Below are 57,671 nucleotides of genomic sequence, written 5' to 3'. Positions count from 1 at the left end.
AGCATCATTAAACAAATTTCCGAACAGACCCACCTGTTAGCCTTGAATGCGGCGATTGAAGCCGCCCGAGCTGGGGAAGAGGGAAGAGGGTTCGCGGTGGTAGCCGGGCAAATCCGGAAATTAGCCGAGGATACGAATCACTCCCTTCAGGAAATCAGCAGCTTGGTCGAAGATATGACAGTTCGTACTGGCAGTGTCGTGTCTGCGGTTGCTCAGACGGAAGAGAAGGTGCAGCAAGGCGTCACCCAATCCGAGAATGTGAAGGTCAATATTGAGCAAATCATCGATAATATCGAGAACACCTTCGCCATGTTGAACGATATTTCCGACGGGGTTACCACCCAAGCCGCTGCGCTGGAGGAAATGACCGCAACGCTGGAGGATGTGAACACCACGATCGAGTCGGGCCTGCAAGTCTCTGGCGATATTCAAGATCAGCTGGGTACGCAGGAGCAGATCTTTGGGGATATCGAGCAGACCTCCTGTAAATTGGTCGAACTGTCCGAGAATATGAACGGGTTGACGAACGTGTTCAAGCTTTAAGTTTAATAGTTAACTTTATGATGAAAAAGAGCGTCTTACATAACGCTCTTTTCTTTTTTCGATGTATTCTAGGTCTGAGGAAGTAGTTTGTGCCTCATGGGGCATCAAATACTGCTAAAGCGTTACATAACATAATGAAAGAGATTGGGATCGACCTAAATTCCTCTGCTAACCTGTTTACTTGCCTAGGGAAAAGGGTGTTTCAATTGCGGTAGTAGATGGACAGACACTGTTAACACATAATGGTGGTCATGCAATTAGTTAAACTACTTAATGCTAGGTTAAACTTGGGGGAAATTAAACAAATGAAAAGGCGGCTTAAAATGCGGGTTTATGAATGGAATTATAATTATAGCAAATCAATGGTGATCACTTCTGATAACGACGAGAACCATCCGATTACAGATAGTTTTGATGGAGAAGCAAAACTCGATTTATGGACTCCAATAAAAGTGAGAACTGTAAGTAAGAAAAGTTACAGGGATTTTCCAGTTTTTTTAAGCTCAAAACCTGTAATTTCCGCTCGTGTCAAAGAAGTCATCGAACCTTTTGTAAAAGATGAAGTTGAGTTTTTACCATTGTTACATGATGAGTTGGATTTATACATGATCAATGTGACGAAGGTATTGGACTGCGTCGATTGGAAGCGATCTGATATTAGAACATATGAAGACGGATCTTTAGCAGGATTCAATAAGTTAGTATTTGATTTTACAAAAATACCTGCAGAGACGTATATTTTTAAATTTGTTGAGCGAGCTTCTACGCTAGTATATGTCACCGAAGCCTTTAAAGACTTAATAGAAAGTCATAAGTTCAAAGGCCTGGACTTTTCTGTCGTATTCGATTCGGAATTCACCGAGGAGAAGGAACAGGAACAGAAGCGGAATTACGAGATGGCTCTTGAAGAAATCGAGCGAAAAAAAGGTGTGGAATTCACATACGAAGAAGCTAGAGAGCGCGTTGATAAAGGACAGGCTGTTGCTAGTGGAAAATGGAGAATGCAGCTAGATGAGAAAGGGAGATTTTGGCTTGGTGAGTTGACTTTGGATTCGACTTACCAATGGATCATGCCTGTCTATACTCCTCCTATATTGCTTAGTTATTTATGGCATGAAGTAGAGAAGTCCGAAATAAAATTTTAAGTGGACAATCGATCAATCGATTCCTGATTCAAATGGCGTATAATAAGCATGATCATACAAATTAGTCAGTCAGCATGGGAGAGGAGCGTTGAGGAGCATGTATGGAAATGATGGAGCACTGGATAGGCGGACACTGAAGGCAGCCTTTGAACGGACAGTTTATCAAGTGGCGGGCCACGGAAAACGCAATGTAGAAGTGTTGAAGCAGGCCTTTGCCGAGATCAGCGGCGGGGTAGACAGTGACATGTACGGTTCAGGGCAAGCGCTGGAAGCTTTCGAAGCGAAAATGGCTGCAGTGCTTGGTAAGGAGTCTGCTGTATTTTTTCCGAGCGGTACAATGGCGCAGCAAATTGCCCTGCGGATATGGTGTGACCGCAAAGGGTCCAAACGTGTGGCCTATCATCCTTTATGCCATTTGGAAATTCATGAGGAGGACGGGTTGAAGGAGCTGCACGGGCTGGAGCCGATTCTCTTGGCGGATCCAGATCGGCTGATTGAGATGGAGGACGTTCGTCAGCTGCCAGAGGATGTCTCATGCCTGCTGTTGGAGCTGCCGCAGCGCGAAATCGGCGGTCAACTGCCGCCGTTCGAAGAGCTTGAAGCTATATCCGCCTACTGCCGGGAGCGAGGCATCAAGCTGCATCTGGACGGAGCCCGACTGTTTGAAGTGTTGCCTTACTACGAAAAAACCGCCGCAGAGGTTTGCGCCCTGTTCGACAGCGTCTATATCTCGTTCTACAAAGGCATCGGCGGAATCGCCGGAGCCATATTGGCCGGGGATCCGGAGTTGACGAAGGAATCTAAGGTGTGGAAAAGACGCCACGGCGGGGATCTCATCAGCTTGTATCCTTATTTTCTGAGTGCGGATTACTACTATGAGCAGCGCATAGGAAAGATGGGGATGTATTATCGGCAAGCGCAGGAGCTCTCCAGTCTGTTTAATCAATGTCATCGGATGAAGACCGTCCCGGCGATCCCGGTGTCGAACATGTTCCATGTTCATTCGGACGTTCCCAAGGATCGATTGGAGCCCGTGCTGATTGAGGTATATCGGGAAACCGGGGTTGGCTTAACCTCTTTCGTCAAAGAGAAGGCAGATGGGGGGAGTACCTTTGAAATCAGTATCGGAGATCGCTATAGCGAGGTGCCGGAAGATCGGCTGCAGCTGGCGTTCGAGCTGCTGGATAAGAAGTTGAGAGGACTCTCGCTTTAAACCTGTATCGGTTTGAGATCAGAACACCGTAGGAAGCGACTGGATGTCGCTCCTTACGGTGTTTTTTGCATGTATGCTTCGATAATTCAAGCCTGCCCTCAAAAATGAATGCAAGAGGATGATGTATGCGCTTCCTCGAACAAGGTCGATCCCATTTTCCGACCCATTCGCCTTTTCCGCATCTTTACACTTCTTGAGGCGGGGAGTATGATTCATCCGTAGCAATTTGATATGGCGAAAATACCTGATCGCTGAGTTCTTTCTTTATTTCAGAAAGAAACGGGGGAACCAATGAAACGCGTCCAAAAGGGCGGGTTTCCGGGGTGAATCGCTTGATTTGGCCAACTTGGCCAAACTGCGTAGGGCTGCTTTCGTGCCCGAATCCGTCAGCTAACTCCGTAAGCGTCCGAAAGAGGGAATTGTCGCAGTGATCTGCTTGAACTTTTTAAAGCGGCTGCGGGAAGGTCCAACTTTCCTGCGGCCTTTTTGTGTTGTTCGCTGCAGGAATGGGAAGCCTAAAGGACTACGAGCGGATCAGGATTGAAGGCTATTTTGAGAATGAAAAGAGGATTTCATCATGGTAAGCAAACTGAAGCGGGTACTGATCGGCAGACCGATGAAAAGTACCGAAATTGAAGGAGAAAAGCTAAGCAAACTTAAGGCATTGGCCGTATTGTCGTCGGACGCGTTGTCCTCCGTGGCATACGGTACGGAGCAGATTTTGATCGTCCTGATGGCGGCGGGATTTTCCGCGCTCTGGTATTCGATCCCGATCTCGTTTGCGGTACTTGGGCTTCTGTTGATTCTGATTCTGTCGTACCGCCAGACGATTTTCTCCTATCCGACCGGGGGCGGGGCCTATATCGTGGCGATGGATAACCTGGGGCGGTCAACCGGACTGCTGGCCGGCGGCTCGCTGCTTGTTGATTATATACTGACGGTAGCTGTAAGTTCGTCAGCCGGTACAGATGCCATAACATCCGCATTCCCTATGCTGCATGATCAGCGGGTGCTGATCGCCCTCCTGATGATTACTATACTGACCATCATGAACCTGCGTGGGGTCACGGAATCGGCTTCAATGCTGGCGGTTCCGGTATATCTATTTGTGGCCTCCATCTTCGTCCTGATTGTGTCGGGACTCTACAAGTATTGGACTGGCGGGATTCATGCCAGCGCACCGGAGTTCGGGACGGCCGTATCCAACGTCAGCTTGTTCCTGCTGCTCAAGGCGTTCAGTTCGGGGTGCTCGGCCTTAACCGGGGTTGAGGCGGTGTCCAACGCCATTCCGAACTTCAAGCCGCCGGCGGAGCGGAATGCCGCAACCACGCTGGTGATGATGGGTGTCATTCTCTGCACCATGTTTATCGGTATTAGTGCGCTGGCCTATTGGTACGGCATTGCTCCAGATCCGAAGGCCACCGTGATTTCTCAAATCGCTGAATCGACCTTTGGGAGAGGGAGCTTGTACTACTTGATCCAAGGTATTACGGCGTTAATCTTGTTTTTGGCCGCCAATACGGCTTATTCGGCCTTCCCGCTGCTGGCGTTTATGCTCGCCAAGGACAAATACATGCCGCATGCGTTTATGGTGCGCGGTGACCGGCTTGGCTTCTCCAACGGAATCATCTTCCTTGGTGCAGCTTCAGCGCTGCTGGTGCTAGGATTCCACGGTAACACGGAGAGCTTGATTCCGCTCTATGCGGTTGGGGTATTTATTCCGTTCACCTTGTCCCAGCTGGGGATGATGGTTCGCTGGATCAAGCACAAGCCCCAAGGTTGGGTGGTCCGGTTCACGATTAACACGATTGGCATGCTAACGACGCTGGGCATTACGCTTATCTTTATCATCACGAAGTTTTCGCATGTCTGGTTCATATTTGTCTTCTTGCCGCTGGTAATGTTTATTTTCTATCAAATTCATCGTCATTATCTCAATATCGCCGAACAGCTTCGGATCAACATCGATAAAGATAAACCTTGCATAAAGGGCAGCACGATCGTTGTTCCGGTGGCAGGGGTTACGCGCGTCGTGATGAACTCGTTAAGCTATGCGAAATCACTGACGGATAACGTTGTCGCGGTGTATGTTGGGTTTGATGATGCGGACATCGAACGCATGGAGAAGAAGTGGGAGGAATGGAATCCGGGGGTTCGGCTCATCACGCTACGCTCCAGCTTCCGCAGTATTATCCGACCGCTGATGAAATTTATTGATACCGTGGAATGGAAAACGTCGGAGACCGATCACATTACCGTCCTGATTCCGCAATTTATTCCTCGGCACTGGTGGCAGAACATCCTGCATAATCAGTCGAGCCTACTGCTTAGAGCTTATCTATTTAACAAGAAAGACATCGTCATCACGACCGTACCTTACCATCTGCAAAAATAACCCAAAACCCCCGAGTCGTCACGACGGCTTCGGGGGTTTTGGGTTAGATTATTGAATTTGATCCAGCAACTGATATGCTTCCTGTTTGGTGGTCACCTGCAGCAGTTGTTCGCGGAATGCGTCATCCATCAGTTTGCGGGACAACATTTGCAGTATCTTCAAATGCTCGTTTCCTTTGTTCTCGGCAGGGACGGCGATCATGAAGATCAGCTTGGCAGGTGTTCCGTCCGCGCTGTTCCAATCGACGCCTTCGGGTTTAATCCCAAATACAACTCGCGGCTTCAGCACCGCCGCTGATTTGCCATGCGGTACGGCGACGTTCATGCCGATCCCGGTAGAGCTTTCTTGCTCGCGTTTGAGAATCGCCTGTTTGAACTCATCTACAGAGGTCAGCACCCCTTCCGCCTTCAGCTTGGCAATCATTTCGTCAATCACTTCGTCTCGCGTAGAAGCGGACAGGGAAGGTTCGATCAGGTCCAGACTGATGATATCTGTGAGTTTACGAACTCCGCGGTGCGATTCAGCAGCCGGCACGCTGATCGGACGAACGTGATCAGCACGCGTTGTTTCTATGGCTGGAGCTGCTTCGTCGACAGCGCTGGCCCCGGCGAGCTGAGGCTCGACTTGTTCTTTCTTCAGCAATTTAATCATCAAAGCTGTAACGATGGAACCTGCGATCACGGCGACAAAGAACATCAGAACATTGTCAACGGCACCAAGTACGGCAACGATGGGACCGCCGTGAGCAACGCGGTCGCCGACCCCGCCCAGCATAGCGACAACGGAGCCGACCATCGACCCGACCATGATGCTTGGAATGACACGCAGCGGATCTTGCGATGCGAAGGGAATCGCACCTTCCGTGATCCCGAACAAGCCCATCGTAAAGGCGGCTTTGCCGGATTCCCGTTCCGCATTATGGAACTTGCGCTTGAACAAGAACGTTGCCAGGCCCAGACCGATTGGCGGAACGCAGATTGCCACGGCGATCGGTCCCATGATTTGATAGTTCCCCTCGGCGATCATCGCAGAGCCAAACATGAACGCAACCTTGTTGACCGGACCGCCCATGTCGAAGGAGATCATCGCGCCGAGAATCAAGGCTAGCAGAATTGAGCTGGCGCCTTGCATGCCGGCAAGCCAGTTGGTCAGCGATTCAAACACTTGGGCGATCGGGCCGCCAAGCAGGTAAATGAAGGCGAGACCTACGATCAGCGAAGAGAGAACCGGGATGATGATGATTGGCATGATTGGATTGATCGCTTTCGGCACCTTCCACTTCTTGATCCAAAGTGCAACGTAACCCGCCAGGAAACCGGCGATGATCCCGCCGATGAAGCCGGCACCGGCTTCACTTCCGTAGAAGCTGCCATTGGCGGCGATGTAACCGCCGATGATCCCGGGAGCGAGACCCGGCCGGTCGGCGATACTAAACGCGATGAACCCGGCTAGCACCGGTACCATAAACGTAAAGGACGCAGATCCCAGCTTCTCGATGGTTTTCCAGAACGAGTCTTCTGGAATTTGCAGGCCGCCCGGAGTAGGTACGCCGCCGATCGAGAGAGCGATGGCGATCAAGAGACCGCCCACGACGATAAACGGAATCATATACGAGACACCGCTCATCAGGTGGCGATAAAAGGCGTTTTGCTGCTTGGCGCCGGTCTGTTTGGCCGGCGTACCTTCATTGTTATCCTGTCCTTGGTATACCGGCACTTCTCCGCGAATCATCTGTTGGATCAGCGCCTCGGGGTTCCGTATGCCTTCCTGCACACCAACAACGAGCAGCTTCTTGCCGACGAACCGGCGTTTGTCTACCGTTTTGTCGGCCGCGATGATGATGCCGTCCGCTTGGCGGATATCTTCCTCCGTGAATTCGTTTTCCACTCCGATCGAGCCTTGGGTCTCGACCTTCATGGCAATACCTAGCTTATCGGCAGCCTTTTGCAGATTTTCCGCCGCCATGTACGTATGGGCAATCCCGTTGGGACATGAGGTAATCGCCAGTAGTTTCATGGATTTATCCTCCTGTAGTTCAAGATCGAAATCGTTTACATGACCCATCTTATCGCAAAAAGAACGGCGGAAAAGAACTTTATATTACCGGAAGTTCCGGAAAAACGGATTTATTTCCTACAGGTAACTGAGCAGCTCCTCGGGAGTTCGTGCTTGCACAAGCCGCTCAATGGTTGACGGCTGTTCGCTAAGCAGGGAGAGGCGCTGGAACAACTTTTTCGTCATCTCTTGCTCTTGCGGAGCCAGCGCCAGCATAAATACGACGGACACCTTCTCTTCTTGCCATTCCAACGGCTCTTCCAGGGTAGCAATCGCGATTCGCGAAGAGCGAATCAGCTTTGGCTCGCCGTGGGGGATTGCTATGCCGCCGCCGATGGTCGTAGACGAGAGCCGTTCCCGCAGCAACGCCTGATGCGCGTAATCCGGTTCGACGAATCCCTGCTTGGCGAGCTCGTTCCCTAACAGCTCGATCAGCTCAAACCGATGGCCGATGGTGAGGCGCGGGAAGATGAGTGAGGCTTGCGTGTACATGCCCAGAATCGAACCAGCGTGTTCGGTATGACCGGACCCTTGATCCAGCTTGCCGATGAAATCGGTGATCTTCTGCGTTTCGCCGGCCTCTAGCAACGGAGATACCGTGATATAGGGGACGTTCACATTCTCCAAAGGAATCGTTGAGATGATAAAGTCAACCGAATGTTGAGCTAAATATCCCGTAAGATCAGCTTTCCGAACGGAATCCAATACATGCAGCTCAGGGAATTTGCGCTCCAGCTTGCTGCGCAAGATTTGGGACATGCCCACCCCCATATGGCAGACGGTCACGATTCGCTTCGTTGTCTCCGCAGTCTGGCTCAGTCTCTCTACTGAAGCCTGAAAATGCAGCGTCAAATATGCTACCTCCTCTTCAGGAATGGTGAAGGGGTACCCTTCGCTTAACTCTCTCGTCGCATAAATCACCATATCGAACATGTAAGGATACATTCGCTTGATATCCTGCAGCATCGGATTCGATACGGTAAGCCCATAACTTAACCGGTTCAACGTGGAATATAAATGAATGCGTAAGCCTTCCATCAAAGCCTCATCTTGGCCAAAATCGACCCAGGTTAAGGCGGACATCTTCCTTACGAGCGACTCCGCTAAACCGCGAGCTTCCGCCGTTTCCGCAGATGGGCCGGCTTCAGGCTCCGCCGTTTCGATCCGTGCCCGGGAGCGAATCTTCCCGCCTAGAATATGTGCGGTCAAATAAGCAACTTCATCCTCAGGGAAATGAACCGCGAAAAAGCGCTCCAGCTTTCGAATGAAGGCTCCGGTCCAGCGGAACTCCGGCTTCTCGCGGACAAAGATTTTCTCCTGTTCAGAGAAGGAAATCGGCTGGTTCAGCTTCGTCCGCCGAATCATGAGGAGCGTATGAATGAGCAAGTTGTCGAACGCTTCATCCGTAAAAGCAAGCTGAGCATCCAGCTCGAGCTGCTTAAGCTCGCAGGTCACGATATCAAGTTCATGGGGAGCAAACCGATCCTTGATGAAGGCTTGGCCTGCTTCGCCGGTGAGTTGGGACAGCTTGGACAACGCCGCGCGTTTATCCCTTTCTCTCCCTTCGAGCAGGACGCCGACCTTTTGCTTGGAAACGACGGCCAGGTCCCATTTCTCGAGCCAATCCCGCAGGGCGTCCAAATCTTTTTTGATTACGGTCTTACTGGTGTAGTGCTTGTCGGCCAGCTCTTGAATTGTGACCGGCTTCGTCTCCATCAAAAGTTGGTAGGCCACGGCGATAAGCCGCTCCTCTTCCGTTTCCTGTTCCTTTGGCTTGCTGGACCTTGATCGGAGCAGTTCTGCGGTGAGTTGAGCCTTGTCCGACTCAGAAATATCCAAGGTCACCCCGTATCCAGGCTTGCGGACCACACGGCTAGTAGACGATTGAGCTAAATACTGATCGATTTCGTCCAGATCGTTACGTATCGTTTTCTCTGAGCACCCAAAGTGCACGGCGATATCCCGGATCACCAAGTGAGGCCGGGCATCGGTAAGCAGCATATGTAAAATGTCCTTCTGACGGTCGTTCATCGCTACGCGTCACCCCCTTTATCTAAATGATGGGATTAGCATTTCTGGAACAGGCATTTCTGGAACAGGTAGATTCGATACGGCCGGGCACCAATCCCCTCATCCGCACGTACACTAACCTAGATTCACCTGAATATTGACAAGGAGGGGAACAGGTTTGATCCTACTGCCGCCACAAGATAAGAGGCAACTTGCCCAAATGACACTGCCTCCGCTTCAAAGGGAAATTGTGCAGGCGCAAGAACGAAGCCCGATACCCTATCGTTACGGTTCTTTAGATGAATTGCTGTTCGAATTGGCGCTCCGCAACTCGATCGTGGATTCGGCCTTGGCGCTGAATGGAAGCGGGGCTCAGTTTGCGGTCTACCGTAAATCCCGATGCAATGAGATGTACTGGAACCGTACGGAGGAAGGAGGGTTTCGGCTAAAAAATGGAGTAGCGCCGTCGGATGCCATCACCGACATTTACCGGAACGGTCCGCTTTATGGCTTCGAATGCTCGATGGCGATGATGATCGTGATGTACAAGGCCGTACTGGATCAAATCGGCAGCCGGGCGTTTAATACGTATTTTACCAACTTGTATCTTTACGATTGGCAGTATGACAGTGATCTGGGATTTCGTCAAGGAAGTTTAAGACTGGGGCCTTATCCCGGGGATATTCTCTATTTCAAAAATCCGGACCATAACCCCGAAACTCCGGAATGGCAAGGGGAGAACGTCATCGTACTGGGCGAAGACCGCTATTATGGCCATGGCATCGGTATCCGTTCTTCCGCCGAGATCATCGATGCACTCAACCGAAGAAGAAAGCCCGGCAGCCGGCGATCGGCGTACTTGATGGATTTGATCATTTATCCCAATTATGATCATATTCGTTCCCTGCGCGGCGTGTATGCTCGGATCGGCAGCACCGTCTATCGTCGCCGCGGCTCTCAGAACGAAGCCTATCACCCGGATTCCCACCAAGCCTAAGAACAACAAAGCCTCCCGCATCTGGCAGGAGGCTTTGTTGCTTTACGTTTAGAAAAAGAACGGGAAGAAGAATCTTCTGAAGAAGAAGAACGGGTAAGGCCGGCGAATAAAGCGGCGGAAGCGGCGCGGATAGCCATATCCGTAACCAAAACCTCCGTAGTAAGGATAACCGCCATAAGGGGACCCGAATGCGCGATCATCCATATCCCCAACTGGAACGAGCAGATAGACGTGGTCATCATCCATTCCATCGATGATCCCTTCATACATTCTGCCATCTGTGCCTTCCATTTGCATGAGGTGATGATGATATTTTTTACACATCTCCATCATTTGTTTCTTGTGATCGTATCCCATCGGCTCTTGGCTCATCGGGCTTACTTGGCTTGGCGTACCGCCGTAAGGTGAATACATACTAGGCATTTCCATCCATTCCTCCTTTGTTCTTGCTGCAGTATATTCGCGGAGATGGGCATTTGTGCCGATGGTTCGTGTCCTTCATTTTGCGAGTGATCTGCTTTGTACCGGAATACGCGCGAATATGCTAAGATGGGGATGCATTGAGCGATGGCCTCATCACAATCATTCATTTGAAAAAAAGAAGAGGAGCGGCCGCACATGGACAAACAACCGTTAGGCACCAAGGTGATTACGCAAATCGGAATTGTCGTTAGGGATATTGAATCCGTTTCGCAAGCCTACGCGGATTTCCTGGGCGTGGAGAAGCCCGCTTGGTTTTGGACGGATGCTTCAGCTGCTCGAAGGACGCGGGATGCCGCTGTTGCAAAAAGGGGAATACACCGGCGGACGATATGCCTATATGGACGCCACGCGGGACCTGAAGCTGTGGATCGAGCTGTTGGAGAATGACAAATAGGCGATAATCACGAAGATAGTTATATGTTGAGCAATGGTCGTAATTAGAAATGAAAACGGATTCATACTATCTCAAGGAGGCAAGGTTGGACGATGAAACTGATCGTAACAGGAGCGGGAAAGGGACTTGGCTTGGAGATCGTTGGGGAAGCGTTGCGGCGCGGCCATGAGGTAGCGGCTGGCATGCGCTCGCTGGAAACGAACGTAGATGCGTTGAAGGAGCGGCAGGAGGGAGCATCAGGGAAGTTGACGCTGCTTGAACTCGATGTGGACGAGGAAGATTCGATTGCCAAAGCCAAGGAAGCCATGGCTGCCAGATGGGGAACGGTGGACGCGCTGATTAATAACGCGGGGATCTTGCTGGCCCGGGACCAGTCGATCGAGCGATTGGAATTCGCTGCGGTGGAGAATACGTTCCGCACCAATCTGTACGGCCCGATGAAGATGGTGAAGCATTTCCTGCCGCTGCTGAAAGAGAGTGACCGCCCGTTTATTCTAAACGTATCCTCGGAGGCTGGATGCTTTGCCGGCGCTTACGGCGGCGACTATCCGTATGCGTTGTCCAAGGCGGCGTTGAACTATTTTACCGCTCAACTGCGCAAGGAGCTGGTGCCGCAAGGGTTCGGCGTGTACGCGATGCATCCAGGCTGGATACGCACCCCGATGGGCGGCAGTCAGGCGCCCGGCGATCCACTGGATTCGGCGAAGGCGATCCTCGACTTGGCGGAAGGCAAACTGAAGGCGGATACCGACGCCGTGATGATCGGTATCGATGGGAAAGCGATGCCGCAGTAATATGGACGAACCAAGGGGCTGCCCACGTCATCGCGAATGACGAGTGGGTCAGCCCCTTCATTTTTCTAATTTGTTTCAATCCGAATCGCTTGCTTCTGCGCCTCGATACACAAAGCCGCAGCTTTAAAGGCATGCTCTTGGGTCATGGCGTTTTCCGTTCCGTTGAGGATATCCAAAATAAAAGCGCCGAAATAAGGGTAACCCACTTTCCCGGAGCAGTCATAATGGAATTCGCCTTCATGATTCACTAAATAGAGATGATTGCCGGAGGCTTCCCGGGCGATGTCGATGTATTTGCGAATTTCGATGTAGCCGTCCGTCCCCAAGATGAGGGTCCGGCCGTCGCCCCATGTCCCCAAACCGTCGGGAGTCAGCCAATCCACCCGGAAGTAGAAGGTCGCCCCGTTATCAGCGAGCAGCGTCGCATCGCCAAAATCCTCAAACCGAGGATATTCCTTGAACTTGTAATTGCCTACTTTGCTGTGGAGTACCTTCGCATCCTTTGCGCCTGCGTAATACAGAAATTGCTCGATCTGGTGCGACCCAATATCACATAAAATCCCACCGTAACAATCGGGGTCAAAGAACCATTCCGGCCTTGCCTGCGGATTGGCCCGATGCGGCCCAGTGCCGATGACCTGGACAACCCGACCAATGGCGCCTTCCTCGATCAGTTGGCCGGCAAATACTGCGCTCTCTACATGGAGGCGTTCCCCATAATAAATCCCCCATTTGAGCCCGGTCTCTTCCGTTTTTCGTCGCGCTTGTTCGACCTGCTCCAACGTCGTAAACGCTGGTTTATCCGCAAAGTAATGCTTGCCATGCTCCATCGCCCGGAGCCCGAGGGCGCATCGTTCTGAAGGAATGCAGGCCGCAGCGATCAGCCGGATCCCCGGATCTGCCCAAATCTCCTCCTCGGACGCCGCCGCCTTCGCTTGCGGAAACGTATCAATGAACCGCTTCACCTTCTCCGGGTCCGGGTCATACACCGCCGTGAGCTCCGCCCCGGCCTCGATCAACCCGTTGCACATTCCGTAGATATGCCCATGATCCAATCCGATCGCCGCAAAGCGGAAATCGCCTGCGCCAACGACCGGATTGGGCTTTCCTTTCGGCGCATAGTTCATGCCATCTTGCTTCTTCGTCATGGCGACTGCCCCTTTCGTGAATTAGCTGTTGCCCCCTGAGGTGATCGTATTCTCGCTAAAATTCTCGATGCTGGTCTTTTTCTCGTAAAAATAAGTTGCGTTCTGCAAGATCCCTTGCCGTGTATAAAAGGGACTATCCGGACCCAGCGGCAGCTTCACTGCTTGGCCGGTACTCGCGGATTGATATATCGCCGTAATCAGCTCCAGCGTCCTGCGGCCTTGTATGCCGTCGACCAGGACGGGCGTCCCATGTTCAATCGCATTCAGCACGTCTTGAATTTGGCCGCGGTGACCTTCATGCGTCAGCTCCGGTTGCTCGTCGTAAGCCTGCTGTATTTTCGCCTCCAGTTCTACATCCGGCTCAGGGAATCCATTGGGCTTCGATAGCGAAGCAGCTACTTTCCACGGTGCAGATACCCGCGCATGCTTCCCCTGGAAAATCAACTGCTGCTCCTGCCCGTGATGCACGACGGAGCTGGTGAGCTGAGCCAGGGCCCCATTATCGTAGCGGGCGATGGCGATCGAGATGTCCTCCACCTCGGCGTTATCATGGGAGGTGTTGCTCATCACGGCAGTGATCTCCGCCGGCATACCGTTCATCCATTGAAAAATATCGATATGATGCACTGCATGATTCAGCGTGCAGCCGCCGCCTTCCTTCTCCCAGGTACCTCTCCACCACAGATCATAGTAACAGTGGCCTCTCCACCAATAAGAGTCGACTTGCGCGTGTACGATCGGCCCCATCAGCTTCGTGTCCAACACCTTTTTCAGCTTCATCATAGGGGTTGTGAATCGGTTCTGTGCGACGACGGATAATATCTTTCCGCTCTGTTCTGCGGCTTCGTTCATCCGATCACATTCCTCCAGTGAAGAAGCCATCGGCTTCTCCACAATCACATGCTTGCCCGCATTCAAAAAGGCGATCGCTGTCTCCGCGTGAGTATACGGCGGGGTGCATACGGAGACCAGGTCGATGTCGCTGCGCTGGAGCAATTCGGAATAGTTGGCATAGATGTCTACATCCAACTGAAATTCATTTGCCCTTTGCTGCGCCTTCTCTGGATAAATATCGCAGATCGCCACGATCCGGCACTGCTGCGGAAACTGTAAATACGCTTGAATATGGGCCGGGGATATCGCACCAGCCCCAATCACGGCTACATGAATCATTTGGGTTCCCTCCCTAGCATGGATGGGAATCGGGCCTTTCCGAGAACTCTCCGAAAGGCCCGATTCCGTATCTATTACTTCTTGTAGAACTCGTCGTAAGCCGCTTGTTTTCCTTCCATGACGGCTTTACCGCCCATGGCCATGTATTCCTCGACCTTCTGGTCATAGACCTTGTCGAATTGATCAGGTTTGGCCGTGACGATCTTCGCGAGCATTTCTTTTTCGAAATCCTCTAGAATTTTGGCATATTTAATCTCAGCATCCACCGCGATGTCTACACGAGGCAGGGTATATCCGTCATTCGTTCCGACTTGGATACTCTTGACGGTGAAATCTTTGAAGTCAGGATCGAAGGCGTTGGCGGCAATGTTCTTGTTAGGATCTTCGGTAGAAATGTATTTGCCGTTCAGGATGATGCAGTAATCGTAATAGTTGTACAGCAGGTTTTGAGCTTCCGGCGTATTCAACAGCAAAGGCAACCCGTCTTCGCTCATTTCGTACGAGACGCCTTCCTCCCCGTTTTGCAGCACGAGAATGTTGCTTGGGTCGGCCATCCAGTTCAAATATTTCACAGCCGCCTCTGCGTTTTTACTTGTCTTCGGAACCATGATGTACGCGCCAATCGGTTCATACACTGGCTTCGGATGCTTCCCGTCCGGAGTCGAGAACGGATCGATCGCCTCCAGTACCGCGTCCGGATTGTTCGCTTTCAAGTTGGCATAGTACCCGTTATAAACCGGCTCATTGGTGTTCGGCGTACCGGCCCCGGCAATGCTGTTTACGACCTGTTGGGCAAAAGCTTGGCTGAAGTCGTCGCTAAGTGCGAAGTCCGGATCAATCAGCCCTTCATTATACATTTGGTTCAGCAGTCGGTAACCGTCTTTGCTCCCCGGTTGCAGCCATCTCGGTACCGCGTACAAATCTCGATCCGTGATTTCATCCCATTTCCAGAAGGAGTTGACGAGAGGCATCATGTGGAACACGTCGATGTAGCTGTAAGGGATGACCTTGCCGCCCGTCTTGCCGGGATCCTTCTCTTTAAAGGCGCGCATGGCATTCACAAATTCCTCCGTCGTTTGCGGGAGCGGAAGGTTGAGTTCATCGAGCCAGTCCTTGCGAATGAACGTCGTGCTTTGAGCTTGAATTACGCGCAGTGCCGGAATGACATATTGCTTCCCTTCAAATACGCCGTAGGGAAGGGAAGGCTCCAGCACCTTCTTTAAGTTGGGGCCATATTGATCGATGAGTGGTCCCAGGTCAGTTAGGCCTCCGCTTTTCACGTAGTTTTGCACGGTAGGCTTGCTGTACGTGAATACAATGTCCGGAGCGGAGCCTGAGGCCATGAGAACGTTCAGCTTATCAACCTCTTCGGCACGCGGCACCGTCACGAATTCAACGTCGATGTTGTTCGGGTCGCCAAAGCTCTTCTGGATGTACTGGGTCATGAAGTTATCCGTAATGGGCGGTTCCCCAGCCGGCGTATTGTTGCGGTCAAACAGCTCCACCTTTAAGGTAATGCGTTCTCCCTTCGGTGCGGATTCCTGGGAACTGTTCGTCGTTGCGGAATTCCCGCCGCTGTCCTTTCCGTTTCCGCTGGATGAGCTGTTGCTTCCTCCGCCGCAGCCTGCCAAAGCGAAGCTTGCGGCCATGACCAGCGCCACTAAGGCGAACATCGAGGAGCGAAATGGTTTGCGCATGGTGTTGCCTCCCTTTTGAATTGGTTTAAATATAGTGACCTTCGGCTTGGAGGCCGAAGAGCAGCTATCCACATCGGGCTGCTTCCTGCCAAGCAGGGGGCAGGGACCTATCCTTTAATGGCCCCCTGCAACATGCCGGAAATGAAGTATTTCTGCAGCCAAGGGTAGACCAGCAAGATTGGCACGGTAGCAAACATAATGCTGGCTGACTGAATGCCTTGAGGAATCGGCGTCGCGGCATTAAAGCCTTCCTGCGCCGTGGCATCGTTAACTTGGCTGTTGATGACCATTTGATAAAGCTTGAGCTGGAGCGGGTACAAATTTTTATCATTGATGTAAAACAGAGCGTCCTGAAACATGTTCCAACGGTCCACCGCGGAATAAAGTCCGATGGTCGCAAGGATCGGCAGCTGAAGCGGCAGCACGACCTGGAGCAGAAAGCGGAAATGGCCGCAGCCATCCATCCAGGCTGAATCCTCCAGCTCATGAGGAACGCCGGAGAAGGAAGTTCTCATAATGATCAGCAGGAACGCATTAATCATCAGGGGCAAAATGAGCGACAGCGGCGAATTGAGCAGGCCCAGCTCTTTGATCAGCAAGTAATTGGGGATAATCCCCGGGTTAAAAAACATTGTGACGATGATGAGCCCAAACATCACGTTCCGGCCACTGAAGTTTCTGCGGCTTAACGCATACGCGGCCATAATGGTCATCACCAAAGCGACCGCCGTATAGACGACGACCAGAATCACCGTCAGCAACAGGGACCGCATCATGGAGATGTCCCCGAATACGGCGGAATAGGAATGGAAGTTCCAGTCGACCGGCCACAGGAACACCTCCCCGGACATAATGGCCCGGTTGCCGCTGAAGGATAAGGCAAAGATATGGATCATCGGCACGACGCAAAACAAGGCAAATAAACCGATGACCACGATGACGAACGTATCGATCACTTTATCAACCGGATTCCGGATCACGCTTCGCTCCCTCCTTGACTAGAAGATGCCTTGCTGGTTTACTTTTCGGGATATGAGTTCGGCCGTGAGCAGCAGAATCAGCCCGATGACCGACTGGAACAATCCCACGGCGGTCGCCAGCGCAAATTGAGCCGATTGAATGCCCACCGTGTACACATAGGTGCTGATCACCTGAGCGACATCCATGACGTAGCCGTTCTGCAGGGCATACGGCTGCTCGAAGCCGATATCCGCCATATGGCCGATCTGGATAATAAACAGCACTACGATCGTAGGCTTAATCCCGGGGAGCGTAATATGCCAGATTCGTCTCAGCCGGCTGGCTCCATCGACCTCGGCAGCTTCATAAAGCTCCTTATTGATGCTTGTAAGCGCTGCCAAATAAAGGATCGTTCCCCAGCCTGCATAGTGCCAAACCCCGGCTCCCGTGTAGGTTAAAATCCACAGTACCGTGTCCTCGAGGAATGGGATCGGTCGGCCGCCGAGGCTCTTGATGAACTCGTTGACGCTGCCCGTATTGGTTGCGAGTAATTGAAGCACCATCCCGCCGACAATGACCCAGGAGATGAAGTGGGGCAAATACAGCAAGGTTTGGCTGACGCGTTTGTACCAATGAACCCGCAGCTCGTTCAGCATAATCGCCAGGATGATGGGAACCGGGAACGTTAGCAGAGAGAAGACGTTAAGCATCAACGTGTTACGCAGCGCCTTGTAGAATTGCGGCATCGCAAAGATCTCGCGAAAGACGTCCCATCCGACCCACTCACTGGCCCAGATCCCTTGAAAAATGTTGTAGTCCTTGAAAGCAACCACGACGCCCGCCATTGGAATGTACTTAAATACGATAAAGAATGTCATCGGCAATAGCATGAGCAGATACAGTGGCCATTGCCGTTGGAAGGCAGCCATGCTGTTCCGCCGTTTGACGGGGAGCGGGGCACGGGCCTGCCTGACTTCCGTTTGCATCGGCATCCTCCTTTCGGGTGGTAAATTCATGGCTTGGTTGCTGCTTACTATACAACAGGGGTAAGCGGGGGGAAATTCTCCTTTTTTGGGGGCTTCTTCTCTTTTTCTTGCGGGGGGTTTCACCTTTTTTATATGACTAACTTTAATTAATATCGGGGGCTGGAAGGAGGTGGATCGGCAAAAAAATCATCCCAGAAAGGGAAGAACCCTCTCTGGGATGACTTAATTGCTCTCAATTCATAAGGGGGCGGCTTACGGTGCTCCGCCGTTGTGCTTCTGATAAGCCAGATGCTTCTCTTCACGAACCTGCTGTCCGCCGATAGATAAATACTCCGCAACCTCCTCGTCGTATACGGCATCAAATGCTTCCGGAGAAGCGGTAATGACCTTCACGAAAATCTCATCGTTCTTCTCATTTAAAGCAGCGGCATACCGAATTTCGGAAGGCAAAATCGCATGAATGCGCGGGGTTTCGATCCCGTCATTCATCCCGTATTCCACGCTCTTGCGCGTAAACTCTTCAAAGCGTTTGTTGTTCGCATTGGCTTTCAGATTTAAGCGTTCGTCCTGGCTGCTGACATATTTCCCATTTAAAATGATGCAGTAGTCAAAATAGTTAAATAACAAACGGTTGGCATCCTCGTTCTCCAGCGTCACCGGCACGCCGTCTTCCATCCGGTAGGTCACGCCTTCCACGCCGTTCTGCAGTGTAATAATGTTCTCCGGCTGCGCCATCCAATTTAAATATTTCATCGCTGCTTCGGCGTTTTTGCTCGTTTTTGGAACCATGATGTACATACCCGTATCTTCCAGTATCGGCTTCGTCTTCTTGCCGCTGGCGCTGGTGAAGGGATCGATTGGCGTTAGGATGGCATTGGGGTCGTTCTTTAACAGTTCAGCCAGATATCCCATATAAACAGGCTCATTTGTATTGGGGGATGCGGCTCCAACGCGACCGTTCACCAGGTCTTTCTGAAATTGTTGGGCGAACCGGTCCAAATGGAATTCGGGATGAATCAACCCCTCGTGATACAGACGGTTCAGGAATCGGAACGCCTCCTTGTTCCCGGGCATCGTCCAACCCGGCTCAGCGTATAAGTCCTCCTCGGTGATCTGGCCCCAATCCCAAAATGAGTACTGCAGCGGGGCGGTATGGTAATAATCGATTTGACCGAAAGGATAGATGACCTCTCCGGTCTTCTGCAACCGATTCTTTTTAAACACTTGGAGCGCCCGGTAAAACTGCTCTGTCGTTTCCGGCAGGGAGAGTCCAGCTTCGCGGAGCCAATCCTCACGGATAAAGGTCGTGGTTCGGGCCGTCAGCACCCGCTTTGCAGGAATCGCAAACTGTGTTCCTTGTATACGTCCATAACTCAAAATCTCTTCCCCGAGGAGCTCCTTCAACCTGGATCCGTACTGGTCCAGCAGAGGCGATAAATCGGTCAATTTCCCTTGGGTGTAGAAATTGTAGACGGTCGGCAGATCATAGGTGAACACGATATCCGGCGCTTGATTAGCGGCCATTAACACCTGCAGCCGCCGGACCTCCTCCGCCCGAGGGATGGTGACAAATTCGATCTTAATCCGTTCTGGATTTCCGAAATGCTCCTGAATGTACTGCGTCATCAGATTATCAGTAATCGTGGGGGCGCCGATCGGTTTATTGCTCCGTTCAAACAGTTCAATACGAAGCGTTGTCCAGCTATCATGATTGGCTGTGAATTCGTCTGATTCCAAGTTTGGGAGAGGGCTGGCAGCCCAACCCAGCCGATTCGGATCCCCAAATCCGCTGCAGCCCGACAGGACGCCCAGGATAACGATGAGCGCCAGCTTTGATAACCACAACCTCAACAGGGGCATGGCGAACCCTCCTTCCTCGTTGGGAACACAGTTTTTATGTCTTTTACGTTGCACGGTGCATATTGCGGTACTCTCCTGGCGGAATGTCCTGAAATTTCTTGAATGCGCGGTAAAAGGAATTCACGTTCTGGTAACCGCTGTTGATCGCCACCGACTGGATCGAGTCCTCCGTTTCCAACAGGAGCTGCTTCGCTTGCTGCATCCGGACCTTCAAGACATAGTCCACAAATTTCTCCCCAATTTCCTCCTTGAAAATCACACTTAAGGTGCTGGGCTGCAGGTTCAAATAGTCGCTGACTTGAACCAGGGAGAGGCCGGGGTCGGCGAAATGCGCATCGATGTAATGCTTGGCCTGCATCGCCAAGCTATGATGTCTGCGGGCTTGCCGGTCTTCCTCCACGCAGGCTTCGAACTGATTCATGAGGCTCATGAACTGTTCTTGAAATTCTGCCAGCGTCTCCGCCGTTTCAGCTAGATTAGCGAACCGCCCTTGATAGTCGCTTTTCCAGCGCGATTGGATAGGGGGGGACATGGCCAATACGACCTGGTCCATCCGTTTAAGGAACGCCTGAGCGAACTCCGCCATATCCCGCTTGCGGAATTGCATTTTACTGAGTTCGCCCAAGACTTGGGTTAGTTTCGCCCGCCATTCGCTATCATTCATACGGAAGGACTGGGCGGCATAATCCAATGCTTGTAGATACGCATATCGGTCCAGATTTAGAATGCCTGCGCTTCGCCGATTATCGATGATGGAATGAATACCTAGTACCGTCTTCAGCTCCACATTCTCCACCGCGTTCCGATAGGAATCGGCGAGGGTCTCAATCGAGGTTGAATCGGCCCCGATGCCGATCGTGAGCGTCAGCTCCAGATGCTGATGAATCCATTTTTTAAATTCCTCTGCATAGGTGATGGTCACTTGGGTGCTGTGTGAATCGGCGGTGTGATGTACGACAAAGGCGATGCGATGCGGCTCCATCCAGGCATGCCAGACGAAGACATGATGGCTTTGGCCTAGATCGCGGAATGCGCTTTCAACAATGAACTTCAGCAAGTTCTGGTCTTTGACCTTGTACCTATCTGTAAACTCGGCATATCGGTCCAGTTCGGCTACCATCACGCCTAACCGGTCATAGGGAGCAGACAAATTAAACTCGGTCAGTCGCTGCTGGAATTCTTCATCCGTTAACACGAGATGACCCGCTAACAGATCATGAAACAATCGTTGTTGCCGCAACAAGCTGTCTTCCTTGTGCAGGTTCTCGTAATCCAGCGATCGCTTCAAGAGATGGTCCAGCGCCATTTCGATGAAGGTGAACTCATTGTTTGCCCCTTTAATGCCCAGCTCCTCACTTTTTCGGTTCGAGAATTGGCTGACCTTTTCCGTGATCGATTGGATCGGTTTGTAATGAATGTGAGTGATGATAGTAAATCCGATCAGCGCCAGCAAGATCAAGATGATCCAAATGACCATCCACGCGTTGGAGAAGAGGGACAACCAGTTGTAGCCCTGATCATGAACCCCCTCTGACACATAGGTCCAGCCGGTATAATCCGATTGAACTTGAATCGGGTTCATGGCCGTCACTTGATCCGGGGATGACGAAGCAGCATCAATTAGTCGCACTCGATTGTAATCGCTTTCACCAAAGGAATTAAGGTATTCCATAAAAGAGCGCTGATATACGTTGACCACCAGTGCTCCGCGCATATCGTCTCCGGTATATACAAATTTCACCAGGGAGACTACCTGCTGGGCTTCCTCCTCATGCGGCGAGTAAGCGAATGAGCGTGGATTTAACCATCCTGCCGCTTCCTTTCTGCCGTAGTTGGCTGCCAGAAAGTCTGCATCCCCAAATGAACGGAGCGAATAGGACCCCAAATCCGAAATAATTCGTTGCTCGGCTTCATTGTAAATGTAAATGGTGTTGGCAAAAGGCAAAGTTAAGCTTAGGTCAATCAGCTTTTTCTGCAGTAAGAAGTCATCTAATGCATCTTGCGAGGTGTTGGCGAAGTAGTCCTGAATCTCGCTGTCCATGAGCAGCTTACTGACGACATTGCGCTCGATCAGCATGAGATTCGCATCCGCGTGAAAGACGATCCGATCGAGGATCGCTTTGTTGGTTTCCAAGTATTTTCGCTCGGAAGCATTGTTGAGGGCTAAGAAAATCACGAAGATCATGGAAGAAATGATCACGAAGAAGATCGGAGCATAGGAAAGAATCGTACGGTAATACCAGTTCATTCGCATAACCAACTCTCCCAAACCGTTTCGTTTATTATAAGAGATCCCATTCCTGTTGTTAATTCACAATTTATTTCAAATTCTCATTTTTTTATTTGTTGCAGGAGCGTAAAGCTTACCATCTTGACTTAAGATCTTTTGCTCTGGGAGGGAAGGATGGAGTATTATAATTCTCATATTTAGGGAAAGGCGGAGAACACATGGAGGAACTAACAGAACAGGAAGGATATATTGATGTTCCCGGGGGGAAAGTCTGGTTCGTTCGAGTAGGAACCGGCTCCAAGACACCGCTGGTTGTATTGCATGGGGGTCCTGGAGGGACACATCATTCCTTGAAAGCCGGTCTTCAAGATCTGGCGGATGAGCGGCCGGTTATTTTCTATGATCAGCTGGGCTCGGGGAACTCGGAGCGGCCAGGTGATCCTTCACTCTGGCAGCTCGATCGGTTTGTTGAAGAGCTGGAATGTGTGAGACAAGCATTAAATCTGGATGAAATTCACCTTCTGGGGCATTCGTGGGGAACGATGCTGGCTGCCACTTATTTAATAAAACGGAAGCCGAAGGGCGTGCGAAGCATTACCTTTTCCAGTCCATGCTTAAGTGCGGAACGCTGGAAACGGGATGCAGATGTTCTGATCTCCAAGCTGCCTCAAGAAGTCCGTGAGGCGATTGTTCGCAATGAAGAACGAGGGACCACCGACTCTGAGGAGTACCGAAATGCGGTAGAGGAATATTACAAGAGGCACTTAATCCGGATTGATCCTCTTCCGGAAGTAGTCATTCAGAATCGGGCAAAATCCAATTCCGAAGTATATCTGACGATGTGGGGACCTTCCGAGTTCTGTCCGACAGGGAATTTGAAAACCTTTGATTGTACTTCGGAGTTGGATCAGATTGCGATTCCTGCATTGTTTGTCTGCGGGCGCTATGATGAGGCTACCCCCGAATCGACTCAGTATTATCAATCGCTTGTACCCCATTCGCAATTTCATGTGTTTGAAAATAGTGCCCATTACGGTTATTTGGAAGATTCGGATGAGTATAAGGCTTTGTTGAGAAGCTTCATGAATGAGGTTGAACTCAGCCTCATGTGAACGATAGTTCATGCAGCCCGGCTCTAGAGAGGGCTTGGGCTGCTCTTGTTACGGACAACCGCAGAGTATTGCAAACCCGCGCCACGATGCGGTTTTTACGGGGACAGAGAAGGAAAAATGTACGCTAGGCGACCCAGGAGTACCCTATCCAATCGAGGTGAACCTCGATATGCTGGGATAGAAGGGGCGCTCCATGCCGCTGGACAGTGAAATACGCAGTAGATATAATGATGAAACGAAAAAAGCGGACGGCTCGGCCGTTATATGAGAGCGCTACCAAAAAAGATGGGGGGTCATCCCATGCTTCGGCATTCCCGGGTTTTCCGCAGCTTTCTGATTTCGTATGTTGCCATTCTGCTCATTCCCTGCATCGGCGGGTACATCTCGTACCGGACTTCCATTTCGGTAACAGAGTCGATCTCGATTGAGAACAGTGTCATCCAGCTGGAGAAGAGCCAAGAGCTGCTCGAGCACCGGATGGCGGAAGTGGAGGGGATGACTCGGCAGCTGGCGATCAGCCAGGAGATTAACGCCTTAATGAACGACCGAGGTACGGAGGGGGATGTGTACGGCATCTGGAAGGCGATGCGCAACGTGCTGACGTTTGGGCAAACCAACGATTTTTTGCAAAATTATTTCATCTATCTGGCGAATTATAATTTGATTATCACCTCCGGGTCGTCCTACCGGCCAGAGCATTTTTATGAATATTTTCATTACGACAATCTATCGTTTGAGGAATGGGAGCAGCAGGTGTTGGGCAAAACTCACCGCAGCGAAATCAAGCCGCTGACCCCGTTCATCCAACGCGATATGAAAACTTCTGTGATCACCTACATGCAGTCGCTGCCGCTGGACAGCTTTAACGATACGTCCCCGGCGATTGTGGTCGTTCTGATCGACCAGAAGACGATGACCGGGCTGTTATCCGGCTTAACGGAGCAGAGCGGCGGGTGGGTTCATATCTACGACGCCAAGGGCAATACGATCTTCCTTCAGGGTGAAAAGGTGCCGGATATCGCCAAGCTGCACGCGGATCCGAAGTTTGATGAGAACAAGACGAGTCAATTTTATGGTGATGATCTCGTGATCACCACACGATCGGATAAGAACGGCTGGGTGTACCAAGCCGGCATCCCTCGCAGCACGCTAATGGAGAAACCTAACCAGATCAAACGGATCTCCTGGATGATTACCGGCGGCGCAATGTTGATCGGATTGCTGGTGGGCTTGTTCCTGGCTTACCGCAACAGTCTTCCAATTAATCGCTTGATCGGCGTGATGAAGGAGCAGTTTGGCAAGGATGACGATACAGGACGTAACGAGTTCGACTTCCTAAGCGGGAACATCGCCGGCATGATTACGAAGAACAAGCTGCTGGAGACGGAGCTGCACCGCCAGCTTCCGCTGGTGCGTGACGCTTTCCTGAAGCGGCTGATTGCCGGGGAATTCGAATCGCGGGAAGAGATCGTCTCTGCGGCGGCTCAGGCTGACATCCCGCTTCGGCAAGGCGAAGGCTATGTGGGGATACTGCAGATCAACGGATACGCTGGCATGGATACCGTTGAGGTTCTAAATGAGCTGAATGCCGCAAGGCTATTGATGAAGCAAACGATCACCGAGCTTGCAGGGCCGATGCCGATGACCGATTTGGGGTCGGACAAAATCGTACTGTTGTTCTTCTGCGAGGCAGATCGCCTGCCAGGACCGGCGGAGGAAGAGCGGATTACTACGCTGATGGAGGAGCTGGTCCAGCATGTGTTCGCTGAGTATAAAATCTCGATACAAGCCGGATCTGGCGAAGCCTTCGCCAGCGTCACGGAGGTTGGCCAATCCTTCGACCAGGCGAAGCAGGCGCTGGAATATGCGGTATATCTAAACAGGAAAGGCATTCTGTGGAGCCATGAAACGCAAAGTACAAACACAACGTACTACTATCCGCTTGATACGGAGCACCGCCTGATCAGCACGATCCGCGCTGGGGAGTTGGAAGAAGCCCAGAAGATTATCGATGCGATCATCGCGCAGAATTTAGAGCAACGCGAGCTGTCGGTGGAAATGAAAAACCAACTCGTCGGGGAAATCAAGGGGACATTCCTTAAGCTGCTGGATCAGAAGATCTTCCTGGAATCCCCGCTGTTCGAGAGCGTGAAGCAGCGAATCATGGACATCAGCCCTACGGTCCCGCTGGAGACGATTCAGCAGGAGATCCATGGGATCATGCAGGAGTTGTGCAGCTTTATCGCCAATAAAAAGAAGGATTCGCACGCCCAACTGATCAAACAGATCTATGAGTATACAGCAGAAGCCTATTGCGATCCCGATCTGACGTTATATCGGGTTGCAGAGCACGTGGAGCGACCGGAGAAATACATCTCCCAGCTGTTTAAAGAAGTGACCGGAGTGAATTATTCCGATCATCTGATTAAAGTGCGGATGGATCAGGCCGCATTGTTGCTGAAGGAGAGCAACTATACCGTTGATGAAATTGCCGCCCGGGTGGGGTATAACAGTTCCCACTCATTCCGGCGGGCTTTTAAACGATTAACGGGAGTTTCCCCTAGCGCTTACAGGCAGTCCTTTCAGGACTGATCCCAAGCGGCCTCACGATTCATCCCGGCTTTCACAGCGACTGTACCTTCCAATGGGAAGGGGGCGGTCGCTGTTTTTTATTTGCGGAATCATGGCTCCCGTACCGAAGAATGTTCCCTCAAAAACGGGAGAACTGTACGCCAAAAGACGGAAGTGTACCTGTTCAATGCCGCCAAACATGCCCTATGATCGACTCAACGAGAAAACGCTATCATATCCATCAAGGCGCTTACCAAACGTATAGGAGGAATTGTTCTGGAAAAACAACTTGCTTTCAAACCGGATTACGTCCCGGACGCCAAGCGCAAGGCCAGCTACTGGGGGACCGCACGCAGAAATATCAAGAAGCACTGGCAGCTGCATCTGCTGGTCATTCCTCCCATTTTGTTTTTTCTAATTTTCAAATATTACCCGATGCTGAATGCGGTGCTGGCGTTTAAGGACTACAACGTGATCAAAGGGATCTGGGGAAGTCCGTGGGTAGGGTTCAAGCATTTCCAGCTGTTCTTTGAAAATCCGCAGTTTTGGACGTTGGTGAAGAACACAATTTTTCTCAGCGGGTATCTCATTCTTGCCGGATTTCCGATTCCGATCATTTTGGCGTTAATGATCAATGAAATTCGCGCCGGCCGCTTCAAGAAATTCGTGCAGCTCGTTTCCTTTGCACCGTATTTCATTTCGACGGTGGTTATGGTGTCGATTATTATGCTGTTTCTTGCCCCTCGGCTCGGCTTTGCCAATGTCGCTCTCAATTACTTCGGGTTTGAGTCCATCAATTTCCTGGGGGAACCGGGGATGTTCCGCTCAATTTACGTCTGGTCGGACATTTGGCAGACCGCCGGTTATAACGCCGTGATCTATCTGGCTGCTTTGGCGGGAGTTGATCCAACCTTATATGAAGCGGCGAAGGTGGACGGCGCTTCGCGGTTTCAAAAAATTCGCCACGTCGATTTGCCAGGTATCGTACCAACCATCGTTATCATCCTGATTCTGAACGTCGGCAACGTCATGGCGCTCGGCTTCGAGAAGGTGTACCTGCTGCAAAATCCGCTAAACCTGGTGAATTCCGAAATTATCGCAACCTACGTTTATCGGATCGGCCTGCTGAATGCGAACTACAGCTTCGCCACTGCGGTTGGTTTGTTTAATTCCATCATCAATCTCGTTCTGCTGCTGACTGTTAACGGATTGGCCAAGCGGCTGACGAAGAGCAGCATCTGGTAGGAAAGGAGTTAGGATATGGCAGCTATAGCAACCCCAAAGCGAAGAATCAAAGAATCAACAGGAGACCGGATATTTCTTGGCTTCATCTACGTGATCCTGACCCTGCTCGTCATCATTGTGCTTTATCCGCTCATCTATATCATCAGCAGCTCCATCAGCTCTCCGGCGGCGGTTACGTCGGGCCGGGTCTGGTTGTGGCCGGTGGACCTGTCGTTTAGAGGCTTTGAAGAATTGTTTCGCAGAAGTGAGGTGATCACCGGCTACCTGAACTCGATCTTTTATACAACCGCCGGAACCCTGATCAGTGTCACGTTGACCATCATGATTGCCTATCCGCTGTCACGCCGTTCGTTCTTCGGACGAAACGCGTTAATGATGTTTATTACCTTCACGATGATTTTTAGCGGGGGCTTGATTCCGACTTATATGGTGGTGAAGGGGCTGGATCTAATCGATACGCGCTGGGCCCTTCTGATCCCCAATGCGATCTGGGTCTGGCAGGTGATCATCGCCCGCTCCTTCTTCCAGACCTCGATTCCCGAGGAGCTGCTGGAAGCAAGCGAAATCGACGGCTGCAGCGATCTGAGGTTCATCTGGAGCGTAGTGCTGCCGTTGTCGAAACCCATCATTGCCGTACTCGTGCTGATGTATGCAGTTGGGCAGTGGAACGCTTATTTCGATGCATTGATTTACTTGAAGTCGGCGGATCTGTTCCCACTGCAGCTGATCTTGCGAAGCATCATTATCCAGAACAACAGCGGCAGCAACATGGATGCGATCGCCATGGTCGAGAAGCAGCAGTTGGCTGAATTGCTGAAGTACTCGTTAATTGTGGTGGCCACGCTGCCGGTGCTGATCATTTATCCGTTTGTGCAGCGCTATTTTGTTCAAGGGATGTTGGTTGGTTCAGTGAAAGGCTGATTCCTGCTCCTCCATAAAGTAGCGGTTGCGCCAAAAGGCGGCGGACTTCATGATAGAAGGAGGTGATGCTCTCGATTGGCACCATGAGAGTTGCAGAAGGGAAACGAATGACATCTATACAAAAAGGGAGCGATCAAATTTGAAAAAAACCCTGCTTAGTATGTTCATGCTGGTTCTAGCGGTTACGCTGGTCCTCAGCGGCTGTTCGGGGAAAAATACAGAGAGCTCGAACAGCGCCCAAGGCAACGGCTCGTCCGGCGGCGGCGCCGAATCCTCGAAACCGGTGGAAATCAGCGTGTTCGCTGTTCAGGAATCGGGCATCGACATTCCGACCAACAAGTTTACGAAGTTTTTGGAAGAGAAGTTTAACATTAAATTTAATTGGCAGATTAACCCGTCTGACGGCGCGAAGGAGAAACGCCAAATTTCATTGGCGAGCGGCGATTACCCGGAGGCTTACCTGTTGACGGCATATATCGATGAGTTCTCTCAAGCGGATGTACTTAAATACGGCCAGCAAGGGGTGTTGATTCCGCTGAACGACCTGATCGATAAATATGCCCCTAACATTAAAAAGGCCATGGAAGAAACGCCGGAAATGAAAGCGCTGTACACAGCTCCGGACGGTAATATTTACGGGCTTGGCGCTTACACGGAGTGCTTCCACTGCTCTTATCCGAACAAAATGTGGGTGAATACCGAGTGGCTGAAGAAGCTGAATCTGGAAGAGCCTAAAACAACGGAAGAGTTCAAAGCGATGCTGCAGGCGTTCAAAACTCAAGATCCAAACGGTAACGGCAAAGCCGACGAAGTGCCGCTCAGCGGTTCCATTGAAGACTTTGGCGTACGTATCGTGCCGTATCTGATGAATGCCTTCGTATATGACGACGACCGCAACTACTTAAATCTGGAGAATGGGAAGGTCGTCTCGGCAGCGATCAAGCCGGAATGGAGAGAAGGTTTGGCTTATATCAAATCGCTGTATGATGAAGGGTTGATTGACCCGGGGGCCTTTACGCAAAACGCGGAAGCCTACAAGAAAATCGGGGAAAACGCAGATGCGGAAATTCTCGGTGCCGGGGCAGGCATGCATCCTGCGATCTTCATCAACATCGATCCGGGCAACTCGCGTTCCGCCCATTATAACCCGCTGGCGCCTTTGAGCGGGCCAAATGGGGTTTCGTATGCGACGCATGATAACGGCGGCGTCACCTCTGGGGCGAAATTCGTCATTACGAATAAAGCCAGCGAGGAAGCGCAAATCGCTTTGATTAAAGCGATTGACTACATGTACACGCCGGAAGGCCAAACGAATGCCGCCAGCGGCTTGAAGGGCATCGACTGGACCGATCCGGAGCCTGGGGATAAAGCGCTGGGCGAAAATGCAACGCCGATGGTCAAGCAAATCCCGATGAAGGAAGGCGACGCACCGCGTAATGCAGGCTGGAGCGGCATGGGGCATTTCTATATGCCGAAGGAGTACCGCGACACTTGGGTTCAAGGTGAAGATATTTATGCTTCGGACGGCTATGAACGCAGATTGTACAACGCTACGCTCCTCTATCAGGGGCATGAGCCGAGTGAGATTTTCCCTATCTGGGCGATCTGGATCGATCCGAGCGAAATTGACGAAGCCAGCATGCTGCAAACGAACCTGAAAAATTATATTGAGCAGAGCCAACTGCAGTTCATTACGGGCAACAAGGATCTGAACAAGGATTGGGACGCTTATGTGAAAGGGCTGAAGGATCTGAAGCTGGATCGTTACCTGGAGATCCTGCAGAAGGCTTATGATCAATTGGCGAAATAATTAGATCCTCTCTGGTCGCATGATCGCGGCTTGAATCAAGGAAGCCGGCCTTTGGGCCGGCATTCCTTTTTTATCAGCCCCCAAAAGGGACATTTTCCGGCATTATTCTTCCAAAACAGTGATAGATGGAGAGGAGCAGATGTGGTATGTTGAGCGAAGATAGGATAACGCCAGGACTAGCTTCTGAACACATGTGGGATACGCTCCGAATGGAGGTGCCCGAGGAGGATGAACCTACCTGTGATTGTGATCTCCTTAAGTGATTATGGGGCTCGGCCGGATACGCAAGAGGATACGCAGCCCGCGATGCAGATGGCGCTGGAAGTCGCTATGCAAACAGAAGGGCCTGTTGTGCTGGAGGTGCCTTTGGGCCGGTATCATTTTTATCCGCAATCGGCGATTCGGGCTCCTTATCATGTCACCAATACCGCAAGTGAAGAGGAGCATTTCGATATTACGAAAACAATTGGGATGCTGCTGAAAGGACAAAAGCAGTTGACCATTAAGGGGAACGGGTCTCTGTTCATGTTCCACGGCAAGCAGACAATGCTGCTGATCGACGGCAGCAAGGACATCGTCATCCAGGACCTTCACTTCGATTACGCCCAACCGACGGTGGCAGAAATGACCGTGGTGCATTGCGAGCCTGAGGCGTGTTGGATGGAGGCGGTGGTGCATCCCGATTCGAGGTATGCTATTCAGGAAGGCCGACTGACATGGGTTGGTGAGGGCTGGCGCTTTCAGTCTGGGCCGATGCAGCTATGTGAACCGGCGGAAAATACAACCTGGCGGGTGGACAATTGGCTGGAGCGGAAGACGACCCTGGTGGAGGAAGTTGGTCCTGGTCGGATCAGGTTTTATTTTGACCGCGGTATACCTGAGGGATTGGCCCCCGGTCGCGTAGTTCAGATGCGGGATGGAATCCGTGATCAAGTAGGCGTCCTTGTCCATGAAAGTGCGAATATCACGTTCACAGGCTGCGGGTTTCATTTTATGCATGGGCTAGGGCTGGTGGGACAATTCAGCGAAAACCTCGTTTTCGAGCGCCTGGACCTGTCGCCAAGGGCCGAAAGCGGCCGGACGGTGGCCGGCTTCGCGGATTTCATCCATCTGTCAGGCTGCCGGGGGCAAGCGGTGATTCGGGATTGCCGGTTTGCCGGGGCACATGACGACGCGATTAACGTCCATGGGACCTACCTGCAAATTGTTGGCCGTCCGGCGCCTAATCAGCTGTTGGTAAGATTCATGCATCCTCAAACTTATGGGATCCCGGCTTTCCGTGCCGGGGACGAGATCGGCTTCGTTCATGCGGATACGCTGGTGACCTACGGGAGCGGCAGGGTGAGCGAGGTTCTGCGGTTAAACCCTCGCGAGCTGCTGCTTACGCTGGAGCAGCCAACCCCAAGGGAGATGAGGCCGCAAGATGTGATCGAGAACGTCACCTGGTCCCCGGAGGTGGAAATTACGGGCAACCTTTTCGCCCGTATTCCGACGCGCGGGGTGCTGGCTTCCACGCGGCGGCGAATCGTGATCCATGGTAACGTATTTGAAGGGATACAGATGAGCGCCATTCTTGTTGCGGCTGATGCGAGCTCCTGGTTTGAGTCAGGTGCAGTTGAGGAGATGGTCATCGAGGATAATCAATTCTTCGACTGCGGCAGCGAAACGCATGCAGTGATCACCATTGCGCCAGAGAATCGGGAGGTACATCCGGAGATAGCGGTTCATCGCGGAATTGCCATCGTGCACAATCGTTTCGAATCGGTGTGCGGCTTGCTGCTGTCCGCACGTTGCGTACAGGACTTGGTGTTTCGAGGGAACGAGATATCGCTGGCGTTCGCTGGGGAATTTGACCAGGGAAGTGCCGTCATCTTGGAGGCATGCCCGGATGCGGTGATCGCAGACAATGTGTTTCTTGGCGATGACGAGCAGGTGAAGAGTAAATAAAGATCTGGTAGGGGAGGAAAGCAAAAATGGAGCAAAACACTAGGCTACAGTACGACAGACCGGCTGCGGTCTGGACCGAAGCATTGCCGATCGGAAACGGACGCCTTGGCGCGATGATTTACGGCGGGGTGGAACGGGAAACGATCAGTCTGAATGAAGATACGTTGTGGTCCGGATATCCGCGCGATTGGAACAATCCTTCCGCCCGGCAGGTACTGCCTGAGGTAAGGAAGCTGGTCCGGGAAGGCCGCTACGAGGAGGCGGATCAACTGGGGCGCCAGATGCTGGGGCCATACACGGAATCCTATTTGCCGTTTGGCGATTTACAGCTGACGTTCGAGCACGGAGCCGCCTGTCGGAATTACCGGCGCACGCTGGATTTGGCAAACGCTGTCCACGTGACGGAATACAACGTTGGGGAAGTAAGCTATAAGCGTGAAGTCATCGCTTCCCATCCCGATCGGATCATCGCCATGCGGCTGACGTGCAGCCAACCGGGAGCGCTTGCTTTTCATGCACGACTCGACAGCCCGCTCCGCCACGATACTGCTGTGGAAGATGGGGCATTCGTGCTGCGGGGGACAGCTCCGGAACGGGTGGAGCCGAACTACGTGAGCGCAGATCGCCCGATCCGCTACGGCGATCCGGAAATCTCACCGGCGATGGCTTTTGAGGGACGACTGGCGGTTGCAGAAACCGACGGCCGGGTCAGCGCCCATGGGGACGGGATTCGCGTGCTCGATGCTACAGAGGCGGTATTGTATTTCAGCGCCGCGACAAGCTTTGATCGATTCGATCAAATCCCCGGTGCGGGGCGACCGGAATCGATTCCGGCGGAAGTGGCTGCATCTCGGGCCAAGGCGGACTTGGCTGGTGCATTGGGCAGCCGTTATCGGGAGATTCAAGCTCGGCATATCGAGGACTACCAAGCCCTGTTTAACCGAGTCAGCCTGCGGTTAGGGAAGACAGCAGCTCCGGAAGGACTGGACACGGAGCGGCGGATCGTCGAGTACGGAGCCGCTGATCCGGGGCTGGTCGAGCTGCTGTTCCATTACGGCAGATATTTGCTGATCTCCAGCTCCCGACCTGGGACGCAGGCGGCCAACCTGCAAGGAATCTGGAACGCGATGACTCGGCCGCCGTGGAGCAGCAACTGGACGCTAAATATCAATGCGGAAATGAACTATTGGCCGGCCGAGGTATGCAACCTGGCAGAGTGCCACTGGCCGTTGCTGGAGATGATCGGCAACCTGGCTGAGAATGGGGCGAAAACGGCCTCCGTCAACTACGGTACTCGGGGGTGGGTGGCTCATCACAACTCGGACATTTGGGGACAAACCGCCCCGGTAGGCGATTTCGGCGATGGCGATCCGGTCTGGGCGTTGTGGCCAATGGGCGGTGTCTGGTTAACCCAGCATTTATGGGAGCATTACGTCTTTGGCGGGGACGTCGCATATTTACATGATTTTGCTTATCCCATCATGAAGGACGCCGCGATGTTTGCCCTCGACTGGCTGATCGAAGACGAGTCCGGCTATCTCGTCACTTCGCCATCGACCTCGCCGGAGCATAAATTCCGCACGGCAAGCGGTGTAGCGGGGATCAGTGAGGGAGCCACCATGGATTTGTCACTCATCTGGGAGTTATTTACGAACTGCATTGACGCGGCGGGTGTGCTTGGCATTGATGAAGCGTTCCGCGAGGAACTGCGGCAGACCCGGGAGCGGCTCTTGCCGCTGCAGGTTGGGAAGTATGGGCAACTGCAGGAGTGGAGCCGGGATTTCGAGGATGAGGATGTCCATCATCGGCACACCTCCCACCTGGTGGGTGTCTATCCCGGCCGCCAGCTCTCGGTCGAGGAGACGCCGGAGCTGTTCGCCGCTGCGCGGCAAGTGCTGGAGCGGCGGGGCGATGAAAGCACCGGCTGGAGCCTAGGCTGGCGAGTTGCCCTATGGAGCCGGTTCGGCGACGGCGATCGGGCGCTGCGGCTGCTCGGCAATATGCTGCGGCTGGTGAAGGACGGCGAAACGGAGCGCTATAACCACGGCGGCGTATACGCCAGCCTGTTGGGCGCGCATCCGCCGTTCCAGATTGACGGCAACTTTGCCGCTTCGGCGGGCATCGCCGAAATGTTGCTGCAGTCGCACCGCCCCGCGCTGGTGCTGCTGCCCGCTCTGCCGGAGGCTTGGTCGGACGGCGAGGTCCGCGGCCTTCGCGCCCGCGGCGGCTTCGAGGTTAGCCTGCGCTGGGCGAACGGCAAGCTGGCTGAGGCCAAGATCGTGTCGACGCTGGGCCATGCCTGCCGTGTTCGGGTCGGCCTCAACGGAGGGACGCCGCTGACCGTATACCACGGCGGTGTGAAGGTGGCCGTGGAAACGATGGAGGATGGCGATCTCCGATTTGAGACGGAAGCCGGGGCAACATATCGACTGATCCCGGACGACCGGATGGCTGCCGGCGAGGCGGTGGCTCAGCCATGAAGGTGAATGCGGCGGAGCACGGCGCAACCAAGCTCTGGTATGACAAGTCGGCTGCAGGCTGGTCAGAGGGGCTGCCCGTGGGCAACGGGCGGCTCGGCGCCGTCGTGATGGCCGCACCGGAGCGCGAGGTCTGGAACCTAACCGAATCGACCTATTGGTCCGGCCAAGCGGAGGAGGTTGGCGCCGCCGGGCTCGGAGGCAAAGCGGCGCTGGCCGCGATCCGCGAGCGGCTGTTCGCCGGCGACTACGCGGGCGGCGACCAGCTGGCGAAGCAAACGTTGCAGCCGCCGAAGCGAAACTTCGGCACCTATCTGGCGATAGGGGAGGTGGTGATCGAATTCGCCGCGCCTGGCGAACCCGGCGGGAGCGGGTCAGCTAACGAGGACGAGGCCTGCCTCCCTTTCCGGCGCGAGCTGGACTTATCGAACGCCCTGCTGACGACAACGTCCGGCCCGCCCGGTGCGACACGGGTCCGCGAGCTGTTCGCTTCCCATGCCGATGATGTCCTTGTCTCGCGGATCTGGAGCGAAGGGGCAGGCGGCGTCTCATTTACGCTGGGGCTTACCGGGTTAACGCCCGAGTTCGAGGTTTCGGCGTCCGGTATGACCGCGCTGGAATTTGGCGGCAGGGCAACGGAGACGGTGCATAGCGACGGGGCTTGCGGCGTCCGGTGCCGCGGCCGCATTGAGCTCGATACCCGAGGCGGCAGCCATTATGTACAGAATGGCCGTTTGGTGGTTCGTGGCGCCGATGAAGCTTACATTTATCTGACCGTCGCCACGAATTACCGCAGCGAGTCGAAATCGTGGGAGCTGGCCCCCCGATTGCAGGCTTCTTTAGCGTTAGCTAAGGGCTATGACCAACTGAAAGCAGACCATTTGGCTGATTACGCGCCGTTGTTCCAGCGCGTGTCCATCGAGCTGGGGTCGTCTGAAGAAGCGGCGAAACTGCCGACAGACCAGCGGATTCGCTGGCTGCGGCAAGGCCATAGTGATCCCCAGCTGTTTGCATTGTTCCTGCAATATGGCCGGTATTTGACGCTGGCCGGCTCGCGGGAGGATTCGCCGCTGCCCTTGCATCTGCAAGGCATATGGAATGACGGCGAGGCTTGCCGCATGGGCTGGAGTTGTGATTATCACCTCGATGTGAACACGGAGATGAACTATTATCCGACCGAGGCGGTACATCTTGGCGAGAGCCAGCAGCCGTTGATGCGTTATCTGGAGGATTTGGCCCGCGCTGGCCAGAAGACGGCGCGCGAAGTTTACGGTTCGCCGGGATGGGTGGCCCATGTCTTTTCCAATGTGTGGGGATTTACCGATCCGGGCTGGGATACTTCATGGGGGCTTAACGTAACCGGGGGACTCTGGCTGGCCATGCAAATGATCGAGCATTACCGGTACGGACCGGACCGCGAATTTCTGGAGAAGCGGGCGTATCCGGTGCTGCGTGAGGCGGCGTTGTTTTTCCTCGATTACATGACGGTGCATCCCCAATACGGCTGGCTGGTGACGGGACCATCCAATTCTCCGGAGAACCATTTCTACCCGGGTCATCCGGAGGATGGAGTCTGGCAGTTGACAATGGGTCCCACCATGGATCAGGCACTCGTCCGGGAGCTGTTTACATTCTGCTTGGAGGCGGCGGAGCTGCTGGAGAAGGATGTGGAGTTGCGCGAGCGTCTGATGTCTGCGATTTCACTGCTGCCCCCACTGCAGATCGGTAAAAAGGGTCAACTGCAAGAATGGCTCGAGGACTACGAGGAAGCGCAGCCGGAGCATCGCCATTTGTCGCACCTGTTTACGCTGTACCCGGCCCATCAGATCACGCCGGAGGAGACGCCGGAGCTGGCAGCTGCGGCCCGAGTGACGCTGGAAAACCGTCTGCAGCAGGATGAACTGGAGGATATCGAGTTTACGGCGGCGTTGTTTGGGTTGTTTTTTGCCCGGTTATATGACGGGGACCGTGCATTGAAGCATATTTCCCACCTGATCGAGGAGCTGTGCTTCGACAATTTGCTCAGCTATTCCAAGGCGGGGATTGCCGGGGCGGAGACGAACATTTTTGTCATAGACGGCAACTTTGGCGGCACGGCGGCAATTGCGGAAATGCTGCTGCAGAGCCGGCCGGATGGACAGATCCGCCTGCTTCCGGCGCTTCCGACAGCGTGGCCGTCGGGCCGAGTGACGGGATTGCGGGCGAAGGGCAACGCCGAAGTTGATCTCGCCTGGGAAGCGGGTCGGTTAAACACTGCGGTCGTGCGGACGCATTCGCCGGGCACGTTCATCTTAAGTCTTGGCGAGCAGCGTGTAACCTTGGAGGCCGAAGCTGGCAGGGAATATCGGTTTGACGGGGCGCTGACGCTTCGAAACGAATCTCTCTGAATCTGTAGCCATCGAGGTCACTTTTGAAGTGAGATCCTTGATTTTCCACGTGTGGCCTGCATGATATATTTACACCATAAGCAAGCCAATGAGGGGGAAGGGTCGTGTACCGTAAGTTGGTTGAATATTGTTTGTCCAAAAAAGGGGCGGTCGAGGAGTATCCTTTTGGCCCGGAGACGACGGTCATCAAGGTCGGGGGCAAAATGTTCGCATTGCTGCCTGTTACCGCCGATGATGAAACAGCAAGCATCTCGCTGAAATGTGACCCCATGATCGCTTCCAATCTCCGGGAACAGCACGAATGCGTGAAGCCGGGGTATCATTTGAACAAGAAGCACTGGAATACAGTCACTGCAGACGGCAGCTTGTCGATGGACGAATTGCAGGCAATGATCGACCACTCGTACGATCTGGTGCTCCGTGGAATGACGAAAGCCGCCCGTGAGGCAATCCTGATGCGCATCGGTGGATAAGGTCCGGATTACTCTGTCGTTCGGGAGGCTGCTTTCGGGCATCATTATCCCTTTGGAATACGGCGGTATTCGGTGGGGGAGTACCCCATAGTCTTCTTAAATATTCGCGAAAAATAATACGGGTCGGACAAGCCGACCGCACCGGCGATCTCTTTGACGCTTAAGCCGGTGAGGTCCAGGAGCTGTCCGGCCCGTTGCATTTTCAGCCGCAGAAAATATTCGATCGGCGGAAGCCCCGCCTCCCGGTTAAACAAGTAGACGAGATGCTGTTTGGAGAGCCCCACCTGCTTCGCCAGTTCGGACAGCGTGAGGCTCTCTGTCAGCCGCTCGGTCATGTAGCGAACCGCTTCATCGAAATAGCGCTCGCGTTTGCGGTCCTGCGCCGACCGCTCGGCGCTGAGCCCAATGCTGCTAAGCAGGTGGCGCATCGTCTGCGCGACATGAATCTGCACGGGCAGGGCGTAGTACTTGTCATGAAGCAGACGGTAGCACTGTTCAAAATGCTCCAACAGCTGGGCATGTACGCTCAGCGGCAGCCGGACCGGTCCGCCCTGATCTAAGCCATAGGTGCGAATCAACTCGTTGGTGTCCTCGCCTTGCAGGTGAAACCAGTATATACTCCAGGGTTTATCGGCCGAAGCTCCATATCGGTGCGGCGTATGTGCGGGGATTACCGCCAGCTGACGCTCTGTCAGCGGGTAGCTTTGCTGCGTGTTGCCCGCCTCCTCGCCCCATTCCACCCATCCTTCGCCTTCCACACAGTAGATGAAGATATGAGCGTCCGCCCCCTCGGGCCGTTCCCGATAATGGTGCAGGGCGTTCGGGAAAAACCCGATATCACTAACAAACAGCGGGCGCGTCAACGCGGAGTTTTTCAGTTCCTTCAGCATATAGTCCGGTTGCACAAACAGTTTCTGTGACTCAAAACCATCCGGCTTGCGAATTTGTTGATCCATGCAAGTCACCTCCATATAAGAATATAGTCCATCATTCCCCGTATTTCGTCAATTGGAATTCCTTCGGCACCGGGGTACATTGGGGTTACAACCGATTCAACCAATGAAGGGGAGAAGGGGAGGATTTATGAGATGAACGTTCTACAGCGGGAGGCGTCTGCCAAGGGGGCCGTTCGGGTCTGGGAAGAGGATAAGCTCATTCCGACGTATGGGGTTGGGGAGCCGGACAAGAACCCGATGTTTTTGGAAAAACGCGTGTATCAAGGCAGCTCCGGACGGGTGTATCCCTATCCGGTCATCGATAAGATTTACGACGAGAAGCGGGAGGTCAGCTATCGGCTGGCGATTTTGGAAAATGAGTACGTGCGGATCGAAATCATGCCGGAGCTCGGCGGACGGATTTATCGCGCGCTAGACAAGACGAATAACTACGACTTCGTTTACTACAATCGCGTGATCAAGCCGGCGCTGGTTGGCCTGGCCGGGCCGTGGATTTCCGGCGGCATCGAGTTCAACTGGCCGCAGCATCATCGGCCGAACACGTTTGGCCCGGTCGAATATCGACTGGAGCAAAGGGAGGACGGCAGCGCTACCGTTTGGGTCAGCGAAATCGACCGTATGTACGGCACCAAGATGACCGCCGGGTTTACGCTTTATCCGGGGAAGGCCTATTTGGAGATCTCTGCTCAGCTCTACAATCGGACGCCGGAGCCGCAAACGTTCCTGTGGTGGGCGAACCCGGCTGTGGCGGTGAACGATCATACGCAGTCCGTGTTCCCGCCGGACGTTACTGCCGTCTTTGACCATGGCAAGCGCGACGTCTCACGATTCCCGATTGCCACCGGCACGTACTACAAGATGGATTACTCGGAGGGCGTCGATATTTCTCGCTACAAAAATATCCCGGTCCCTACGTCCTACATGGCTTACAAATCCGACTTCAACTTTGTCGGCTGCTACGACCATGGCGTGCAAGCCGGTCTGCTGCATGTCGCCAATCACCACATTTCCCCGGGGAAGAAGCAATGGACTTGGGGGAACGGAGAATTTGGCCAGGCGTGGGACCGCAATCTGACGGACGAGGACGGCCCGTACATCGAGCTGATGACTGGGGTGTATACCGACAACCAGCCGGACTTCACTTGGCTCCAGCCGTATGAGGAGAAGTCGTTTAAGCAGTATTTTATGCCTTACAAAGACATCGGTGTTGTCAAAAATGCTTCCATCGAAGCGGCCGTTAACCTTGAAGTCGACGAGAAGGCGCGGACGGCAACGGTGCTGGCGTATGCAACATCCGATTATGAAGGGGCGGTCGTGGAGCTCAAAGGTGCACGCCGAACCTATGTATCGGATACCGTGCGGCTGTCGCCGGTGGCGACATTCAAAAACGTTGTCTCGCTGGATGAAGGCGATCAGCCACATGACTTGCTGGTGACGGTGCGCGACCGCGAAGGACGGCTGCTGATCTCGTATCGCCCGGCGAAACCGTCGATCGAACAGGTGCCGGAAGCCGCCAAGCCGATGCCGAAGCCGGAGGAGCTGAAAACGAACGAGCAGCTGTATTTGGCGGGCCTTCATCTGGAGCAATATCGCCATGCTACGTTTGAGCCGGAGGCGTATTACTTGGAAGGCCTGAAGCGCGACGCCAGCGATATCCGGATCAATGTCGCTTACGGCACGCTGCTGCTGCGCCGGGGCCGGTTCGCCGAGGCGGAGGCGCATTTCCGCACGGCCGTGAAATCGCTGACCTGGCGCAACCCGAACCCGTACGACAGCGAAGCGCTGTACCAGCTCGGGCTGGCCCTGCAGCTGCAAGGGCGAGGCGAAGAGGCGTTCGCCGCCTTCTACAAAGCCGTCTGGTCCGCTGCCTGGCAGGACAGCGGCTACTATTCGCTGGCCGCGATCGCCTGCGGCCGCGGCAGCTATGCGGAGGCGCTCGAGTTGGCCGAGCGCTCGCTAATCCGCAATAGCCGCAACTATAAGGCGCGGCATTTGAAGGCGGCGCTGCTGCGGAAGCTCGGTCGGCCGGAGGAAGCGCTCGCCTATACGGGCGAGACGCTGGCGCTGGACCCGGCCGACTTCGGCGCCGCCAACGAGCGTTGGGCCGCGCTGCGGGCCTTGGGCGATGAGGCTGCGGCGGATGAAGTCCTGGCCGAGCTCCAGCGGTTGATGCGCGGTGACGCGCATAACGTCCTGCAGCTGGCCGCGGACTATCTCGGCTTCGGCCTGTATGACGAAGCCGTGCAGGTGATGCAGCGGATTGCGCCGGACGCAGAAACGCCGGCTTACCCGATGCTGCATTACACCTTGGCCTACGCGTATGAGCGGACCGGCCAAGTCGAACTGGCCGCGCGCCATCGGCAGGCAGGCGCCGCTGCGCCGGCGAACTACTGCTTCCCGAACAGCCTGACGGACCTGCTCGTGCTGCAAAGTGCGATCGCGGCCAACCCGGGCGATGCGAAGGCGCATTACTACCTTGGCAATTGGATGTATGACAAGAAACGCCCGGACGACGCGATCGCTCACTGGGAGGCGTCCCGGGAGGCGGACGCCGGGTTCCCGACCGTACACCGCAATTTGGCGCTGGCTTATTACAACAAGCGCCAGGATGTCAATGCGGCGCGGGAAGCGCTGGAGACGGCGTTTGCGCTGAACTCGGAGGACGCCCGCGTGTTTTACGAGCTGGATCAGCTCTATAAGAAGCTGGGCCGTCCGGCGGCGGAGCGGTTTGCGGCGTTGGAACGTCACTTGGCGCTTGTGGAGAAACGTGACGATTTGTATCTGGAATACGTCACGCTGCTGAATACGTTAAGCCGCCACGACGAAGCATTGCGGGCGTTGGAAGCTCGCAGGTTCCACCCTTGGGAAGGCGGAGAAGGCAAAGTGACCGGGCAGTACCGGTTCGCCCTTGTCGAGCTTGGGAAGCAGGCACTCGCGGCCGGGAACGCCGAGCAAGCGATCGAACGGTTGGAGCGGGCGCTCGTTTACCCAGAAAATCTCGGGGAAGGCAAGCTCGCCGGAACGCAGGAAAACGACATCCTGTATTACCTGGGCTGTGCATATGAGGGGCTGGGCCTGATGGAGCAGGCGACGCCGTATTGGCAGGCGGCTTCGCAAGGGCTGGAGGAGCCGGCCGGAGCGATGTACTATAACGATCAGCCGCCGGAGATGATTTTTTATCAAGGGCTGGCTTGGCGGAAGTTAGGCGTGGAGAAGGAAGCGAAACGCCGGTTTAACAAGCTGGTGGACTATGCCGAGAAGCATTTGTTTGATGAGGTGGAGTTCGATTACTTCGCCGTATCGCTTCCTGACTTCCTCGTGTTCGAGGACGACTTGAACCGGCGTAACGTCATCCACTGCCGCTTCATGCGGGGTCTGGGCAAGTTGGGCCTTGGCCGGCCGGTGGAAGCCGCCGAGCAGTTCGATGAGGTGCTGGCCCTGGAGCCCAGCCATCAGGGCGCGATGATCCATCGGCGGATGTGCTGATGGATTGCGGAGGGACTTTACAAACCCTGCGCTAACGCTTGCCACAGTGCTTATTTGGCTTAAAATGGCGAGTTTCAAATTCTAACGCTGACCAGCGTTCTTATGGGGGCGATTGAGCCCCCATTTTGCTCTACAATGAGCAAATAAGGTGTCTGGTAAGCGTTAAAAATCGTACACCCGCTTTTTTGCCCAAATAGCGTTGCTCACAAGCGTTAGACAATCCAGCCCTCGCTGGAAAGAGGGCGAACTGCGGCGAGAAGCGTCCCGCAGCCATAGAGAATCTGTAGCGAGAAGGCATCCTGAAGCAAGAGTTCGTGCTGTTGCGAGAAAACATCCTGCCTGCGAGAGATCGTTATATGGCAAGAAGTAAGTTGCAGTAACAAGTAACGTGTCGCACTCACAAGCCACACTCACCAGCCACACTCACAAGTCATAAGTCACAAACCACAAGTCGCATAAGTTGCAATGAACATACACGTCGCAAAAGTTTCAACAAACAAATCACAAACGAAGTAAGTCACCAGTAACAAACAGTTAGCAGCAAGAAAGTACATCATTAGTTATTAATCAATTACCTGTGACTCTCCAATAGTCACTACTCGCAAGTAACATAACATATGCAACAAGAAACAGGTCGTAATAACAAGTGGTAGTAACAAGTAACAATTCAACGTCTCACCTAATAGCGATCCAAGTTGGAGGAGGAGTTGACGGATGAACCAATGGCGAAAGACTGAAGTGGACGGTTGGGATGCCTGGATTGGAGAAACCGAGCTACTAGCGGTAACCGTCGTTCCCGAGCTGGGCAGTAAGGTTGTTTCGCTGCAAAGTCGCAAGACGGGGCGCGAGTGGCTGTGGCGGAGCGATAAGCCACTGGGAAACGAGGGCTTCGGCTCATCCTTCGTGGCTGGTGACGAAAGCGGCTGGGATGAAATGTTCCCAGCTATTCACGCCGGCGCTTACCCGCACCACCCCTGGCAGAACCAGGCGATCCCCGACCACGGGGAGGTCTGGTCTCGGGCTTGGGAGCATCAAGCCACGAGTTCGGCCCTAACCTGCCGGATTGGCGGCGTGCAGTTCCCTTATGTTCTGGAGAAGATGTATACATTCCCGGCGGCAGACACACTTCACATCGAGTACACTGTGACGAATCTGTCGGGCGCGCCCTTTGCCTTTCTATGGGCGGCGCATCCGTTGTTGCAGGTACGAGAAGGTATGAAGCTGCACGTTCCGCCCGAATTAACGGAGATCGAGGTCTCCTATTCGGAGGAAGGCAGGCTAGGTGCGTTCGGATCCAAGCAGCCTTGGCCGCTGGCACGCAGCACATCCGGAGAGTCGATTGACCTGAGCACCGTGGAGCCCAACGCCGGCCGATTCGCGGAGAAGTATTATTTTACTAGCATGCTCGGGCCCGGCTCCGGGTACGCCGGCATCAGCGACCCTGCGACCGGCGAGGCGCTGATGTTCCGCTTCCCCGCAGACAAAGTGCCGTACTTGGCCGTTTGGGCCAATTACGGCGGCTTCGGCGGCAACTATCACGTTGCCTTGGAGCCGGCTACTGGCCGCATGGACGAACTCGCCCATGCGTTCCGCCAAGGGGAAGCCGCCGTTGTCCCCGCTCGAGGTGTATATCGCTGGTATTTGGAGGCCAAGGCCGTGTTCAGTTAACTCCTGGGCGATTCTTTCCCATGCCCAATTGCTTCTCTCCAAAAACACCCCTTAGAACATTGGATTCACCAAAGCTTGTCCAATAACTGTTCTAAGGGGTGTCCTATTCTGTAGGGGATGCCCAGTTATTCATGCTGCAATTTCTGGAAGGCCAATTTCTTCTTCTCCGTTTTCTTCATCGCTGGAAGCTTCAACAGCATAATGAGGATAAACGAGATCATGCACATCGCAGCAATGAGTTTAAACGTAGGTACAAATCCGCCAAGGAACGAGGAGATCATGGTTGCCAGCAAGGCGCCAAATCCAAAGCCTTGGTAGATCACACCGTAATTTTGACCGGAGTTTTTCAGTCCAAAGTAATTCGCCACAATTGCCGGAAATACGGTAATATTCCCGCCGAAGCAAAACGCAATCGCCGCTACACAAGCAAAGAAGGACCCATAATTCAGATGCATATAGCTCAAGATGATCACGGCGGCGGCTGTCACAAACAAAGTGCCGGATACGACATTCAAGTGACCCACCCGATCGGATAAAGCTCCAAGTACAATCCGACCCAGTGTATTAAATATCGCGACCAGAGCAACCGCATTCGCTGCTGTGGCTGCATTCAATCCTGCCATGCTGACGCCGATATCCTTGACGATCCCAATCAGGAACAGACCGCTCATACATGCTGTGAAGAAGATAATAAATAACAAGTACGCTTCTTTTGTTTTTAGCATTTCTTTGACCGTGTAATCCTTCTGTACCGTATTTGAATCGGCTTGAACTTGATTTTGCACCTTCGCTTCCTTCACGAGGAACGAGCCGCCCACGATCATAACCATGACGATGATTCCCCAGAACATAAAAGCTTTCGACACGCCCAACGTTTCAATCATGCTGCTGTTAATATATTTGAACACTAAGCTGCCCGTACCATATGCCCCTACGGAGATCCCTGAGATCAGGCCTTTCTTCTTCGGGAACCATTTAATCGCATTCGACAATGTCGTCATATAAGCCGTCCCGTCTGCGGCACCAACTAAGACACCGGCAAAAAGGTAGAGCACCCATAGGGATGTCACTTGCGAGCTGATGATTAATCCTAGTCCTAACGTGATCCCTGCAAACATAATTAATCGCCGAAGTCCGATTTTCTCTTGAATCTTACTCGAAAACAAGGTTGCAAAGGCTAACGAAAAGCTAAGGATGGAGAACGTGGCAGCTACCGAACTTAGCTCCCATCCATAGTGTTCGACAAGAGGTTGGTTAAATAGACTCCAAGTATAGATGGTCCCCAGCCCCATTTGTACGATAATTGTTCCAAGAACGATCAGCCAGCGATGACCCTTGGTATCTCTCATGATGATCTCCTCTTTTCAGTAGGCTATACAGTGTTTCTTGATGAGCCAAGTATAGTACCAAAAAGGTCAACGCAACCGTTTTCAGAACGAAATGACGATATCAAGGAATGAGTTGCTGTCAAAATCTCATGATGTGCCGGAACTCTTTCACCTTGGATCGACTTACCGGAATTTCTGCATCCATCCCCGATAATCTTAAGATATAGGTTTGGTTAAACCAGGGCACAATTTCCCGGATTTTCGATAGATTCACCGAGTAAGAACGATGACAGCGGAAGAAGAGACTCTGCGGCAGCAACGTGTGAAACTCGCTGATGCTCATCGGCATCGTGTACGCTCCTTCCAACGTATACACCAATGTCACCTTCTCTTGGGCCTCAGCATAATAAATGTTGTTCGCATCAGTGACGATAATTTTGTCATCCTTACGTAAGTTAATCCGATTGGCGATTGCAGAGCCTTCATCGTCCTTTTGATGGACGACGGGATGCAATGAATTCGTATCTTGCCGGACGGGATGGTCACGATGATAGGCGGCCTCAAGCTTTTTTAACATCGGTGCAATCCGCTTCTCGTCATAAGGCTTCAGAATGTAATCAAAAGCCTCCAGCTCGAACGCCTTGGCGGCATGCTCTTTATAAGCAGTAGTAAAAATGATATACGGCTTCTTCGCAAATTTGGCGATGTTGCTTGCGACGAAGATTCCATCCAGCGACGGAATGTTGATATCCAGGAAAATCGCATCGGTCTCATGCTCCTGCAGAAATTTGAGAACATCCAACCCGTCCTCAAAACAATCCGTTACCTCAATCGAGCTGTAAGTGCTAATGATATATTCAAGCTCTTCCCGAGCAGGGATTTCATCCTCGACAATAATGGCTTTCATGTGGAATTACATTCCTTTCCTTACATCAAAATAGACTTCAGTGCCTGGATCCAAACGTTGGATCACGACTCCTTCTCCATAAATTAGCTTCACTCGCTGATGCACATTATAGAGTCCAATTTTATGGGCTGGAACCTGATCATGGTACAAATTCCGAATGATCCCTTCATCGATTCCAATCCCAGTATCCTTCACGCTGATCCGGACTTGATCCCCAAGATCCTGCACAGAAATGGTCACGGTTCCCGGTCCTTTCGTCTTAAGAACACCGTGATTAATGGCATTTTCGACGAGAGGCTGAATCAATAAGCTGGGGATTTTAACCGAAACCTCCTCATCAATGTCATAATTCACTTGTAACCGCGAGCCAAAGCGTGCTTTTTCAATTTCAACGTAATCCTTCACTTGCTGAAGCTCTTTATGGATTTCAATGAACTCATCGCTTAGCTCTAAGTTGTGTCTCATGAAATTGGATAGATTAATGATTAATTCTCTGGCCTTTTCCGGATTCTTGCGTGTCGTTGAAGCGATGGCGTTTAAGGCATTAAACAAAAAATGGGGGTTGATTTTGGTTTGCAGCGCTTTGAGTTCGGCCTTATTCGCTTCCTCCTTAATTTGCTCGACCCTTGAAACCTCCATCAGCGTGGAAATAATCTGGGATAACCCAATCGCCATCGTCTGCAGCGGGTAGGTCACTTTGTAGGCTTTCCGGTAATACACCTTCAGTGTCCCTGTTACAACGTCCCGTTCTTTTAAAGGCATAATCAGAAAATACTGAATTTGCGGGAGATTATGCTCAGAGATGTGATTGGAAATGGTGATCTCACCGGTTCGAATCGCAGATTTTGTGATCTCGCTGATAATAGCCTCTCCGACCGTGTAGTGCTCCTCGCCAAATCCAACATAGGCCAGCACGTTATGCGTATCCGTAATCGCAACGGCATCGGCCTCGATTTCATCTTTAATAATCGTACAGATTGTCTTTAAGGATTCCTTGCTGGTGGAGCGGAAGTAGGGTAACGTTTTGTTCGCAATTTCCAAGGCCAGCTTGGCTTGCTTGGCGGCAATCATCTCTTTCTCGCCCTCGACCCCCATAATCATCAGTACAATCAGCCCAATGCTGATCTCCCCAATTATCATAGGAAAGGCGATTTTGGATACGATGTCCAATCCCAGCTCAAAGGGCTCGGCAAAAGCTAAAATAAGCAGCATGGTTAAAATTTCACAGATCATACCGGCGATAATGCCGTAGATCCAGCGGGCTGATTTTTTCACTTTATGATTAATGACTCCGGAAACTAAACCCGCAATCATACTGGTGATGAGGCAGGGAATCGATGTAATTCCACCGATATCAATTAAGTACCGATGCAATCCTGAGACGACCCCGGTGATAATCCCTACCCAGGGACCAAACAGGATCCCCCCGGACATCACAGCAATAATGCGAATGTTCACCAGCGATCCTTCAACCTCAATGCCTGAGTACGTACCGAAAATCGCAAACGAGCAAAATATGACGGTAATCACGGTCAGCTCGATCGGCGATCGATTATCCCGCTGCAGCACCTCACGGAATCTTGGAATACGAGCCATAAAGAATAAGCAAATCAGCAGCAACGCAGTTCGTTCCAACAATTGCAGCAGCATTTCTAATGAGGTCATGTGGGCTTGGCTTCCCTTCTGTAGTAATATAAAAACTCCCTGATTGGCAGTAAGCACAACCAGAGAGTTGCAAAAGCAATATTTTGGTATAGAAGCGACCAGCTTACGCTCAAGTTCCTTACCATCATACAACACTTATTATGGATACTCAATTTACTTCGTGTCAGCTTCGGTGAACAATCTGAGGGGACTTCGAGTGGAGTTGATCAGTGAAGCTTATCCCCTTACTTTCGACTGTGACCTTTGTTACTCCCTTGCCGTGGGCCATACGCTAGAATGAGGACGAAACGAATCCAGATGGAGGTAGGATGGCGGATGGCCCAGAACAAGGGAAGTAATCGGAGCGGCGGGAAACCAGCCTCAACTTATAAGACGGGATCCAACCGGACAACCCCTGATCACAAAAATGTCGGCAAGGGCAAGGCGGGCAACGCGGCCAACAGGTCAGGAAGCGGCCGAGAGAGTAGGAAATCCGGTTTGATTTTTGTAGGTTCCCTCATTTTCATTGGAGTCCTGGTCATCACCCTGGCTGTTGTGTTCCTGAAAGATACGGGTTCATCTGAATTAAAAGATCTTCCGAACTATACGGAAATCAAAGGGGATTACACTGCCAAGGGCTTGAAGTATGAGAAGCAGCCGCATTTGGGAGATCCGAATGCTAAGGTCAAGGTAGTCGAGTTCGCCGATTTCAAATGCCCGGCCTGCAAGAAATGGGAAGAAACCTATATGGACCAGCTGCAGCAAGAGTATATCGATACCGGGAAAATCGAGTTATTCTTCATAAACTATGCATTTATTGATCGGGACTCGATCATGGCGGCCAGCGCAGGCGAAGCGATTGCGGCGCAGAGCAACGAGAAGTTTTGGGAGTTCAAGCGCAAGCTGTATGAGCACCAAGGTGATGAGACGAAAATTTGGGCAACACCTAGCTTTTTGCTGGACTTTGTGAAGAAGAACATCGAGGGAATCGACTATGATCGGTTCGCGAAGGATTTAAAAGAAAATACGTACATGCTGCCCGTCAAGGAAGACTTCAAAACCGGCGGATATTACGGAGTCAACGGAACCCCTCAATTTATGGTGAACGGGGAGCTGCTGCCGAGCGCTTCCTACGAGGATTTGACGGCGGCCATTGAGGCGAAATTGGCGGAAGCTGACTGATGAAAAGCGACGATAAAGTCGCTTTTTTTCATAGTTTGGGTGATTATATTTTCCCCTTCCTCATCCAAGACCAAATGCGATACGATCCCCATAAGTTTATTAGTAGGAGAAGAAACAACACGAATCCCCATAAGCCAAGTTGATTAATTTCCTTGAGTCCCTCCACATTCCAAAGGACAAAGGTTCCAATCCCGATGAAAAAAAGATACAACAATACGTTTGGGATGATCCAGACAATTCGTAATTTGTTGTTTTTGTTCAAGAATTTCACCTCTAAGTAAGGATTTAAATTCACTATCTTACTTTTACCATGAATAGATTGCGATGTCTTGAGGTATCCTAACGATGGCGACACCTCCATGTTTAAAGACCTGCGGGAGAATCAGTGATGTTCGTTTGATTTTTGAAAAATAAAAGGTTCAACCGCGTTAGATTGAGATGAAAGGTCAAATAAGGTCAAATAAGTAGTCAAGTCTCTGGCGATCAGGAAAAATGCGCGAAAATCGCCCGAGAACAGGCTGTTTGGGCTTTAATCACTTTTGTCACTTTGGTCATGGAGGCATATAATGAGGGTGTAAGGTCAAATAAGGTCAAACCAAAGAAAGGGGAATGCATGATGTTTGATTTGATTCCTTTTGGTCGACACAGAGAAGATGCGTTCGGCCAGTTGGCTAAAACGTTTAATGATGTGTTCAATGATGACTTTTTTGCACCGTTTAAAAATTCGCCGCTTTCTTTCAGAACGGACATCCGTGAAACGGATCAAGCCTATCTGGTTGAAGCGGAATTACCTGGTTTCCGAAAAGAAGACATCGAGATCGACTATGCCGCTCCTTACTTGACGATCAGAGCAGTTCGTAATGAGGATCACAACATGGAGGATACGAACCATCAAATCGTTCGGAAGGAACGTCGGCACGGTGAATATGTTCGTAGATTCTACGTGCAGGATATTTCGGAAGAAGATATTCGCGCGTCCTTGAAGGATGGCGTTCTGAAGCTGGAGGTGCCGAAACGGCAACCGACTCGCTCCAAACGCATCCAAATTCAAGACGGCGATTAATATAAACAGAGGCTATCCCTTCAGCCACAAGCTGGAGAGGATAGCCTCTTTGCTTATACATAACTCCTCAGCTTCGTTGAGGGCGAGGTGCCGCAAGACCTGCGGGATCCGCTGCGGTGCGGTTTGCGGTGTGTTGCACGGGAGTGTACTCGACCTCTCCGCTGTCCCGGGCATTGCTCCAAGAAGCGCCGTCAGTTCCTGGATCTCTATAGGAATCGGCAATCTCCGGTTCCACGCGCTCTGCCCTAACAGCGGAGATCTTAAATTCCGGCATCCGGCTGATCGGGTGTAAGGCATCGTTCGTCAGCCGATTCACCGCCAGGTCGCCACCCCAATGGAACGGGACAAACATCGTACGCGGATGGATGTCCTTCGTCACCTTGGCGGCGACCTCCAGCGACCCGCGCCGCGAGGTCAAGCGGACGCGGGGCACGGCCAGAACAGCCCTTGCGCTTCCTGCAGGCGCGAGTAGCTGATGCCGCTGTAATCGGCTTTGCCCCCGGCGGAAGCGCGGCACAACTCGTCGAACACTTCGCTCATCGACGAGTAGGTGAAATAGCGCCCTTGGCCCAGCCGTTCGGCGAGGGCGCACAGCAGCCAAGCGTCCGGCATCGCCGCGCCGGCCGGCTCAAACACCCGGGGCCGGTAGAACACCCGGCCCTCGAGGTTCGTCATCGTCCCTTCCACTTCAAGGAAGGACGTGCCGGGCAGCAGCCAATCCGCATAGGCGGCCGTCTCGGTCTCGAACAGGTCGACGACGACATGTACTGCAGCGTATGCTCCACGCCGTTCACCTGCTGCTCCAACCCCCGCGCGGTAAGAACCATTCCGCGCTTTGCCCCGGCGAATCCCCGAGCCACTTGACGGATCGTGTCCTAGGGGATCCCGGTACGTAATCTGTGTGATATTACGTCCAAAGCTGTCTTCTGCAAAAGCGGACTGCAGCACCTGAGCATCCTTCACCTGCATATCCGCCACGTAATAGGTGATTTGGTCCGAGCCAGCCCCGGTTTGGATCTGGTCGATATGAATTTTGACCGCATCGCTTTCGTAATTCCGTTCGTCGGAGGTAACGCCGGACTCGGCTGTTTCGGCATCGGGGGACGATTGCACTTGTGAGGCGGCAGAGCCTTTGACGGGGTCTCGTCCTGAGTTATAACCACTTCCACATGCTCGATCAAATAGCGGTCCACCAAACCATATAAAATCCCGCCAATGCCCCTAAAGAGGCACGAGGAAATAAATGGCCGGCTTCTTTTTCGAAGTGCGACGGCCGGCCCTCTTGAGATTTTCGCTCATGGGTCTTTCACTCCATTCCGTGTTGCATTGAGGTTCTCCTCAAGCCAAGATAGATAGGGCTTGGCAGCAGGCAAGACCATCATACGCCGCTAACCTGAATTGAAGCTTAATGTCCATAGATGTCCAGCTCCCCCATTTCGGGTTACAATAGAAGGGTCAGACAGAATGAAGATGATTTACTCGGGAAAAAGAGGGGACCGCCTTGAGCCAAACTGAACATGCTACCCAAACTCCAACTGAACTGCAACCTACGCAATCCCTAGATCGCTCCATTGCGGAGGTCGTTCGCGCCCAGCAGCATTTCGTCCAATCTGGTGCGACGCGACCGGTGGACTTCAGACTGCGTCAGCTTGAACGCCTGAAGACCGCGATTCAACGTTTCGAAACGCGAATATTGGAAGCGCTGCAGCGAGATTTGCGCAAGCCTGAATTCGAAGGCTACAGCACGGAAGTGGGTTATGCTTACGATAGTATCCGCTACGTGATGAAGCATCTGAAGCGTTGGGCCAAGCCGGAGCGGGTTCGCACTCCGCTCACCCATATCGGCTCCAGCAGCTACATTTACCGGGAGCCTTATGGCTCGGCCCTGATCATCGGCCCGTTTAACTATCCGTTTATGCTGGTGATCGACCCGTTGATCGGAGCGATCTCTGCGGGGAACGCCGCAATCGTGAAGCCTTCCGAGTTTACTCCTCATGTCTCTAGGGTGATCGCCGAGATGCTTGGCGAATATTTCGAACCCGATTACATTCGAGTCATCGAGGGAGGGCCGGAGGTGACGTCTGCGCTGATTCATGCCCCGTTGGATTTTATTTTTTTCACGGGAAGTATTCGGGTTGGCAAGATCGTTATGGCTGCGGCGGCGGAGCATCTGGTGCCCGTTGTTCTGGAGCTTGGCGGGAAGAGCCCTTGCATTGTGGATCAAGAGGCGAACCTCGATCTGGCAGCACAGCGTATCGTCTGGGGGAAATTCCTAAATACAGGCCAGACCTGTGTGGCTCCAGACTATGTGCTCGTTCACGAGTCGGTGCGAGATGAACTGATCACCAAAATGAAGGCGCAGATCAAGGTCTTCTATGGTGAGGATCCAAGGCGAAGCCCTGACTACGGGCGGATTGTGAATGAGCGGCAGTGGAGCCGGCTGATGGGTTTGCTCGAACCGTCTAAAGTGGTGGTTGGCGGGGATGGCGATCGTGAGGATCTGTATTTAGGGCCGACGATCATGGAGCGCGTCAACTGGGAGGACCCCGTGATGCAGGAAGAGATTTTTGGACCGATTTTGCCGGTGCTGGAGTATCGAGACCTGGATGCGGCGCTCCGGAAGATTGGTGAGCGGCCTAAGCCGCTGGCGCTGTACTTGTTTACGAGCAATGCCGCCACGGAACGGAAGGTAATGGAGTCCGTTTCATTTGGCGGCGGGTGCGTGAATGATACGGTCATGCATCTGGTGAGCCCGTATTTGCCTTTTGGCGGAGTCGGATCTTCGGGGATGGGAGCCTACCACGGCCGTTACAGCTATGAAACCTTCTCTCATCGAAAAAGTGTGCTGAAGAAGTCCACGCGGGTGAACTTGAGCTTCATCTATCCGCCTTATACGGCGGGCAAGCTGAAGCTGATTCGACGTTTCTTCAAGTAAGGATGCCGTCTCAGGTGTCAAATGGGATGACAATTTCATGGGAGGGATGATCATGGAAATGAGTTCAAGCCGGAAGTTTGCCTGGACCTGGCGGGTGAAGGAAGATCAACTGGAGGCCTATGTGGAGATGCATTTGAACCCTTGGCCCGAGGTGCTGGAGGAGCATCGCAAAGCGGGGATTCGGAATTATTCGATTTTTCAGCAGGGAAATCAGTTCTTCTACTGCTTTGAATGTGATGATCCGGATGCGGCGTTCAAGTATATTGCAGCCAGCGAGGTTTGCCAGCGGTGGAACGCGATTACATCAGGCATGGTGGAAGGGTCATTTGACTTTAATGAACCGCAGCCGATCGTGCCGATGCGCGAGATTTTTTATTTGAAGTAGCGACGAATCGGAGGGATTCTTGAACATGAAATATCGCATATTAGGGAAAACGGGTCTGAACGTTTCGGTGATTGGCATCGGAACTTGGCAATTTGGCGGGGAATGGGGTTTAAACTACACGCAAGCGGAAGTGGATGCGATCTTGGATCGGGGCCGGGAATTGGGCATTAATCTGATCGATACGGCGGAATGTTACGGCGACCATCTGTCCGAATCGTTTATCGGGGATTATCTCAGCCGGCGCAACCGGGAGGATTGGCTGATCGCCACGAAATTTGGTCATCAATTTCATGAGCGGTTTACACGGACGGATCGCTTTGATGCTGCGGCCGTGCTGGAACAGCTGGATGCCTCGCTGAAAGCGCTGAAGACGGACTATATCGATTTGTACCAGTTTCATTCCGGTCCAGATGCGGCGTTTGACAATGATGAACTTTGGACGCTGCTTGATAAGCAAAAGCAAGCGGGGAAAATCCTCCACCTGGGCACATCGATCGGCAGCAACGACAATCTGCATCAGACCGAAGCTTCAACGAAGGTAGGGGTAGAGGCGATTCAGGTGGTTTATAACCGGCTCGACCGCGTGCCGGAGAATCGGGTATTCCCATCCTGCGAACGCCAGCAATTAGGTGTGCTTGCAAGAGTACCGCTGGCGAGCGGTTATCTGAGCGGCAAGTACAAACCGGGGGCAGTGTTCAGCGAAACCGATGTACGCCATCGTCATGATCCGGAAAGCACTCGGCGCAAGCTGGAGGAAGTGGAAGAGATTCGGCGGCAAGAAGTGCCGGAGGGCGTGGACATGGCGCAGTGGGCCTTGGCCTGGTGCTTGAAGAATCCGATTGTCAGCACGGTGATTCCGGGCTGCAAGAACCCGGCACAAGTAGAAGCCAATGCGGCTGCGGCTGAGCTGGAAATCTAAGAAACTTCATAAAGACCGATAAGCAGACAAAAAGTTTGCTAATCGGTCTTTTTTCATATTGACGATTGTCAAATTTAGGATTATTATGTAAACATATATTGGAAGTTTAGTAGTATATGGTGTTGCTTGATGTCATTGGATGTCGTTTGGTTCCTCTGTTAGCCGAGAATCAATCGGCTCGCGGAAGGTCGCGGAATTGGGGGTGATAATTTTTTGATATCTACAACCACGATTCGCGCAGAACTGGAAGATTACATCAAGAGCGAAGGGACAACCCTGCACCGTTTCTCGGAATCCGCCGGGGTGAACGTCGGAACGTTAAGCGGAATTATTAACGGGAACCGGCCGATTGCCATCGGTCAGTTGGATCGAATTACGGCTGCGATGGGGTTGCCTGAGGGACACTTTTACGAATTATATGCAGATGAATGCTTTACTTCTTCATCTCCTCATTGGAGGAGGCTGCGGCCGTTCCTGCTGAGATGCGCCGAGTTGCAGAAGCATGACTGCATTAAACAGGTTCTAAACCGTTTGTTAGAGGATTTGAAACAAATCGCGGGCATTTTCGATACAGCCGAAATGATGTATGAACAAGGTTGGAAAGAGGCTGCGGTTATACTCTATGAAAGCGTTATCGAAAGTGAGCGATCTAGCCACTCCGAACGTTTGGCGATGAGTTACTACAGGTTGTTTAAAATTCATCGCATGGATAGTGACAAGGGTTTTAAGACTGCAATGCAATTTTTACCCTACAGACATCGATTGCCGGAAGTGTATGCGCTCGATGGATTACTAATGTTGGTCGAAGTTTATTCGCTTAAGTTTAATTGGTCTGAAGCCGAAGTTTACGCAGATGAACTTTGCCAATTAGCTAAAGCATTGTATGAAAAAAAAGTATGGAAATATAGTGATTTTAAGCCGCTCCGTCCTCTTGTTTATTATTATGGTAGGGGCTATCTTCTTAAAGCTGGCTCTTATGAATATAGAGGAATGTTTGAGGAATCAAAGAAATGGATTGCAGAATATGCGAATTTAAGTTGGTTTGATGCCGATGATGAAAACCAAACTGCCGTTATAGAACAATTTAAAATGTTTGCACAAGCCAATTATCTTTGCTTGGATATTAAAGCTGGGGATCGATCCAAAATTCCTAAGTATGTTCAATTTTTGGAAGAAGAACCCGATGAACTTGTTGAAGGCCTGATAACATTAGTAGAATCAGCCAATCGCCACCAGTTTTTCATTGATGATATTCTTGATCGCTTTTCCGAAGAAATTGAAAAATATAGGTTGATTGGAAAAGATAAGTGGTTTTCAGAATCGGTAGTAAGTATGAATCGCTGTTCCGTTTTTTTCCAGAATTACGCAATTTATAATCTGAGGAAAGGGGATTATGAAGAAGGTATAAGGAGTTTACTGTATAGCTTGAAGATGGCAATTTCTTTGAATAACAAATCTTTGATCGTAAATTGCATGACTTTGTTTGAACTGAATCGCAAGTTTGTTACAGATGAGCAATATAAAAATTTTGAAGAACTATGTAGAAAGGTGTGGGAAAATGAAAAAGAAAATGTTCTCTACGGTTTCGGCTATGAAAATGCTTAGTTTGGTAGGTTTAGCTAGTGGTGCTGGTTTAATTGCAACATTGGCACACGGTTATTGGGGATAATATATTTCGTCTTGAACCATTCAAAAAAAGTAGGGATCAGTCCTTGGGACTGACCCTATTTTTATTGTATAGCGTATACAGAGACAGAGTGAGGAACATGCCAGGCCGTTCCATTTCAAAAAATGGAATTTTTTTTGTTTCTTGCATTAGGTCTCATTATGCAATATTTGGCAACCTCTTCTAATATGTTCCTAGGGTGATCGAGATGAACAGTTCTGAAAAAATCAGATTTCGGATCGAATTGGAAAGACAAGAATTAAATCGGCTCGCACAGAGATACGGAATGCGCCATGCACGGGTTCTCCATCAGTCGGTTGTTCTTGACCGCTTGTTAAATAAATATAGCCAAGTCATATATTCCAATTACCGAAGAAGGAAGCCGATCGCGTAGATGCGGTTTCTTTTCTTTGTCCGTTGGCTAATTCCTTAATTCATAATCTTTTTAATTTCCTCAATAGACAATTGGGTCATATCCGCAATTTCATCCAGAGTGAAGCCCTTGGATAACAACCTGCGCGCGATTTGTCGGCGTTCGATGAGGGTGCCCTGTTCGATCCCTTTCTCAATTCCTTTCTCAATTCCTTTCTCCAGGCCTTCTTCCAACCCTTTCTCATAACCTTGACGCATCCATGCAGGCATTAATTCCATGATCACTTCACTCTCCTTTGCATATTGCTTCGCCAGCTCCCGAAGCATTTCTTCATCCTGCCGGGGATCCGGCTCGAAATATAAATCGGCGATCGACATGACTAGCGCTAGACGGGCTTGATCCAGTCTTTGGCTAAGCTGCAGCAGCATGCGCAGATAAGCCAGACGGAGCTCCCGTTCCTCCCCTTTATTGTAGCCCATTTTGGCTAGTAATGCAGCAGCCACAGGGTTGTTAGAATCTACGAATCTGCGCCAGGGTTGGTTAATGAGCTCGACTTTCAAAAACCGAAATTGGAGGATATCCTCTCCCAGAATCGACATGCTTAAGGAATTTCGCTCGTTTTTACTTTCCGCGGACGTAAAGATGGCGATAGGGATGATGAGTTGATGTTCCTTCCGATGCCGTTCAAAGAGCCGGCTGAAGTAGATAAACATCCGCTCGTGGAAGTCGGCCTGTCGATACGATTGAGGCTCCAGATGGATGAGGATGAAGGCATCCGTACCGATATATTTGGTTTCCAGCAGGAGATCGAGCGTACGCGCTTCTTCTCCTACCACATCTACAAGCTGCTCTTGCATGAGGAAACGGGTTTGGCTGAAGTCCAGCTGCGATTCAAGTTCAGGGAAAAACAATGCGATAAATTCCGCGAAAAACGTATGCAACAGCTTTTTAAAAGCTTCGTCATGAGGGATATTTTTCTTCCCGTAGTTGCCGCTTTGTGATTCCTCGCCGACTTGTTGAATCAAGGATAATTCGGTTACCACAGACGGATCACACTCCCTTTCCGAACGCAAAAAAAGCACACCACGCGCGCCAAGATGGCAAATGCGCAAGTGTGCTTCACTTCGCTTACATTTAGGTTTTGGTTATGCCTAGTTTATCCGAAATGGGTCACTTTGGCAATTGTCACTCCGCTTTGCTTGGGGCTCACCGGAAGGAGGTGACCAAGCTCTGCAACAGCGTACGCACATCGTACTGGTACTGATTGATCGGCGCAATCGGCTTGTTCAAGCCTAACAGGCCATATACCGCCATGCGGGCGGCACGGACGGAATATTCTTCGGTGAAAACGACATCGTCCGGGATTTCGCAGAATTGACCGATAAACGCTAAGTTGATGGAGCCGTCCGGGATGACCTTTGGCCGATCGCCGATTGCTCTAGGCATGAACTGCGAGGTGATGAAAGGCATCATACATGGAATACAGTTGGCGGTGGAGATGATGGCCTCCATATCCTGTTCGAAGTGGAGATGGTGCAGCAACTCGGTTAAAATTTCCTCTCCGGTACACTCGGACATTTTCTTAGGCACGTAATCGCCGGCTCGATCCGGGAATAATCCGTACCCCCAGAAGACCTTCACATGCTCCGGTTGATTGCGGAAATGCGGCTGATGGGCCAGCACGATGGACATGAACCAGCTCGAATCCTTGAAGGTAACCAGTGCGCCGGTGCCCGCCTTGTTGCGGGAGAAAGCTTCCATCCGGTCAAAAAAACGCGAGTCCTGACAAGTCACCGTAAACGACTCCCATTTGGACTCTTCGATATGGTCGGCGAAGACGGAAGGACGTCCAAGGCCCGGTTTCTTGGCGGCTATCCGCTCCCATAACTGCCAAGAGCTGCCCTTGCCGTTCAGCTTCGGCGCTGTGCTCATAGAGCCTAGGCTGTAGCCCTCCGTCATCGAGCCGTTGGTGACGATCACCAGATCGTCTTCGCCCAAATCGAGGACTTGCGGCTCGCCGTCTTTCAGATAGTGTATCCGCGTCACGGTGATCTCATCGCCTTCGCGGAAGTCCAGATCCGTAACGGTGCATTTCAGCGAAAAGTCTACGCCGTGCTTCTCCAAATACTTTTG

At 52.2% G+C, this 57,671-nt stretch carries 42 protein-coding genes, 1 pseudogene and 1 riboswitch (2 of these 44 only partly in view); of the genes and pseudogenes, 25 read left to right on the top strand and 18 right to left on the bottom strand.

The window, feature by feature from the left end:
* The 4 genes from C812_RS16730 to C812_RS16715 all read left to right on the top strand — a co-directional run.
* On the top strand, positions 1–543 hold the 3' portion of the coding sequence (locus C812_RS16730) for a methyl-accepting chemotaxis protein (RefSeq protein WP_016313837.1). Its footprint begins 738 nt before the window's first position; 543 of the gene's 1,281 nt are visible here — the last part of the coding sequence; the start codon falls outside the window, past its left edge; its stop codon occupies positions 541–543.
* Positions 544–830: 287 nt separating this feature from the next.
* A complete protein-coding gene (locus C812_RS16725; protein WP_208855765.1) occupies positions 831–1,688 on the top strand; it encodes an imm11 family protein in 858 nt (285 codons plus the stop codon).
* A 97-nt stretch (positions 1,689–1,785) separates the two neighbouring features.
* A complete protein-coding gene (locus tag C812_RS16720; RefSeq protein WP_016313835.1) occupies positions 1,786–2,901 on the top strand; it encodes a threonine aldolase family protein in 1,116 nt (371 codons plus the stop codon).
* A gap of 239 nt (positions 2,902–3,140) precedes the next feature.
* Positions 3,141–3,321, top strand: a riboswitch (cyclic di-AMP (ydaO/yuaA leader).
* A gap of 157 nt (positions 3,322–3,478) precedes the next feature.
* On the top strand, positions 3,479–5,296 hold the full coding sequence (locus C812_RS16715; protein ID WP_016313834.1) for an APC family permease: 1,818 nt from the start codon (positions 3,479–3,481) through the stop codon (positions 5,294–5,296).
* Positions 5,297–5,344: 48 nt separating this feature from the next.
* On the opposite strand, the gene C812_RS16710 is transcribed toward C812_RS16715, so the two are convergent.
* A complete protein-coding gene (locus C812_RS16710) occupies positions 5,345–7,312 on the bottom strand; it encodes a fructose-specific PTS transporter subunit EIIC (RefSeq protein ID WP_016313833.1) in 1,968 nt (655 codons plus the stop codon).
* A 117-nt stretch (positions 7,313–7,429) separates the two neighbouring features.
* The gene (locus C812_RS16705; RefSeq protein ID WP_016313832.1) at positions 7,430–9,382 is read right to left on the bottom strand and encodes a BglG family transcription antiterminator; all 1,953 of its coding nucleotides are present in this window, start codon (positions 9,380–9,382) and stop codon (positions 7,430–7,432) included.
* A 157-nt stretch (positions 9,383–9,539) separates the two neighbouring features.
* Between C812_RS16705 and C812_RS16700 the strand changes: the two genes are divergently transcribed.
* The gene (locus C812_RS16700) at positions 9,540–10,358 is read left to right on the top strand and encodes a protein-glutamine gamma-glutamyltransferase (protein WP_016313831.1); all 819 of its coding nucleotides are present in this window, start codon (positions 9,540–9,542) and stop codon (positions 10,356–10,358) included.
* Between the two features lie 48 nt (positions 10,359–10,406).
* Here C812_RS16700 and C812_RS21620 read toward each other — a convergent pair whose 3' ends face one another.
* Positions 10,407–10,781 (bottom strand): hypothetical protein, encoded by a 375-nt coding sequence (locus C812_RS21620; protein WP_157274743.1) that lies wholly within the window; start codon positions 10,779–10,781, stop codon positions 10,407–10,409.
* A 195-nt stretch (positions 10,782–10,976) separates the two neighbouring features.
* Between C812_RS21620 and C812_RS16690 the strand changes: the two are divergent.
* Both C812_RS16690 and C812_RS16685 read left to right on the top strand, forming a co-directional pair.
* Positions 10,977–11,235 (top strand): annotated as a pseudogene (locus tag C812_RS16690) (VOC family protein).
* Positions 11,236–11,327: 92 nt separating this feature from the next.
* Positions 11,328–12,029 (top strand): SDR family NAD(P)-dependent oxidoreductase, encoded by a 702-nt coding sequence (locus C812_RS16685; protein ID WP_016313828.1) that lies wholly within the window; start codon positions 11,328–11,330, stop codon positions 12,027–12,029.
* A gap of 65 nt (positions 12,030–12,094) precedes the next feature.
* Here C812_RS16685 and C812_RS16680 read toward each other — a convergent pair whose 3' ends face one another.
* From C812_RS16680 to C812_RS16650, 7 genes are all read right to left on the bottom strand, one after another.
* Complete coding sequence (locus tag C812_RS16680) at positions 12,095–13,177, bottom strand: Gfo/Idh/MocA family protein (RefSeq protein ID WP_016313827.1); 1,083 nt, start codon at positions 13,175–13,177, stop codon at positions 12,095–12,097.
* Between the two features lie 21 nt (positions 13,178–13,198).
* Positions 13,199–14,350, bottom strand: coding sequence for a Gfo/Idh/MocA family protein (locus tag C812_RS16675; protein WP_016313826.1), 1,152 nt, complete (start codon positions 14,348–14,350; stop codon positions 13,199–13,201).
* A gap of 74 nt (positions 14,351–14,424) precedes the next feature.
* Complete coding sequence (locus C812_RS16670; RefSeq protein ID WP_016313825.1) at positions 14,425–16,047, bottom strand: extracellular solute-binding protein; 1,623 nt, start codon at positions 16,045–16,047, stop codon at positions 14,425–14,427.
* A 107-nt stretch (positions 16,048–16,154) separates the two neighbouring features.
* Positions 16,155–17,027, bottom strand: a complete 873-nt coding sequence (locus tag C812_RS16665) for a carbohydrate ABC transporter permease (RefSeq protein ID WP_016313824.1) — start codon at positions 17,025–17,027, stop codon at positions 16,155–16,157.
* An 18-nt stretch (positions 17,028–17,045) separates the two neighbouring features.
* Positions 17,046–17,993 (bottom strand): ABC transporter permease, encoded by a 948-nt coding sequence (locus C812_RS16660; protein ID WP_016313823.1) that lies wholly within the window; start codon positions 17,991–17,993, stop codon positions 17,046–17,048.
* Between the two features lie 252 nt (positions 17,994–18,245).
* Positions 18,246–19,853 (bottom strand): extracellular solute-binding protein, encoded by a 1,608-nt coding sequence (locus C812_RS16655; RefSeq protein WP_016313822.1) that lies wholly within the window; start codon positions 19,851–19,853, stop codon positions 18,246–18,248.
* A gap of 43 nt (positions 19,854–19,896) precedes the next feature.
* Positions 19,897–22,107: a helix-turn-helix domain-containing protein gene (locus C812_RS16650; protein ID WP_016313821.1), complete on the bottom strand. Its 2,211-nt coding sequence runs from the start codon at positions 22,105–22,107 to the stop codon at positions 19,897–19,899.
* Between the two features lie 194 nt (positions 22,108–22,301).
* On the opposite strand from C812_RS16650, the gene C812_RS16645 reads away from it, so the two are divergent.
* The 9 genes from C812_RS16645 to C812_RS16600 all read left to right on the top strand — a co-directional run bounded on the left by C812_RS16645 (position 22,302) and on the right by C812_RS16600 (position 37,026).
* On the top strand, positions 22,302–23,195 hold the full coding sequence (locus C812_RS16645) for a proline iminopeptidase-family hydrolase (protein WP_016313820.1): 894 nt from the start codon (positions 22,302–22,304) through the stop codon (positions 23,193–23,195).
* A gap of 300 nt (positions 23,196–23,495) precedes the next feature.
* Positions 23,496–25,787 (top strand): helix-turn-helix domain-containing protein, encoded by a 2,292-nt coding sequence (locus tag C812_RS16640; RefSeq protein WP_016313819.1) that lies wholly within the window; start codon positions 23,496–23,498, stop codon positions 25,785–25,787.
* Positions 25,788–26,126: 339 nt separating this feature from the next.
* A complete protein-coding gene (locus C812_RS16630; protein ID WP_028537473.1) occupies positions 26,127–27,011 on the top strand; it encodes an ABC transporter permease in 885 nt (294 codons plus the stop codon).
* A 15-nt stretch (positions 27,012–27,026) separates the two neighbouring features.
* On the top strand, positions 27,027–27,932 hold the full coding sequence (locus tag C812_RS16625) for a carbohydrate ABC transporter permease (protein WP_016313816.1): 906 nt from the start codon (positions 27,027–27,029) through the stop codon (positions 27,930–27,932).
* Positions 27,933–28,071: 139 nt separating this feature from the next.
* Positions 28,072–29,742 carry an extracellular solute-binding protein gene (locus tag C812_RS16620; RefSeq protein ID WP_036625669.1) on the top strand — a complete coding sequence of 557 codons (1,671 nt, stop codon included), beginning with the start codon at positions 28,072–28,074 and terminating at the stop codon, positions 29,740–29,742.
* 228 nt (positions 29,743–29,970) lie between these two features.
* The gene (locus C812_RS16615) at positions 29,971–31,689 is read left to right on the top strand and encodes a right-handed parallel beta-helix repeat-containing protein (protein ID WP_016313813.1); all 1,719 of its coding nucleotides are present in this window, start codon (positions 29,971–29,973) and stop codon (positions 31,687–31,689) included.
* 26 nt (positions 31,690–31,715) lie between these two features.
* The gene (locus tag C812_RS16610; protein ID WP_016313812.1) at positions 31,716–34,169 is read left to right on the top strand and encodes a glycoside hydrolase family 95 protein; all 2,454 of its coding nucleotides are present in this window, start codon (positions 31,716–31,718) and stop codon (positions 34,167–34,169) included.
* The gene (locus C812_RS16605; RefSeq protein ID WP_016313811.1) at positions 34,166–36,553 is read left to right on the top strand and encodes a glycoside hydrolase family 95 protein; all 2,388 of its coding nucleotides are present in this window, start codon (positions 34,166–34,168) and stop codon (positions 36,551–36,553) included. The genes C812_RS16610 and C812_RS16605 overlap by 4 nt, the downstream gene beginning before the upstream one ends.
* Positions 36,554–36,657: 104 nt before the next feature.
* Positions 36,658–37,026: an MmcQ/YjbR family DNA-binding protein gene (locus C812_RS16600; protein WP_016313810.1), complete on the top strand. Its 369-nt coding sequence runs from the start codon at positions 36,658–36,660 to the stop codon at positions 37,024–37,026.
* 44 nt (positions 37,027–37,070) lie between these two features.
* On the opposite strand, the gene C812_RS16595 is transcribed toward C812_RS16600, so the two are convergent.
* Entirely contained in the window at positions 37,071–37,982 is a 912-nt protein-coding gene (locus C812_RS16595) for an AraC family transcriptional regulator (protein ID WP_016313809.1), read from the bottom strand.
* 132 nt (positions 37,983–38,114) lie between these two features.
* Here C812_RS16595 and C812_RS16590 point away from each other — a divergent pair, with 132 nt between their 5' ends.
* Both C812_RS16590 and C812_RS16585 read left to right on the top strand, forming a co-directional pair.
* On the top strand, positions 38,115–41,468 hold the full coding sequence (locus tag C812_RS16590) for a DUF5107 domain-containing protein (protein WP_016313808.1): 3,354 nt from the start codon (positions 38,115–38,117) through the stop codon (positions 41,466–41,468).
* A gap of 714 nt (positions 41,469–42,182) precedes the next feature.
* Positions 42,183–43,136, top strand: a complete 954-nt coding sequence (locus C812_RS16585; RefSeq protein WP_016313807.1) for an aldose epimerase family protein — start codon at positions 42,183–42,185, stop codon at positions 43,134–43,136.
* Positions 43,137–43,261: 125 nt separating this feature from the next.
* On the opposite strand, the gene C812_RS16580 is transcribed toward C812_RS16585, so the two are convergent.
* From C812_RS16580 to C812_RS16570, 3 genes are all read right to left on the bottom strand, one after another.
* On the bottom strand, positions 43,262–44,485 hold the full coding sequence (locus C812_RS16580; protein WP_016313806.1) for an L-lactate MFS transporter: 1,224 nt from the start codon (positions 44,483–44,485) through the stop codon (positions 43,262–43,264).
* A 118-nt stretch (positions 44,486–44,603) separates the two neighbouring features.
* Positions 44,604–45,371 carry a LytR/AlgR family response regulator transcription factor gene (locus C812_RS16575; protein WP_016313805.1) on the bottom strand — a complete coding sequence of 256 codons (768 nt, stop codon included), beginning with the start codon at positions 45,369–45,371 and terminating at the stop codon, positions 44,604–44,606.
* A gap of 6 nt (positions 45,372–45,377) precedes the next feature.
* Complete coding sequence (locus C812_RS16570; RefSeq protein ID WP_016313804.1) at positions 45,378–47,036, bottom strand: sensor histidine kinase; 1,659 nt, start codon at positions 47,034–47,036, stop codon at positions 45,378–45,380.
* Positions 47,037–47,351: 315 nt separating this feature from the next.
* Here C812_RS16570 and C812_RS16565 point away from each other — a divergent pair, with 315 nt between their 5' ends.
* Together C812_RS16565 and C812_RS16555 are read left to right on the top strand one after the other, a co-directional pair.
* The gene (locus tag C812_RS16565) at positions 47,352–48,197 is read left to right on the top strand and encodes a DsbA family protein (protein WP_016313803.1); all 846 of its coding nucleotides are present in this window, start codon (positions 47,352–47,354) and stop codon (positions 48,195–48,197) included.
* Positions 48,198–48,813: 616 nt separating this feature from the next.
* Positions 48,814–49,260: an Hsp20/alpha crystallin family protein gene (locus C812_RS16555; protein WP_028537485.1), complete on the top strand. Its 447-nt coding sequence runs from the start codon at positions 48,814–48,816 to the stop codon at positions 49,258–49,260.
* Between the two features lie 67 nt (positions 49,261–49,327).
* Here the strand turns inward: C812_RS16555 and C812_RS16550 are convergent, their stop codons facing one another.
* Together C812_RS16550 and C812_RS16545 are read right to left on the bottom strand one after the other, a co-directional pair.
* Entirely contained in the window at positions 49,328–49,693 is a 366-nt protein-coding gene (locus tag C812_RS16550; protein ID WP_167669329.1) for a molybdopterin dinucleotide binding domain-containing protein, read from the bottom strand.
* On the bottom strand, positions 49,675–50,373 hold the full coding sequence (locus C812_RS16545) for a molybdopterin-dependent oxidoreductase (RefSeq protein ID WP_016313799.1): 699 nt from the start codon (positions 50,371–50,373) through the stop codon (positions 49,675–49,677). The genes C812_RS16550 and C812_RS16545 overlap by 19 nt, the downstream gene beginning before the upstream one ends.
* Positions 50,374–50,761: 388 nt before the next feature.
* Here C812_RS16545 and C812_RS16540 point away from each other — a divergent pair, with 388 nt between their 5' ends.
* From C812_RS16540 to C812_RS22965, 5 genes are all read left to right on the top strand, one after another.
* Positions 50,762–52,195: an aldehyde dehydrogenase gene (locus C812_RS16540; RefSeq protein WP_016313798.1), complete on the top strand. Its 1,434-nt coding sequence runs from the start codon at positions 50,762–50,764 to the stop codon at positions 52,193–52,195.
* 52 nt (positions 52,196–52,247) lie between these two features.
* Complete coding sequence (locus tag C812_RS16535; RefSeq protein ID WP_009223859.1) at positions 52,248–52,580, top strand: L-rhamnose mutarotase; 333 nt, start codon at positions 52,248–52,250, stop codon at positions 52,578–52,580.
* Between the two features lie 25 nt (positions 52,581–52,605).
* Complete coding sequence (locus C812_RS16530; protein ID WP_016313797.1) at positions 52,606–53,499, top strand: aldo/keto reductase; 894 nt, start codon at positions 52,606–52,608, stop codon at positions 53,497–53,499.
* A gap of 213 nt (positions 53,500–53,712) precedes the next feature.
* Positions 53,713–55,104 carry a helix-turn-helix transcriptional regulator gene (locus C812_RS16525; protein WP_016313796.1) on the top strand — a complete coding sequence of 464 codons (1,392 nt, stop codon included), beginning with the start codon at positions 53,713–53,715 and terminating at the stop codon, positions 55,102–55,104.
* A 269-nt stretch (positions 55,105–55,373) separates the two neighbouring features.
* Entirely contained in the window at positions 55,374–55,559 is a 186-nt protein-coding gene (locus tag C812_RS22965) for an aspartyl-phosphate phosphatase Spo0E family protein (protein ID WP_084628780.1), read from the top strand.
* Between the two features lie 35 nt (positions 55,560–55,594).
* Here C812_RS22965 and C812_RS16520 read toward each other — a convergent pair whose 3' ends face one another.
* A complete protein-coding gene (locus C812_RS16520) occupies positions 55,595–56,581 on the bottom strand; it encodes an Rpn family recombination-promoting nuclease/putative transposase (protein WP_016313795.1) in 987 nt (328 codons plus the stop codon).
* Positions 56,582–56,744: 163 nt separating this feature from the next.
* Positions 56,745–57,671, bottom strand: partial view of an oleate hydratase gene (locus C812_RS16515; RefSeq protein ID WP_016313794.1) — the 3' portion only. Its footprint extends 654 nt past the window's final position; only the last 927 of its 1,581 coding nucleotides appear in the window; its start codon lies off the right edge, out of view — the gene reads right to left on this strand; it ends in the stop codon at positions 56,745–56,747.

This window comes from Paenibacillus barengoltzii G22, assembly GCF_000403375.2.
GTDB classification, from domain to species: domain Bacteria; phylum Bacillota; class Bacilli; order Paenibacillales; family Paenibacillaceae; genus Fontibacillus; species Fontibacillus barengoltzii.
Note: the sequence above shows the minus strand (reverse complement) of the source record. Positions and strands in the feature narration are given on the sequence as shown.

What these genes read in the sequence shown, in the direction of transcription:
- C812_RS16720 (WP_016313835.1), top strand. Translation starts at nt 1,786, where the DNA reads ATGTATGGAAATGATGGAGCACTGGATAGGCGGACACTGAAGGCAGCC.
- C812_RS16715 (WP_016313834.1), top strand. Translation starts at nt 3,479, where the DNA reads ATGGTAAGCAAACTGAAGCGGGTACTGATCGGCAGACCGATGAAAAGT.
- C812_RS16710 (WP_016313833.1), bottom strand. Translation starts at nt 7,312, where the DNA reads ATGAAACTACTGGCGATTACCTCATGTCCCAACGGGATTGCCCATACG.
- C812_RS16705 (WP_016313832.1), bottom strand. Translation starts at nt 9,382, where the DNA reads ATGAACGACCGTCAGAAGGACATTTTACATATGCTGCTTACCGATGCC.
- C812_RS21620 (WP_157274743.1), bottom strand. Translation starts at nt 10,781, where the DNA reads ATGCCTAGTATGTATTCACCTTACGGCGGTACGCCAAGCCAAGTAAGC.
- C812_RS16685 (WP_016313828.1), top strand. Translation starts at nt 11,328, where the DNA reads ATGAAACTGATCGTAACAGGAGCGGGAAAGGGACTTGGCTTGGAGATC.
- C812_RS16680 (WP_016313827.1), bottom strand. Translation starts at nt 13,177, where the DNA reads ATGACGAAGAAGCAAGATGGCATGAACTATGCGCCGAAAGGAAAGCCC.
- C812_RS16675 (WP_016313826.1), bottom strand. Translation starts at nt 14,350, where the DNA reads ATGATTCATGTAGCCGTGATTGGGGCTGGTGCGATATCCCCGGCCCAT.
- C812_RS16670 (WP_016313825.1), bottom strand. Translation starts at nt 16,047, where the DNA reads ATGCGCAAACCATTTCGCTCCTCGATGTTCGCCTTAGTGGCGCTGGTC.
- C812_RS16660 (WP_016313823.1), bottom strand. Translation starts at nt 17,993, where the DNA reads ATGCAAACGGAAGTCAGGCAGGCCCGTGCCCCGCTCCCCGTCAAACGG.
- C812_RS16655 (WP_016313822.1), bottom strand. Translation starts at nt 19,853, where the DNA reads ATGCCCCTGTTGAGGTTGTGGTTATCAAAGCTGGCGCTCATCGTTATC.
- C812_RS16650 (WP_016313821.1), bottom strand. Translation starts at nt 22,107, where the DNA reads ATGCGAATGAACTGGTATTACCGTACGATTCTTTCCTATGCTCCGATC.
- C812_RS16645 (WP_016313820.1), top strand. Translation starts at nt 22,302, where the DNA reads ATGGAGGAACTAACAGAACAGGAAGGATATATTGATGTTCCCGGGGGG.
- C812_RS16640 (WP_016313819.1), top strand. Translation starts at nt 23,496, where the DNA reads ATGCTTCGGCATTCCCGGGTTTTCCGCAGCTTTCTGATTTCGTATGTT.
- C812_RS16625 (WP_016313816.1), top strand. Translation starts at nt 27,027, where the DNA reads ATGGCAGCTATAGCAACCCCAAAGCGAAGAATCAAAGAATCAACAGGA.
- C812_RS16615 (WP_016313813.1), top strand. Translation starts at nt 29,971, where the DNA reads ATGAACCTACCTGTGATTGTGATCTCCTTAAGTGATTATGGGGCTCGG.
- C812_RS16610 (WP_016313812.1), top strand. Translation starts at nt 31,716, where the DNA reads ATGGAGCAAAACACTAGGCTACAGTACGACAGACCGGCTGCGGTCTGG.
- C812_RS16605 (WP_016313811.1), top strand. Translation starts at nt 34,166, where the DNA reads ATGAAGGTGAATGCGGCGGAGCACGGCGCAACCAAGCTCTGGTATGAC.
- C812_RS16595 (WP_016313809.1), bottom strand. Translation starts at nt 37,982, where the DNA reads ATGGATCAACAAATTCGCAAGCCGGATGGTTTTGAGTCACAGAAACTG.
- C812_RS16590 (WP_016313808.1), top strand. Translation starts at nt 38,115, where the DNA reads ATGAACGTTCTACAGCGGGAGGCGTCTGCCAAGGGGGCCGTTCGGGTC.
- C812_RS16585 (WP_016313807.1), top strand. Translation starts at nt 42,183, where the DNA reads ATGAACCAATGGCGAAAGACTGAAGTGGACGGTTGGGATGCCTGGATT.
- C812_RS16580 (WP_016313806.1), bottom strand. Translation starts at nt 44,485, where the DNA reads ATGAGAGATACCAAGGGTCATCGCTGGCTGATCGTTCTTGGAACAATT.
- C812_RS16575 (WP_016313805.1), bottom strand. Translation starts at nt 45,371, where the DNA reads ATGAAAGCCATTATTGTCGAGGATGAAATCCCTGCTCGGGAAGAGCTT.
- C812_RS16570 (WP_016313804.1), bottom strand. Translation starts at nt 47,036, where the DNA reads ATGACCTCATTAGAAATGCTGCTGCAATTGTTGGAACGAACTGCGTTG.
- C812_RS16565 (WP_016313803.1), top strand. Translation starts at nt 47,352, where the DNA reads ATGGCCCAGAACAAGGGAAGTAATCGGAGCGGCGGGAAACCAGCCTCA.
- C812_RS16555 (WP_028537485.1), top strand. Translation starts at nt 48,814, where the DNA reads ATGTTTGATTTGATTCCTTTTGGTCGACACAGAGAAGATGCGTTCGGC.
- C812_RS16535 (WP_009223859.1), top strand. Translation starts at nt 52,248, where the DNA reads ATGGAAATGAGTTCAAGCCGGAAGTTTGCCTGGACCTGGCGGGTGAAG.
- C812_RS16530 (WP_016313797.1), top strand. Translation starts at nt 52,606, where the DNA reads ATGAAATATCGCATATTAGGGAAAACGGGTCTGAACGTTTCGGTGATT.
- C812_RS22965 (WP_084628780.1), top strand. Translation starts at nt 55,374, where the DNA reads ATGAACAGTTCTGAAAAAATCAGATTTCGGATCGAATTGGAAAGACAA.